Annotated in this window: 47 protein-coding genes, 1 tRNA gene and 1 pseudogene; 35 read left to right on the top strand and 14 right to left on the bottom strand. The window is 74.7% G+C overall.

Features of this window, described 5'->3' with window-relative positions:
• From LN037_RS29195 to LN037_RS33945, 10 genes and pseudogenes are all read left to right on the top strand, one after another.
• Positions 1-383, top strand: a pseudogene (locus LN037_RS29195) (mycofactocin biosynthesis glycosyltransferase MftF); the annotation flags it as partial.
• On the top strand, positions 376-1,008 hold the full coding sequence (locus LN037_RS29190; RefSeq protein WP_230760101.1) for an MOSC domain-containing protein: 633 nt from the start codon (positions 376-378) through the stop codon (positions 1,006-1,008). The pseudogene LN037_RS29195 and the gene LN037_RS29190, both read left to right, overlap by 8 nt.
• A gap of 717 nt (positions 1,009-1,725) precedes the next feature.
• Positions 1,726-2,229, top strand: a complete 504-nt coding sequence (locus LN037_RS29185; RefSeq protein ID WP_179796611.1) for a (2Fe-2S)-binding protein — start codon at positions 1,726-1,728, stop codon at positions 2,227-2,229.
• Complete coding sequence (locus LN037_RS29180) at positions 2,229-4,721, top strand: xanthine dehydrogenase family protein molybdopterin-binding subunit (RefSeq protein ID WP_230760100.1); 2,493 nt, start codon at positions 2,229-2,231, stop codon at positions 4,719-4,721. The genes LN037_RS29185 and LN037_RS29180 overlap by 1 nt, the downstream gene beginning before the upstream one ends.
• Complete coding sequence (locus LN037_RS29175; RefSeq protein WP_179796613.1) at positions 4,718-5,569, top strand: FAD binding domain-containing protein; 852 nt, start codon at positions 4,718-4,720, stop codon at positions 5,567-5,569. The genes LN037_RS29180 and LN037_RS29175 overlap by 4 nt, the downstream gene beginning before the upstream one ends.
• 86 nt (positions 5,570-5,655) lie before the next feature.
• Positions 5,656-6,510, top strand: coding sequence for an SRPBCC family protein (locus tag LN037_RS29170; RefSeq protein ID WP_230760098.1), 855 nt, complete (start codon positions 5,656-5,658; stop codon positions 6,508-6,510).
• 137 nt (positions 6,511-6,647) lie between these two features.
• Positions 6,648-7,844 (top strand): CaiB/BaiF CoA transferase family protein, encoded by a 1,197-nt coding sequence (locus tag LN037_RS29165; protein ID WP_230760096.1) that lies wholly within the window; start codon positions 6,648-6,650, stop codon positions 7,842-7,844.
• Entirely contained in the window at positions 7,844-8,794 is a 951-nt protein-coding gene (locus LN037_RS29160) for a P1 family peptidase (protein WP_230760094.1), read from the top strand. The genes LN037_RS29165 and LN037_RS29160 overlap by 1 nt, the downstream gene beginning before the upstream one ends.
• Complete coding sequence (locus LN037_RS29155; protein WP_230760092.1) at positions 8,794-9,615, top strand: endonuclease/exonuclease/phosphatase family protein; 822 nt, start codon at positions 8,794-8,796, stop codon at positions 9,613-9,615. The genes LN037_RS29160 and LN037_RS29155 overlap by 1 nt, the downstream gene beginning before the upstream one ends.
• Positions 9,608-10,255, top strand: a complete 648-nt coding sequence (locus tag LN037_RS33945; protein WP_230760090.1) for a helix-turn-helix domain-containing protein — start codon at positions 9,608-9,610, stop codon at positions 10,253-10,255. The genes LN037_RS29155 and LN037_RS33945 overlap by 8 nt, the downstream gene beginning before the upstream one ends.
• Before the next feature lie 4 nt (positions 10,256-10,259).
• On the opposite strand, the gene LN037_RS29145 is transcribed toward LN037_RS33945, so the two are convergent.
• Positions 10,260-10,643, bottom strand: coding sequence for a VOC family protein (locus LN037_RS29145; protein ID WP_230760088.1), 384 nt, complete (start codon positions 10,641-10,643; stop codon positions 10,260-10,262).
• A 19-nt stretch (positions 10,644-10,662) separates the two neighbouring features.
• Between LN037_RS29145 and LN037_RS29140 the strand changes: the two genes are divergently transcribed.
• Entirely contained in the window at positions 10,663-11,574 is a 912-nt protein-coding gene (locus tag LN037_RS29140; protein WP_230760085.1) for a DNA-3-methyladenine glycosylase family protein, read from the top strand.
• Here LN037_RS29140 and LN037_RS29135 read toward each other — a convergent pair.
• The 5 genes from LN037_RS29135 to moaA form a co-directional block, all read right to left on the bottom strand.
• Entirely contained in the window at positions 11,568-13,070 is a 1,503-nt protein-coding gene (locus tag LN037_RS29135; protein ID WP_230760083.1) for an AMP-binding protein, read from the bottom strand. The genes LN037_RS29140 and LN037_RS29135 overlap by 7 nt on opposite strands.
• Positions 13,071-13,144: 74 nt before the next feature.
• Positions 13,145-13,609: a methylated-DNA--[protein]-cysteine S-methyltransferase gene (locus LN037_RS29130; RefSeq protein WP_230760080.1), complete on the bottom strand. Its 465-nt coding sequence runs from the start codon at positions 13,607-13,609 to the stop codon at positions 13,145-13,147.
• Positions 13,610-13,632: 23 nt separating this feature from the next.
• Positions 13,633-14,640: a hypothetical protein gene (locus LN037_RS29125; protein ID WP_230760078.1), complete on the bottom strand. Its 1,008-nt coding sequence runs from the start codon at positions 14,638-14,640 to the stop codon at positions 13,633-13,635.
• Positions 14,641-14,701: 61 nt separating this feature from the next.
• Entirely contained in the window at positions 14,702-14,980 is a 279-nt protein-coding gene (locus LN037_RS29120; RefSeq protein WP_230760076.1) for a MoaD/ThiS family protein, read from the bottom strand.
• Positions 14,980-16,059, bottom strand: a complete 1,080-nt coding sequence (gene moaA, locus LN037_RS29115; protein ID WP_230760075.1) for a GTP 3',8-cyclase MoaA — start codon at positions 16,057-16,059, stop codon at positions 14,980-14,982. The genes LN037_RS29120 and moaA overlap by 1 nt, the downstream gene beginning before the upstream one ends.
• Before the next feature lie 258 nt (positions 16,060-16,317).
• On the opposite strand from moaA, the gene LN037_RS29110 reads away from it, so the two are divergent.
• Positions 16,318-17,379, top strand: coding sequence for an efflux RND transporter periplasmic adaptor subunit (locus LN037_RS29110; protein WP_230760073.1), 1,062 nt, complete (start codon positions 16,318-16,320; stop codon positions 17,377-17,379).
• A 669-nt stretch (positions 17,380-18,048) separates the two neighbouring features.
• On the opposite strand, the gene LN037_RS29105 is transcribed toward LN037_RS29110, so the two are convergent.
• Positions 18,049-19,293 (bottom strand): DUF8814 domain-containing protein, encoded by a 1,245-nt coding sequence (locus LN037_RS29105; protein ID WP_230760072.1) that lies wholly within the window; start codon positions 19,291-19,293, stop codon positions 18,049-18,051.
• Positions 19,294-19,470: 177 nt separating this feature from the next.
• Here LN037_RS29105 and LN037_RS29100 point away from each other — a divergent pair, with 177 nt between their 5' ends.
• A complete protein-coding gene (locus LN037_RS29100; protein ID WP_230760070.1) occupies positions 19,471-20,103 on the top strand; it encodes a response regulator transcription factor in 633 nt (210 codons plus the stop codon).
• Here the strand turns inward: LN037_RS29100 and LN037_RS29095 are convergent.
• Positions 20,087-21,292: an acyl-CoA dehydrogenase family protein gene (locus LN037_RS29095; protein ID WP_230760068.1), complete on the bottom strand. Its 1,206-nt coding sequence runs from the start codon at positions 21,290-21,292 to the stop codon at positions 20,087-20,089. The genes LN037_RS29100 and LN037_RS29095 overlap by 17 nt on opposite strands.
• Before the next feature lie 137 nt (positions 21,293-21,429).
• On the opposite strand from LN037_RS29095, the gene LN037_RS29090 reads away from it, so the two are divergent.
• From LN037_RS29090 to LN037_RS29075, 4 genes are read left to right on the top strand one after another with little or no spacing between them, the layout of a single operon-like run.
• Entirely contained in the window at positions 21,430-21,834 is a 405-nt protein-coding gene (locus LN037_RS29090) for a TOBE domain-containing protein (protein ID WP_230760066.1), read from the top strand.
• A 23-nt stretch (positions 21,835-21,857) separates the two neighbouring features.
• Entirely contained in the window at positions 21,858-22,631 is a 774-nt protein-coding gene (gene modA, locus LN037_RS29085) for a molybdate ABC transporter substrate-binding protein (protein WP_255695225.1), read from the top strand.
• The gene (locus LN037_RS29080; protein WP_230760062.1) at positions 22,628-23,401 is read left to right on the top strand and encodes an ABC transporter permease; all 774 of its coding nucleotides are present in this window, start codon (positions 22,628-22,630) and stop codon (positions 23,399-23,401) included. The genes modA and LN037_RS29080 overlap by 4 nt, the downstream gene beginning before the upstream one ends.
• Positions 23,398-24,474 (top strand): sulfate/molybdate ABC transporter ATP-binding protein, encoded by a 1,077-nt coding sequence (locus tag LN037_RS29075; protein ID WP_230760060.1) that lies wholly within the window; start codon positions 23,398-23,400, stop codon positions 24,472-24,474. Before LN037_RS29080 ends, LN037_RS29075 begins: the two co-directional genes overlap by 4 nt.
• 106 nt (positions 24,475-24,580) lie before the next feature.
• Here the strand turns inward: LN037_RS29075 and LN037_RS33940 are convergent, their stop codons facing one another.
• Positions 24,581-25,771: an AMP nucleosidase gene (locus LN037_RS33940; protein ID WP_230760059.1), complete on the bottom strand. Its 1,191-nt coding sequence runs from the start codon at positions 25,769-25,771 to the stop codon at positions 24,581-24,583.
• A gap of 113 nt (positions 25,772-25,884) precedes the next feature.
• Here LN037_RS33940 and LN037_RS29065 point away from each other — a divergent pair, with 113 nt between their 5' ends.
• On the top strand, positions 25,885-27,525 hold the full coding sequence (locus LN037_RS29065; protein ID WP_230760057.1) for an AMP-binding protein: 1,641 nt from the start codon (positions 25,885-25,887) through the stop codon (positions 27,523-27,525).
• Positions 27,526-27,712: 187 nt separating this feature from the next.
• Here the strand turns inward: LN037_RS29065 and LN037_RS29060 are convergent, their stop codons facing one another.
• A complete protein-coding gene (locus LN037_RS29060; RefSeq protein ID WP_230760055.1) occupies positions 27,713-28,135 on the bottom strand; it encodes a cupin domain-containing protein in 423 nt (140 codons plus the stop codon).
• A 96-nt stretch (positions 28,136-28,231) separates the two neighbouring features.
• Here LN037_RS29060 and LN037_RS33935 point away from each other — a divergent pair, with 96 nt between their 5' ends.
• Together LN037_RS33935 and LN037_RS29050 are read left to right on the top strand one after the other, a co-directional pair.
• The gene (locus tag LN037_RS33935) at positions 28,232-29,236 is read left to right on the top strand and encodes a helix-turn-helix transcriptional regulator (protein ID WP_230760053.1); all 1,005 of its coding nucleotides are present in this window, start codon (positions 28,232-28,234) and stop codon (positions 29,234-29,236) included.
• Positions 29,237-29,427: 191 nt separating this feature from the next.
• Complete coding sequence (locus LN037_RS29050; RefSeq protein ID WP_169182663.1) at positions 29,428-29,814, top strand: cold-shock protein; 387 nt, start codon at positions 29,428-29,430, stop codon at positions 29,812-29,814.
• Positions 29,815-30,265: 451 nt separating this feature from the next.
• On the opposite strand, the gene LN037_RS29045 is transcribed toward LN037_RS29050, so the two are convergent.
• Together LN037_RS29045 and LN037_RS29040 are read right to left on the bottom strand one after the other, a co-directional pair.
• Entirely contained in the window at positions 30,266-30,784 is a 519-nt protein-coding gene (locus tag LN037_RS29045; RefSeq protein WP_230760051.1) for a DUF2771 family protein, read from the bottom strand.
• Positions 30,784-32,232, bottom strand: a complete 1,449-nt coding sequence (locus LN037_RS29040) for an MFS transporter (protein ID WP_230760049.1) — start codon at positions 32,230-32,232, stop codon at positions 30,784-30,786. Before LN037_RS29040 ends, LN037_RS29045 begins: the two co-directional genes overlap by 1 nt.
• 183 nt (positions 32,233-32,415) lie before the next feature.
• Between LN037_RS29040 and mfd the strand changes: the two genes are divergently transcribed.
• Positions 32,416-36,078 carry a transcription-repair coupling factor gene (gene mfd, locus LN037_RS29035; RefSeq protein ID WP_230760047.1) on the top strand — a complete coding sequence of 1,221 codons (3,663 nt, stop codon included), beginning with the start codon at positions 32,416-32,418 and terminating at the stop codon, positions 36,076-36,078.
• Positions 36,079-36,180: 102 nt separating this feature from the next.
• On the opposite strand, the gene LN037_RS29030 is transcribed toward mfd, so the two are convergent.
• Entirely contained in the window at positions 36,181-36,411 is a 231-nt protein-coding gene (locus LN037_RS29030; protein ID WP_230760045.1) for a hypothetical protein, read from the bottom strand.
• Between the two features lie 57 nt (positions 36,412-36,468).
• Here LN037_RS29030 and LN037_RS29025 point away from each other — a divergent pair, with 57 nt between their 5' ends.
• From LN037_RS29025 to LN037_RS28995, 7 genes are all read left to right on the top strand, one after another.
• Complete coding sequence (locus LN037_RS29025; RefSeq protein ID WP_230760043.1) at positions 36,469-37,425, top strand: asparaginase; 957 nt, start codon at positions 36,469-36,471, stop codon at positions 37,423-37,425.
• 19 nt (positions 37,426-37,444) lie between these two features.
• The gene (locus tag LN037_RS29020; RefSeq protein ID WP_230760041.1) at positions 37,445-38,455 is read left to right on the top strand and encodes a hypothetical protein; all 1,011 of its coding nucleotides are present in this window, start codon (positions 37,445-37,447) and stop codon (positions 38,453-38,455) included.
• A complete protein-coding gene (locus tag LN037_RS29015; protein WP_230760039.1) occupies positions 38,452-39,363 on the top strand; it encodes a nucleoside triphosphate pyrophosphohydrolase in 912 nt (303 codons plus the stop codon). Before LN037_RS29020 ends, LN037_RS29015 begins: the two co-directional genes overlap by 4 nt.
• Positions 39,364-39,450: 87 nt before the next feature.
• Positions 39,451-40,299: an iron uptake transporter permease EfeU gene (gene efeU / locus LN037_RS29010; protein WP_230760038.1), complete on the top strand. Its 849-nt coding sequence runs from the start codon at positions 39,451-39,453 to the stop codon at positions 40,297-40,299.
• A 33-nt stretch (positions 40,300-40,332) separates the two neighbouring features.
• The gene (gene efeO / locus LN037_RS29005) at positions 40,333-41,475 is read left to right on the top strand and encodes an iron uptake system protein EfeO (protein WP_230760036.1); all 1,143 of its coding nucleotides are present in this window, start codon (positions 40,333-40,335) and stop codon (positions 41,473-41,475) included.
• Complete coding sequence (gene efeB / locus LN037_RS29000; RefSeq protein ID WP_230760034.1) at positions 41,472-42,704, top strand: iron uptake transporter deferrochelatase/peroxidase subunit; 1,233 nt, start codon at positions 41,472-41,474, stop codon at positions 42,702-42,704. Before efeO ends, efeB begins: the two co-directional genes overlap by 4 nt.
• A gap of 137 nt (positions 42,705-42,841) precedes the next feature.
• The gene (locus LN037_RS28995) at positions 42,842-44,365 is read left to right on the top strand and encodes a lytic transglycosylase domain-containing protein (protein WP_230760032.1); all 1,524 of its coding nucleotides are present in this window, start codon (positions 42,842-42,844) and stop codon (positions 44,363-44,365) included.
• A gap of 11 nt (positions 44,366-44,376) precedes the next feature.
• Here LN037_RS28995 and LN037_RS28990 read toward each other — a convergent pair whose 3' ends face one another.
• Positions 44,377-44,781 carry a tetratricopeptide repeat protein gene (locus LN037_RS28990; RefSeq protein ID WP_230760030.1) on the bottom strand — a complete coding sequence of 135 codons (405 nt, stop codon included), beginning with the start codon at positions 44,779-44,781 and terminating at the stop codon, positions 44,377-44,379.
• 152 nt (positions 44,782-44,933) lie between these two features.
• Here LN037_RS28990 and eno point away from each other — a divergent pair, with 152 nt between their 5' ends.
• The 7 genes from eno to LN037_RS28955 form a co-directional block, all read left to right on the top strand.
• Complete coding sequence (gene eno, locus LN037_RS28985) at positions 44,934-46,220, top strand: phosphopyruvate hydratase (RefSeq protein ID WP_230760028.1); 1,287 nt, start codon at positions 44,934-44,936, stop codon at positions 46,218-46,220.
• Between the two features lie 8 nt (positions 46,221-46,228).
• Positions 46,229-46,831, top strand: coding sequence for an FtsB family cell division protein (locus tag LN037_RS28980; protein ID WP_230760026.1), 603 nt, complete (start codon positions 46,229-46,231; stop codon positions 46,829-46,831).
• 8 nt (positions 46,832-46,839) lie between these two features.
• Positions 46,840-47,364: a DUF501 domain-containing protein gene (locus LN037_RS28975; RefSeq protein ID WP_230760023.1), complete on the top strand. Its 525-nt coding sequence runs from the start codon at positions 46,840-46,842 to the stop codon at positions 47,362-47,364.
• Between the two features lie 377 nt (positions 47,365-47,741).
• Positions 47,742-48,713: a Ppx/GppA phosphatase family protein gene (locus LN037_RS28970; RefSeq protein WP_230760021.1), complete on the top strand. Its 972-nt coding sequence runs from the start codon at positions 47,742-47,744 to the stop codon at positions 48,711-48,713.
• Positions 48,710-49,414, top strand: a complete 705-nt coding sequence (locus LN037_RS28965) for a uracil-DNA glycosylase (protein WP_230760019.1) — start codon at positions 48,710-48,712, stop codon at positions 49,412-49,414. Before LN037_RS28970 ends, LN037_RS28965 begins: the two co-directional genes overlap by 4 nt.
• 12 nt (positions 49,415-49,426) lie before the next feature.
• Positions 49,427-49,500: transfer RNA gene (locus LN037_RS28960), tRNA-Leu, on the top strand.
• A gap of 260 nt (positions 49,501-49,760) precedes the next feature.
• Positions 49,761-50,700, top strand: a 940-nt coding sequence (locus LN037_RS28955; protein WP_230760016.1) for a PIG-L deacetylase family protein, incomplete at its 3' end; no start/stop codon positions are given.

The following is a 50,700-nucleotide window of genomic DNA, read 5'->3' as shown; positions in this document are numbered from 1 at the left end:
CGCAACGCCGCTGCCCGCCCCCACGGCCACGGGTCACCGGGCCGGTGCCGCTCGCCCTCGTGCTCGCACCGTGGGGCCTCGGCGGCGCGCTGTGGCAGGCGGCCGGCGCGCTCACCCGGCACTGGTGGCCCGCCGCGGCCGTCGGCGCGCTGGTCAGCCGACGGGTGCGCCGCGCGCTGCTGCTGGCCGCCGCCGCGGAGGGCGTCGCCGACTGGCTCCGCTTCCGCGACCGGGGCGCCGGCCCGGTCGACGCGCTCGCCCACGTCGCCGCGCACCGCGCCGACGACCTCGCCTACGGCGCCGGACTCTGGTGGGGCGCGTGGCGGCACCGCACCGTCGAGCCCCTGCGGCCCGACCTCTCCGGGAAGGGACCCGATGCCTGAGCCCCACGTGCTGTCGGTCGCCGTCGGGCGGGCCGTCGAGATCGCCGGGCCGCGCGACCGGACCACCCTGACGGCGAGCGCGAAGACGCCGGTCGACGGGCCGGTGTCGGTGCACCCCGAGCACCTCGAGGGCGACGAACAGGCCGACCTCGAGCATCACGGCGGACCCGACAAGGCCGTCTACGCCTACGCCGCGGAGGACGTCGCGTGGTGGCGGGACGAGCTCGCCCGGGAGGTCCCCACGCAGACCTTCGGCCAGAACCTGACGACGGCCGGGCTCGATCTGCGCTCCGTCGTGGTCGGGGAGCGCTGGCGGATCGGGAGCGCCGAGTTCGAGGTCGCCCAACCCCGCATCCCCTGCTTCAAGCTCGGTCTGCACTCCGGCGACCCGACGATGCCGCGCCGCTTCGTCGCCGCCGTCCGCCCCGGCGCGTACCTGCGGGTCACGACGACGGGTCGGGTCGCGGCCGGCGACCGGGTCGAGGTCCTCGGCCGGCCGGAGCACGGGGTGACCCTCGCCGAGGTGTTCACGATCTACCACCACGAGCGGCACCGGGCCGCCACGCTGCTCGACGTCCCGCAGCTCGCGCCGATGTACCACCGGTGGGCCCGCGAGCGGGTGTGAGCAGACCGGGCCCGGGTGGCTTGTCGTGGGTTGGCCCGGGCCGGGACCGACCTTGTCGTGGTGACTCGCCACGACAGGGCGAGGCCTGGAGGTCGGGATCCCACGACAAGGCGCTCGGGGGCACGCGTGCGAGCAGGGGCGGGTTGCCTCGACCGCACCGACCCGCCGTCGAGACCCTGCCAGGCGGCTTGTCGTGAGCTGGCCCGACCCGCGACCGACCTTGTCGTGGTGACTCGCCACGACAGGGCGGGACGCGGGGACCGGGAGCCCGCGACGAGGTGCACACACGAAGCCGGACGACGCCCGCCCGACGACGCGCGGACCGCGTGAGGTGGCCGTGTCGGCCACCTGCCCGATCGGGTAGGTCGGCACGCTGCCCGGGCCGCCCGATTTACCCCGTCCTGCTTCGCGGTCCGCGCCGCGCGGAGCGACCGGCGTCCGCAGACGCGGGCGGAGGATCACGATGACTCCGCATCATCGGAGCGGTTTCGCGCCTCGGGCGTGACCAGCGCAGGAGGTACCCGCGACGCGCCCGTGCCAGGCGTTGCGAGATGGCGATCACGGGGGTGTGATGTGGCCGCTACCACGCTGACGGGCGTGACGGCATCGTCGCGGCCGGGCCCGGCCCACCACCGCGACGGGACTACCACCACTGACGACGTGCTCGCCTCTTGTGTCCCGTGCGAAAGCGGGCCTGGGCGTGTGAGGAGTGAATCCATGGCACGCATCCGGACCACCGTCGACGGCCTCGTCTACGAGGACGACGTCGAGCCCCGCATGCTGCTCGTGCAGTACCTGAGGGAACGACTGGGCAAGACCGGCACGGTGATCGGCTGCGACACCAGCAACTGCGGTGCCTGCACCGTCCACCTGGACGGCCTCTCAGTGAAGTCCTGCTCCGTGCTGGCCGTGCAGGCCAACGGCAGCGAGGTGCTCACCGTCGAGGGGCTGGAGCGGGACGGTCAGCTCCACCCGGTCCAGCAGGCGTTCCACGACAACCACGCCCTGCAGTGCGGCTACTGCACGCCGGGCATGATCATGCAGTCGATCGACCTGCTCGGCGACAACCCGGACCCCTCCGAGCAGGAGGTCCGTGAGGGCATCGAGGGCAACCTCTGCCGGTGCACCGGTTACCAGAACATCGTGCGGGCGGTGCAGGACGCGGCCCAGAAGATGAAGCCGGGTGCCTCGCAGGCCGCGCCGGTCGGGGGAGGCGCCTGATGACCACGGTCGAGAACAACGCACCTGCGCAGGAGATCGGGCGCGACCGGCGCCGCAAGGAGGACCGTCGGCTCATCACCGGGCGCACCCGGTGGACCGACAACCAGGCCCTCACCGGCCTGCTCCACATCTCCATCGTCCGCAGCCCCTTCGCCCACGCGGAGATCGGCAGCATCGACACCAGCGCCGCCAAGCAGGTCCCGGGCGTCGTCGCGGTCTACACCGCGTCCGACATCGGTGCCGACGCGGTGCAGCTGCCCTGCGCGTGGCCGATCACCAAGGACATGAAGTCCCCGCAGCGTCCCGCTCTCGCGGGCAGCCGCGTGAACTTCGCCGGCGAGGGCGTCGCCGTCGTCGTGGCCCGCACCGCGGCCGCCGCGAAGGACGCCGCCGAGCTGGTCGAGGTCGACTACTCCGAGCTCGAGCCGGTGCTCGACATGGAGGAGGCCCTCAAGGAGGGCGCGACCCTCGTCCACCCGGAGCTCGGCACCAACGAGAACGCCCAGTGGGTGTTCGACTCGGGCGAGGCCGGCTCCGGCGGGTCCGCGGCCGAGGCGATCGCCGCGGCGGAGAAGGCCGACGACCAGGTCGTCATCACGCGCCGCTTCCGCCAGCAGCGCCTCGTGCCGGTCTTCATGGAGCCGCGCTCCACGGTGGTCGACCCGACCGGCGAACAGCTGGTCATGTGGTCCTCCACCCAGGTGCCGCACATCCTCAAGACGATGCTGGCGCTGACCCTCGGCCTGCCCGAGCACAAGATCCGCGTCATCGCCCCCGACGTGGGCGGCGGCTTCGGCGGCAAGCTCGCCGTGGCGCCGGAGGAGGTCGTCACGCTGCTGGTGGCCCAGAAGCTGGGCAAGCCGGTGAAGTGGACCGAGACGCGCTCGGAGTCGCTGCTCACGGCGCACCACGGCCGCGACCAGATCCAGGACCTCACCGTCGCCGTCACCAAGGACGGCGTCATCAAGGGCCTGGACGTCAAGCTCCTCGCCGACATGGGCGCCTACCTCGGCCTCGTCGGGCCGGGCGTGCCGATCCTCGGCGCGTTCATGTTCAACGCGATCTACAAGATCCCGGCCTACCGGTTCGACTGCACCAACGTCTTCACCACCAAGACGCTCACCGACGCCTACCGCGGCGCCGGTCGTCCGGAGGCCACCTTCGGCATCGAGCGGATGATGGACGAGGTCGCCGTCGAGCTCGGGATCGAGCCGATGGAGCTGCGCAAGCGCAACTGGATCAAGCACGAGGAGTTCCCGTACACCACGGTCAGCACGCTGACCTACGACACGGGCAACTACGAGGCCGCCACCGACCAGGCCATGTCGATGTTCGACTACGACGGTCTGCGCCGGGAGCAGGAGGAGCGCCGCAAGCGCGGCGACGTCAAGCAGCTCGGCCTCGGCATCTCGACCTTCACCGAGATGTGCGGGCTCGCCCCGTCGCGCGTGCTGGGCTCGCTGGACTACGGCGCCGGCGGCTGGGAGACCGCGTCCATCCGGATGCTGCCCACCGGCAAGGCCGAGGTCGTCGTCGGCGTCAGCCCGCACGGGCAGGGCCACGAGACCGCGTTCTCGCAGATCATCGCGGACAAGCTGGGCATCCCGTTCGACGACGTGGAGATCCTCCACGGGGATACCCAGTCCTCCTACCGCGGGCTCGACACCTACGGGTCGCGCTCGCTCGCGGTCGGCGGCATCGCGATGGTCAAGGCGGCCGAGAAGGTCGTCGAGAAGGCCAAGCCGATCGCCGCGCACATGCTCGAGGCGTCCGAGGACGACATCGAGTTCACCGCCGGCAAGTTCTCGGTCAAGGGCACCGACAAGGGCGTGGGCATCCAGGACGTGGCGCTCGCCGTGTTCGCCGCCCACGACTACCCGGAGGGCATCGAGCCCGACATCGACGCCCACGCGACGTTCGACCCGGAGAACTTCTCCTACCCGCACGGCACCCACCTGTGCGCGGTCGAGGTCGACACCGAGACGGGCTTCGTGCAGCTGCACAAGTACGTCTGCGTGGACGACGTCGGCACGGTGATCAACCCGCTGATCGTCGAGGGCCAGATCCACGGCGGTCTCGCGCAGGGCATCGCGCAGGCGCTGTTCGAGGACGCCCCCTACGACGAGTCCGGCACGCTGCTCTCGGGGACGCTGGTCGACTACACGCTGCCCTCGGCGGCCGACCTGATCAACTTCGACACGGCGAACACCCCGACGCCGTCGACGACCAACCCGCTGGGCGTCAAGGGCGTGGGCGAGGCGGGCACCATCGCCTCCACCCCCGCCGTCGTGAACGCCGTGCTCGACGCCGTGCGTCAGTACGGGGTGAAGGACATCGACATGCCGACCACGCCGTTCCGCGTGTGGACGGCGATCAACTCCGCCAAGGGCACCGGCACGCAGGCCGACGAGGCGAACGTCGCCTCGCCCGGCGCCGGCCTCGGCAGCATGGCCAAGAGTGACTCGGTGAAGAACCAGGGAGGCGCGCTGTGATCCCCGCATCGTTCGACTACGTGCGGCCCACGTCGGTCGCCGAGGCCGTCCAGGCTCTCGCCGACGGCGGGGACGACGCGAAGATCCTGGCCGGTGGCCAGAGCTTCATCCCCGTCCTGCGGCTCCGCATGGGTGACCCCTCGCTCGTCGTCGACCTCGGCGGCATCGCCGAGCTCCGCGGCGTCCGCGAGGAGGGCGACAAGATCGTGGTCGGGGCCATGACGACCCACCACGACGTCACCCGTGACGACCTGCTGAACCAGCACGTGAAGCTGATCAGCGAGGCGACGAAGACGGTGGCCGACTTCCAGGTCCGCCACCGCGGGACCCTCGGCGGCGCCCTGGCGCACGCCGACCCGGCCGGTGACCTCGCGGCGCCCGCGCTCGCGCTGGACGCCGAGTTCGTCATCGCCGGCGCGAACGGCGAGCGCACCGTCGCCGCGTCGGACTTCTTCGAGGACTACTTCACGACGGCCATCGGCCCGCAGGAGATCCTCACCGCGATCCGCTTCCCGAAGTACACGGGTTGGGGCGCGCGGTACGAGAAGTTCAACCGCGTCGCGCAGGCGTGGTCGATCGTCGCCGTGGCCGCCACGGTCAAGGTCGAGGGTGGCTCCATCACCGACGCCCGCATCGGCCTGACCAACATGGCAGGTGTTCCCGTCCGGGCGCGGGGTGTGGAGTCGGCCCTCGTGGGGCAGACGATGAGTGAGGAGACGGTCCGCGCCGCGGCGCAGGCCGCCGCCGAGGGCACCAGCCCCACGTCGGACGCCGACGCCGGGTCGGACTACCGCGAGCACCTCGCGAAGGTCCTCACCGGGCGCGCGGTGCTCGCCGCGGCCGGCTGACGCCAGCGGCACAACGCCCTACCGTGAGGCCCGTCCCCGCCCGGGGCGGGCCTCACGTGCGTCCGACCACTCGCCAGGAGGCGTAGATGCAGCTCGAGAACTCCTTCACCGTGCCCGTCGCGATCGACACGGTGTACGACGCCATGAACGACCCCGAGAAGATCACGCCCTGCTTCCCGGGTGCCACGCTGACCTCCGCCGACGGCGACGACTTCACGGGCACCGTGAAGGTCAAGCTCGGCCCGATCTCGATGACCTACAAGGGCAAGGGCACCTTCGTCGAGCGCGACAGGACGGCGCACAAGATCGTCGTCGACGCGCAGGGCCGCGATTCCCGCGGCAACGGCACCGCCTCGGCCAAGGCCACCCTGACGATGTCCGAGGACGGCCCCGGCTCCACCAAGGTCACCGTGCTCACCGAGATGCAGGTGACCGGCAAGCCGGCGCAGTTCGGCCGCGGCGTGATGTCGGACGTCGGGGACAAGATCCTCGGCCAGTTCGCCTCCTGCCTCGCCGACGAGTTCGCCGACGCCCCCGCGCCGGAGGCCGCCCCGGCGTCCGCCTCGTCCTCGAACGGCGCGGCCGCCCCGGTGTCCTCGGGCGCCGAGGCCGTGTCCGGTGCCGCCACCCCGGTGTCGCACCCGGCCAGCCCGGCTCCCGTCGCCGCCGGCTCCGGTGCCCCGGAGGCGGCCCCGATGGCCTCCACCGTCGCCGAGGCCCGCAAGCAGGACGACGCCGCCGCGAAGCCCGGCGCCAACCCGCAGTCCGGCGCCGGCCCCCGTCCGGTCCAGTCGGCACCGAAGCCGAAGCGCCAGCAGGCCGAGGCGATCGACCTGCTCGACGCCTCGTCCGACGCGCTCACCAAGCGCCTCGTCCCGGTCGCCGCCGGGGTGGGCGTACTGGCGATCATCCTGCTGATCATCCGGCTCGCCCGCCGCTGATCCCGGCGCCGACGTCAGCGGTGGCACACCGCTGACACCGGACGACAGCAGCGCGACACGCTCGGACCCCGTCCGACCGAAGGGCACCTCCGCACCGGAGGTGCCCTTCGTGCGTTCCGGGCCCGACAATGTCGACCATGACGACGGGACCACTCGCGGGGCTGCGGGTGCTGGAGATGGGCACGATCATCGCCGGGCCGTTCGCGGCCCGGATCCTCGGCGACTACGGCGCCGACGTGATCAAGATCGAGCCTCCCGGCCGGCCCGACCCGCTGCGCGACTGGGGTCAGGGCGAGTACAGGGGCGAGCACTTCATGTGGACGGTGATCGGCCGCAACAAGCGCTGCATCACCCTGGACCCCCGCTCGGGCCGCGGCCAGGAGCTGTTCCTCGAGCTCGTCGCGCGCACCGACGTGATCGTCGAGAACTTCCGGCCCGGCACCCTCGAGCGCTGGGGCCTGGGCTTCGACCGGCTCTCCGAGGTCAACCCGGGCCTGATCCTCGGCCGGGTCTCCGGCTACGGGCAGACCGGTCCGTACGCCTCCAAGCCGGGCTACGCGTCGGTGGCCGAGGCGGTCAGCGGCATGCGCAGCATCAACGGCTTCCCCGGCGAGGCGCCGCCCCGCATGGCGGTGTCCCTCGGCGACTCGTTGGCCGGGATGGTCGCCGTGCAGGGGGTGCTCGCCGCGCTGTACTCCCGCTCGGTCACCGGGAAGGGCCAGGTCGTCGACATCGCGATCACCGAGGCCTGTCTGTCGGTGCTCGAGTCGGCGATCCCCGAGTACGACAAGCTCGGGCGGGTGCGGACGCCCGGCGGCACGCGGCTCGACGGCATCGCGCCCTCGAACATCTACCGGTCCGCCGACGGGCTCTGGATGGTGGTCGCCGCCAACCAGGACACCGTGTTCAGGCGGCTGTGCGAGGCGATGGGCCGCCCCGAGCTGGCCACGGACGAAAAGTTCGTCGACCACGTCGCCCGCGGCCGCAACCAGGACGAGATCGACGGCATCGTCGCGGACTGGGTCGCCTCGAAGCCGGCCGACGAGGTGCGGGAGCTGCTCGACGCGGCCGGGGTCATCGTCGGGCCGGTGAACACCATCGCCGAGGTGGTCACCGACGAGCAGTTCCTGGCCCGCGACATGATCGTCGCCCACCACGACGAGCGCCTCGACGAGGACGTCCTCGGGCCCGGCGTGGTGCCGACCTTCGCCGGGACGCCCGCCTCGGTGCGCCGCGCCGGCCCCGGGCTCGGTGCCGACAACCACGAGGTCTACCGCGAGCTCGGCCTCTCCGACGCCGAGATCGCCGACCTGACGACCGCGGGCACGATCTGATGCGCGTCGGCCACGCCCGGCGCCTCGGCGGCGGCGCCCTGACCGGCACCACCGTCGTCCTGCCCGGTCCCGAGGGCGCGGTGGCGGGCGTCGACGTGCGGGGCGGCGGCCCGGGCACCCGGGAGACCGACGCGCTCGACCCGCGCACGCTCGTCGACCGGGTGCACGCCGTGGTCCTCTCGGGCGGCTCCGCCTACGGCCTCGCCGCCGCGACGGGCGTGATGGACGAGCTGGGCGCACAGGGGATCGGGTTCCCCGTCGGCGGCCCCGGCGAGGTGGTCCCGATCGTGCCCGCGGCCGTGGTCTTCGACCTCGGCCGCGGCGGCGACTTCCGTGCCCGCCCGGACGCCGCCCTCGGCGCCGAGGCGCTGGCCGCGGCGTCCGAGACGTGGGACGACGGCGTCGTCGGGGCCGGCACCGGCACGCTGGTCGGCGGGCTCAAGGGCGGGGTCGGCACGGCGACGGAGACGACCGACGCGGGGCAGGTGACCGCGCTCGTCGTCGTGAACGCGGCCGGGTCCGCGGTCGACCCGCGGACCGGGGAGCTGTGGGCGGCGCGGCACCTCACCCCCGCGGACCGCACCCCGCCGGCCCTTCCCGACGACAGGTCGGGTCTGCTCGGGCGGCTGGCCGCGGCCGCGGCGCCGCCCACGCTGAACACCACGATCGGCGTGGTGTGGACGGACGCGACCCTGACCGTCGCGCAGTGCTCGAAGCTCGCCGCCGTGGGCCACGACGGGCTCGCCCGGGCGATCCGGCCGGTGCACGGGATGACCGACGGCGACACCCTCTTCGGGCTCGCCACCACCACGCGCCCGGCCCCGGACCTCGCCGGTCTGCAGACGCTGCTGACGGCCGGGGCGGACGTGGTGACCCGGGCGGTCGGGAACGCCGTGCTCGCCGCGGCGTCGACGGGCGGGTACCGCTCGTACCGCGAGGTCGTGGGCTGATGAGACTCCGCGTGGCCACCTGGAACCTGTGGTGGCGGTTCGGGGACGCGGACCGTCGGCGCCCGGCGGTGCTGGAGACGCTGCGCGCGCTGGACGCGGACGTGATCGGCCTGCAGGAGGTCTGGTGCCGCGGCGCCGAGGACCTCGCGAGCGGGCTCGCCGACGACCTCGGGATGCACGCGGTGTTCGGGCCGTCGCCGGACGCGTCGTCGTGGACGGTGCGCAGACCGCAGGACGCCGACTGCGGGATCGGCAACGCCGTCCTCGCCCGCTGGCCGGTGCACCGGCTGCACCTGGAGGGGCTGTGCGGCAGCGGTCGCGTGCTGCTCGGCACCACCGTCGACACCCCGGCCGGCTCGTGGCACGTGCAGTCGGCGCACCTGACGTCGTCCGCGAGCGGGTCGGCGGTGCGGTGCGAGCAGGTGCGGGTCATCGCCCGCCACGTGGTCGCCGCCCCGCCGACCGACCTGCCGCCGCTGGTGCTGGGCGACTTCAACGCCGAGGCCGCCTCCGACGAGATGCGGCTGATCGAGGGCCACCTGACCGCGCCCGCCGAGCCGGGCCTGGTGCTCGTCAACACGCGGCGCTGGGCGGCCGACCCCGACGAGCCGACCTGGTCCCCGGCGAACCCCTACGTCGCCCCCAGCGGCTCCCCGCCGTCGCGGATCGACCACGTGCTGGTCGGGGCCGGGCGGGGGAGCGTGCCGCTGCGGGTGGACGACGTGGCGGTGTTCGGCGACGGCCCGGCCTCCGACGGCGTGTGGCCGTCCGACCACCACGGCGTGGTGGTCGACCTCGAGGTGGCTGCGCCCCGTGAGTAGTTCTGACGGGTATGACCGTCACAACTACTCACGAGCGCGCAGCGCACCCCAGCCGTGGCGCCGGGTCGCCGCCGGCCCGGCGCTGATCCTGCCGGACGGGTGCCTCGACGTGATCGTCCGTCCCGACGGCGAGGCGGTCGTCGCGGGGCCGGACGCGGTCGCGCGGGAGCACGACGCCGTCGGGACCTTCCGCGGTGTGCGGTTCTCCCACGGCGTCGGGCCGCTCGTGCTCGGCGTGCCCGCGGACGAGCTGGTGGGGCGGACGGTGCCGCTCGTCGACGTCGTCGGGCGGGTTCCCGACGTCGGGTCCTGGCTGCGGTCGCGGCTGCGGGACCTGCCCGACGACGAGGCCTGGGCGCCGGCCGTCTTCGAGGCCGCCGCGCGGGGCGTCCCGGTGGCGACGATCGCGGACCGGCTCGGGTGGTCCGCCCGCACGCTGCACCGCCGGAGCCGGGCCCGGTTCGGCTACGGGCCGCAGCACCTGCACCGCGTCCTGCGGCTGCAGCGCGCCCTGACCCGTCGTCGGGAAGGACGCCCGTGGGCGGAGACGGCCGCGGAGGTCGGGTACGTCGACCAGCAGCACCTGTCCCGCGAGGTCCGGGCGCTGACCGGGAGGCCGCCGTCGGCACTCGGCGGGTGATCGCTCAGGTCGACGCGGCGAACAGGTCGACGCCCACGTCGTCCGGGTCGAGCACCGAGGCGTAGCGCTGGCCCCAGAACGCGTCGAACGGCGCGAGGTGGCCGCGATACCCGGCGCCGGTGATCCGCGCGTAGGCGGCGTCGACCTCGGCGGGGGAGTCGCACTCCAGCGCCAGCCCGACGCGGCCCGCGCCCGTCGGCGGCGTGAACGACGGGTCGAACGACGCCACGGTCTCCTCGGTGTCGAGCAGGAGCCGCAGGCCGCCGAAGGCGATCTCGACGTGCGGTGCGGGCTCGTCGGGGACCTCGAGGCCCAGCGAGCGGTAGAAGGCGAGCGAGGCGGCCATGTCGGACACCACGAGGCCGACGGCGGAGGGTCGGGGCTGCATGGCGTGGGAGGCTAGGACGGTGACGGCGACGGGGTCGTGGATCCATCGGACACACGCCCTCGGGTTCACCGCCCCGCTGTGCCCGGACAACCTCTACGGCCACCTGGTGGCGACCGCGGTCCCGGGCGTCGAGGAGTGGTTCGACGGCGCCTACCGGCGCACGCTGCGGCTGCCGGGCGGACCCGCCGTCGTGAGCCTCCCGCCGCCGATGGGCGGAGTGGTCGAGGCGGAGCTGCGGCTGTCCGATCCCGACGACGAGGCCGGTGCGGTCGGGCTGGCCCGGCGCCTGCTCGACCTCGACGCCGACCCGGCCGCGGTCGACGGGTGCCTGCGCGCCGACCCGGTGCTCGCGCCGCTCGTCGACGCCGCCCCCGGTCGGCGCGTGCCCGGCAGCCCCGACCCCGACGAGTTCGCCGTGCGCGCCGTGCTCGGCCAGCAGGTCTCCACCGCCGCGGCCCGGACCCACGCGTCCCGCCTCGTACGCGACCACGGCACGCCGCTGCCCGCGGGTCTGGCCCCGGACGGCTCGTCGCTGACCCACCTCTTCCCGACCCCGCACCAGCTCACCGCCCTCACCGACGACGAGCTGGGCATGCCGGCCAGCCGGAAGCGGACCCTGCACGGGCTGGTGGCCGCCCTGGCCGAGGGCAGCGTCGACCTCCACGGCCCGGACGCGCGGGCGCAGCTCGGGGCGCTGCGCGGGATCGGACCGTGGACCGTCGACTCCGTCGCGATGCGCGCCCTCGGCGACCCGGACGCCTTCCTCCCCTCGGACCTCGGCGTCCGCGTGGCCGCCCGCGAGCTCGGACTGCCCGAGCGCGACCGCGACCTGGTCGCGCACGCCGAGGCCTGGCGGCCCTACCGCGCCTACGCCACGCAGTACCTGTGGGCCGCCCTCGACCACGCGGTCAACACGATGCCCGGCTACTGAGCGGCCAGCCGGGCCCGCAGCGCCTTTTTGTCGACCTTCCCGGCGTCGGTCAGCGGCATCTCGTCGACGACCTCGACGTCCTCCGGCGCGTACATCGAGCCCTGCCTCTCGATGACGAGCCCGGTCAGCTCCTCGGGGTCCGGGTGCGTCCCGGGTTCGACCACGACGGCCGCGTGCACCGACTCCGACCCGTCGTCGTCCGGCGCGCCGAACACCGCGGCCTCGCGGACGTCCGCGTGCTCGACGAGGACGTTCTCCACCTCGGGGGTGTGGACGTGCCCGCCGACGACCACCACGACGTCCCCGAGCCGGTCCACCACGTGCAGGTAGCCGCGGTCGTCGAGGTGGCCGACGTCGCCGGTGTGCATCCAGCCGTCGGCGTCGCGGGTCGCGGCGGTCAGCTCGGGCTGCTTCCAGTAGCCGTCGAACTCCATGCCGGTGCGCACCCAGATCTCGCCCGGCCCGTCGTCGTCGCCGTCGGAGCGGATCTGCAGCTCCGTGGTGGGCAGCACCCGCCCGACGGTGCCGAGCAGGGACTCGTCGTCGTGCTCCTCGCGGGTGAGCACGCTGATCCCGCCGGCCTCGGTCTGGCCGTAGAACTGCACGAACACCCGGCCGATGCGCCGCACCGCCTCCGCCGTGCGTGCGGGCACCGCGGGTGCGCCCCCGTAGATGACGGTGCGCAGGCTGGAGAGATCGGTGCGGTCGAGGTCGGGGTGGTCGAGCAGCCGGTGCAGCAGCGGCGGGAGCAGCCACAGGTCGGTGATCCGCTCGCGCTCGATCGTCGCGAGGACCTCGGCCGGGTCGAACCCGTCGAGCAGCACGACGGCGCCGCCGACCGAGAGCGTCCGGTCGGCGATCCCGCCCGCCGCGTGCGCGATCGTCGTGCAGACGAGCTGGCGGACCGTCTCGGGCTCGACTCCCGGCTCCTCCGCGGTGGAGGGGCGCCAGGAGTGCTCGAGCATCCGCAGGTGGTGGCCGAAGGTGTAGGTGATGCCCTTCGGGTGGCCGGTCGTGCCGCCGGTGTGCCGGATCTGCTCGACGTCCCCGGGCCGCGCCCGGCACGCGACGGGCGCGGCGTCGACGCCGTCGGTCAGGGCGTCGTCGAGCGCGATGCGGGTGACCGGCGCGCAGTGCGCCAGCACCGCGTCGGCGTCGTCGTCGTGCCCCGGGGCGACGAGCACCGCGGCCGCGTCGACGTCGGTGACGATCCGGCCCCGCGCCTCGGCGGACAGGCCCGCGTAGGGCTGGGTGACGCCGGCGCCGAGCAGGTTGACGGCGTAGCGGGCGATGATCCCCTCGGGCTCGTTGCCGGCGAGGAGCACGACGACGGCGCCGGGCCCGACGCCGCGGCCGTCGAGGGCACGCGCGGTGCGGAACACCGCGTCGCGCAGCTCGCCGTGGGTGAGTCGCCGGTCGTGGTGGATCAGGGCGGGGGCGTCCGCGTGGTCGGCGAACGCCTCGAGTCGGGCCTCGACATCGGCGCGGGGCGCCATGGCTCCTCCAAGCATCGTTGCGGTAGGCAACGAATACCCGGAGCGACCCGGCCCAGAGGTGACTGTGACGAAGCTCAGAAGAGCATCGCGTCCGCCGCCTCGAGGTCGAGCAGGGCCCGCTTCGTGCCCAGCCCGCCGGCGTAGCCGGTCAGCGACCCGTCGGCGCCCACCACGCGGTGGCAGGGCACCACGATCGCGACCGGGTTCCGGGCCATCGCCCCGCCGACCCGGCGCGAGTCGGAGAGCGGCAGCCCGACCCTGGTCGCGAGCGCGCCGTAGGTGGTCGTCGAGCCCCACGGCACGTGTCGCAGCCCGTCCAGGATCCGGCGGTCGTGCGCGCCGGTCAGGTCCACCGGGACCGTGAACTCGCGCAGCTCGACGTCGAGGTAGGCGTCGAGCTCGCGGCGCGCGAGGTCGAGGTGCGCCGTCCCGACGACCGGCCCGGGCTCGGCCGGGGCGGCGAACCCCACCAGCGTCAGGCCGTCGGTCGAGGCCTCCAGGTACAGCGGGCCGATCCGGGTCTCGTGCACGACGGTCATGCCCGGGAGAACACCGCGGGCGCTCAGCCCGTTGCGGGGGCGGGGAGGCGCGGGACCGCCTCCCGGGCGAGCTGGACGGCGACGCCGCACGCGCGGTCCCGGCTCTCGAACGGCATCTCGACGACGACCCGCACCACCTCCCACTGCGTCGGTCCAGGTCCGTGGTAGCTGGTGACGGTCCACGGCGTGAGCACCTCGCACGCCGTGCCGAACTGGCCGGGGTGGGTCGTCACCTGACTCGCGAGTCCCGGCCGGAGCAGGGGCCGCTCCTCGGGCGCCGTCGGATCGGGCGGGAGGTCGTCCACGGCCACGAAGTCGAGCCAGGCGACGGGCTGCCCGAGCGTCGGGGTCCCGACGAAGCAGTGCCGGTCGGCGAAGCCGACGTAGCGCGGCGGGTTCACCAGCCCGAGCAGCGCGGCCGGGTCCCCGAGGGCCGCACACGCGTCGGCGCGCTCCAGCATCGAGTCCGGCTGGTGGGTGGGCCCGTGGGTGATCCCGGCCTCGGCCAGCCGGACGAGCCCGAACCGCATCGCCCGCTCCGCGACCTGGCAGTCCGCAACCGGGGGTGGCCCGCCCTCGGCGCCGATCCTGGCCTGCTCGGAGACGGTCCGGCCGGAGAACAGCACCAACGTGCCGTCCCCGAGTCGTACGACGCGGCGGCAGACGTCGTACGCCGGCTGCGGGCGCAGGACGGTGGCCGTCCCGGCGGACTCCGGCGGTTCGGCCGACGTGATGGTCATCGAACGCTCGTGGGCGAACGCCACCTCGGCGGTCTGCGGACGGTAGGGCTCGGCCTGGCCGGTGAGCCGGCACGACCCGACGACGTCGCCCACCGCCGGGTACGGCAGCGGCGGGACCGTGCCGGTGAACAGCGCCGGGTCGAGCAGGGCGCAGGCGTCCGCGGTCCGGGGGTCGCCGGTCACGGCCACGGGGCCCAGGTCGGGGACCGGCGGCGGCTCCGAGCTTCCGGAACACGCTGTGCCGACCAGGACGACGAGGGCGAGCAGGATGACCGGGACGGCGCGACGCATCCGCTAGAAGTAGCAGAGCGTGATCGCCGCCCGCGAGCTCGTCCCTCGTTCGGCCTAGCGGTCAGCCTCCGGCGAACGGCGGGAGCACGTCCAGGACGGCGCCGTCGGCGAGGACCTCGTCCCGGGAGTGCACGGCGGTGCCGTCGAGCAGGAAGGACGAGGCGGCGAGCACCTTGACCAGCGCCTCGCCGTGGTCGGCGGCGACCGCCTCGACGAGGGCGGCGATCGTGGTGCCCGCGGGCACGGTCATCGGCTCCGAGCCGCAGCCGGCCGCGGCCTTGGCGCCGGCGAAGTACCGGACCGTGACGGTGACGGTGCGGGTGTCGACCGAGCTGGTCATCATCCTCCGATCGCGCTCATGGGACGGTCGGGCTGCAGGAACCCGGGGTCGTCGATGCCGTGGCCGGGCTTCTTGCCCCACATCGCGACGCGCCACGCGGCGGCGATCTCGGCGTCGCTACCGCCTCCGCGCACGAGGCCACGCAGGTCGTTCTCGCTCCGCGCGAAGAGGCAGGTGCGCACCTGGCCGTCGGCGGTGAGGCGGGTGCGGTCGCACGTGCCGCAGAACGGCCGGGTGACCGAGGCGATGACGCCGACCCGGGCCGGGCCGCCGCCGGGGCGCTCCCAGCCGTCGACGAGGAACCGCTCCGCCGGGGCCCCACCGCGCTCGGTCGGGTCGGGACGCAGGGAGAACCGGGTCTGCAGCGAGGCCAGGATCTGCTCGGCCGTGATCATGCGGTCGCGCTGCCAGGAGTGACCGGCGTCGAGCGGCATCTGCTCGATGATGCGCAGCTCGAAGCCCTCGGCGAGCGCCCAGGCCAGCAGGTCGGGGGCCTCGTCGTCGTTCAGGCCCGGCATGAGCACCGTGTTGATCTTGATGGGGCCGAGCCCGGCGTCGCGGGCGGCCGCGAGGCCGTCGAGCACGTCGCCCAGGCGGTCGCGCCGGGTGATCTCGGCGAACCGCTCTGGGCGCAGCGTGTCCAGCGAGACGTTGACCCGGTCGAGCCCGGCGTCGGCGAGGCGCTGCGCCCGCTTCGTCAGGCCGAGGCCGTTGGTGGTGACCGACATGTCCGGCTTCGGCGTGAGGGCCGCGGTGGCCGCGACGATGTCCTCGAGGCCGCGCCGGAGCAGCGGCTCACCGCCGGTGAAGCGGATCTCCTGCACGCCCAGGTGCTCGACCGCCACGCGCACCAGACGGACGACCTCGTCGTCGGTCAGGGCCTCCTCGGTCGGCATCCACTCCAGGCCCTCGGCGGGCATGCAGTAGGTGCAGCGCAGGTTGCAGCGGTCGGTCAGCGAGACCCGGAGGTCGGTCGCGACCCGGCCGTAGCGGTCGACGAGCCGGTCGTCGGAGGGACGGTCCGCGGTGGTGGTCGGAGTCCCCGGGACGGACGGGACGCCGAGGTCGAGGATGGTCATCGCCGTCCAGCCTACGCACGATCGAGGAGTGACGTGAGCAGCATCTCCGCAGGTCGCGGGCGGTGTGCCGCAGATGCGGACACCGCTACGGCATGATCACGCACCTGCGGGTCCGGCCCTCCGGAACCGTACGATCGGAGAGGCGTCGCGCCGCCGGGGTGCCCGCCGGGGGCGTGTGTGCGGGTCCCCCACTCGGGTGACACGCCGAGCGACCACGACGTCCCCGGCCGCTCGGACGGGGATCACTAGCGTCGGGCCGTGACCACCACCGCGATCCGCACGCCCCCGGCGGCGCCCGCCCGGCGCCGTCGTCGGCGGCGGGGCCGGACCGCGGTCGCGGTCCTGCTGCTGCTGGCGGTGGTCGTCGTGCTCGGCGGGCTCACCCTCACCGCGGACGCGCCCCTGCGGCCCGACACCGTGCCCGTGGTGCGGGGCGGCGTCGTCGTCCAGGCCCACGTGGACGGCTCCGTGGTCAGCCGCGTCGCCACCGCGGCCGCGTTCCCCGTCGACGGCGTCGTCGCCGGCGTGGACGCGACCGTGGGCGCCACCGTGCGCACCGGCGACGTCCTCGCGACCCTCGACGACAGCGCCGTCCGGCCCGGGGTGGCCGCCGCGGAGGCCGCGCTCGCCGCGGACGAACGGGCCCGCGACGCTGCGGCCGCAGTGCCGGTGCCCGACCCGGTCGCCCTCGCCCGCCTCGACGCCGCGATCTCCGCCGACCGCGCCGCGCTCGCCGAGGCCCGGCGGGTGCTCGACGGCGGGGTGCTGCGTGCCGCGCAGGACGGCACGGTCACCGTCGTGCGGGCGCAGGTCGGGGACCGCGTCTCGGCCGCCTCGCCGCCCGCCGTCGAGATCGCGGACCTGACCGGCCTCGTCGTGCGGGTCGCGGTGGCGCCCGCGCAGGTCGCGGACGTGGTCGTCGGACGCACGGCGTCCGTGACGACGGGTGGGCCGCGGCTGCGGGGTCAGGTGGTGGACGTGGCGCCGGTGCCCGGGCCGGACGGCCGCTACGCCGTCGCGATCGGCGCGCCGCTGCCCGACACCGCCCGGATCGGACTCCCGGCGCAGGCGTCGATCGTGCTCGCGCGGCGGGACGGGGTGCTCGTCGTGCCACCGGACGCGCTGCGCCCGGGACCGACACCCGGCACCGCGACCGTGCAGGTGGTGCGCGGTCAGGGGCCCGTGGGCTCCGGCGGCACCGTCGCCCGCACCGTCGAGGTGGGGCTGGTCGGCGACGACGCGGTCGAGGTGGTCGACGGGCTCGCCGTCGGCGACGAGGTGGTCGTCGGCGGCACCGGGCTGCCCGCGGCCGGCTCGTAGGTCTCCCCGAGCCGGACCGCGGGGGTGGGACGCGTCGGGGCGGCGGCGCGCGGTGCCGCGAGACCGGCCGGGCGGGGCCGGTCGGTGGGGATCGTGCTCGGGGCGGGTCCGGGCGGCTCGGCGGTGAGCCACACGTCGCGGGCGGCCGGGACGGCCGAGCCGTCGGAGGCGCCGCGCAGCAGCAGACGGACCTGCACCTCGGACGTCGGCGCCGCGAAGCGCGCCGGGGCGCGGTCGCGTGCGGCGAGCCAGGGACCCCACCGGCCGTCCGCGTCGAGGCCGCGGACCTCGAGGTCGACGGAGGTGCCGGCCGGGCGGTCCGCGCCGACGGAGCCGGCAACGGCCCCGGCGGGGTGCAGCAGACGCCGAGGGGCGACGACCAGGACGCCCTCGCTCCGGGGCGTCGCGGGACGGACCTCGTCGTCGGCGAGCACGACCCCGGTGTCGTCGCCGCCGTCGAGGGCGAGCTCGGCCGACCAGCTCTCGCCCGGCGGCGTCGGGACGACGATCGCCGGGTCCGCGAGCGCACCCGCGGTCCCCGCGAGCATCAGGGCCGCGACGACCGCGCCGGTGGCGCCGACCCGTCGTTGAGCGAGCACCCTCGGCGGTCGGCCGACCGGCTCCGCCCCCGCAGGTGCTCGATGATCACGACGGTCCCCGTGCGGGAGCTCAGCACGCGGGGACATCGGGGACCTCCAGGGCGGTGGCGGGCACGTACTGGCCGGTCCCGAGGCGCAGCCACCGGGACGTGACCGGCGCAGACGTGGTGGTCCGTGCCGCCGCCCGGGCGGAGGGAGCCGGCGTCGGGGCGGGGGAGGAGGCCGTGGGCGCGGCCGCGCACTCGACCCCGACGCGCGAGCGGGCGGCCACCACCCCCACGTCCGGGGCGTCGGGCGACGGGGCCGCCCGGACGGTCACCGGGTCGTCGCCGCGCGCGGTGCCCGCCGGTCCGGTGCCGGTCCAGAGATAGGTGACGTCGACGTAGCCGTTGTCGGTCAGGCGCAGGTCGCGGCGGAAGGTGCCGTCCGCGAGGTCGATGCCCGCGGGGTTGGCCACCCGTCGCCCGAACCCGTCGCGGCCGCCGTTGTACCCGTCGTCGCGGGCGGCCTGGGCCTGGGGCAGGCCGCGGGCGAGGTCGGTGAAGGACTCGCGGTCGGCGTTCCAGTGGTCGTCCTTCGTGTTCCACGGCCCGACGTCCCAGACCGGGGCCCAGGCGCAGCGACCGCCCGCACAGACCTTCACCGTGTAGTCGCCGGTGCCGTCGGCGGCCAGACCGCGGCGGGAGGGCAGGGCGACGAAGCGGTCGTCGGAGACGATGCGGTGGCCGTTGGCGGTGGTGTTGCCGACGAGGCCGATCCGGGTGGCGAACACGCGCGCGGTGAACGGCGGGGTCGCTGCCGAGGCCGACAGCCGTCGCGGGGCGGGCGTGCTGTCCGCGGTGAGCCACAGCCGGCGCAGTGCCGGGGAGGCGCCGTCCGTGCCGGCGACCAGCGTCACCCGGACCTGCACCTGCAGCGTCGGCGCGGGGAGCTGCGCCGGGCCCTGCGCGCCGGTCGGGATCCACTCCGACCAGGACCCGTCGTCGCGGATGCCCCGCACGGCGACGAGGACCTGCGAGCCGCCGGGGGTGTCGGCGGTCGGGGCGGTCGAGATGCGGTCGGCGACGGCGCCGAGGCGGCGCGGGGCGAGCAGCAGGGTGCCCTCGGCGGGCGCGGGACCCGTCGTCGTGGTCCGTGCGGCGGTGTCGCGCAGCCGGGCGGCGCCGTCGTCCGCGACCACGTCGACGTCGTCGCCACCGTCGACCGCGAGCTCCGCGCCCCAGGTCTCCGCGGACGGGACGGCCAGCGCGGCGGGCACGGTGGGGATGGCGAGGAGCAGGCACATCCCGGCCAGGACCGTCGCGAACCGTCGCATGGCGATCATGCAAGTCGCGTCGGCCCGTTGCGTGCAATCCGTAGCGGTGTGGCGCACGTGGGTGATGGCCGACCAGGTGAATTACACCGATGTCATGATGCTCGCCGCGGCACTCGCGCCGAAGCCATATCACCCGGTAGAGGTGTCCGGTCCACGATCGTGTGAAGGAGTCGCGCGATGCCGAGCACCTGCGTGGTGCACGACGACCGGGAGCAGACCCGCCGGCGCCTCGAGCTGCTGCTCGCCGCCGCCGTCGGGGTCGACGAGCTGGTGATCGCCCGGGACCGGCCTGACCTGCTGGCGCGGGTCACCGCGGGGGAGGCCGACGTCGTCGTGCTCGGGGTGGCGCGCGCCGGGACGGCGGCCCCCGCCCTGGCGGACGTCCGGTCCGCGGCGCCGGAGGTGCCGGTGCTCGTCGCGGGACCCTCGGACGACCCGGCGGCCGTCGCCGAGGCCCTCGCCGGGGGAGCGGTCGCCTACCTGCGCTGGGACGCCCCGCGGGCGATGACCCGCACCGTCGCCGCCGTCGTCGACGCGTGGTCGGGTGAGGAACTGCTCACGCCGGCGGACGACGGGGTGGTCGTCGACCTGCCGGTGCAGCGGGGGCTCGACCTGTCGGTGCGCGAGGTCCAGGTGCTCATCGGGGTCAGCCGGGGGCTGACCAACGCCGACATCGGCCGACGGCTGTACCTGTCGGCCGCCACCGTGAAGTCGCACGCGGCGCGGCTGTTCCGCAAGCTCGGCGCGACCGACCGCGCGGAGGCGGTCGGCCGTGCCTGGGTGCTCGGGCTGTTCAGGCGCGCTGCTTGATCTCCACGCGGGCGACGGAGCGCAGGTGCACCTCGTCCGGGCCGTCGGCCAGGCGCAGGGCGCGGGCCCAGGCGTAGGCCGAGGCGAGCGGGAAGTCGTCGGAGACCCCGCCGCCGCCGTGCACCTGGATCGCGCGGTCGATGACGCCGCAGGCCATGCGCGGGCAGACGACCTTGATGGCCGCGATCTCGCTGGCGGCGCCGCGGGAGCCGACCTTGTCGATGAGGTCCGCGGCCTTCTGCACGTACAGCCGGGCCTGGTCGATCTCGATGCGGCTCTCGGCGATCTGCTGCTGGACCACGCCCTGGTCGGCCAGCGGCTTGCCGAACGCGACGCGCTCGTTGGCGCGGCGCACCATCGCGTCCAGCGCCCGCTCGGCCATCCCGATGAGGCGCATGCAGTGGTGGATGCGGCCGGGGCCCAGGCGTGCCTGGGAGATGGCGAACCCGCCGCCCTCCTCGCCGAGCAGGTTCGACGCGGGCACGCGGACGTCGTGGAACTCGATCTCGCAGTGCCCGTGCTGGTCCTGGTAGCCGAACACCGGCAGGGCCCGGGTGATGTGCACGCCCGGGGTGTCCCGGGGCACGAGGACCATCGACTGCTGGCGGTGCTTCGGGGCCTCGGGGTCGGTCTTGCCCATGACGATGAAGATCGCGCAGCGCGAGTCGGCGGCGCCGGAGCACCACCACTTCTTGCCGTTGACGACGTACTCGTCGCCCTCGCGGCGGATCTCGGTGGTGATGTTGGTGGCGTCCGACGACGCGACGGCGGGCTCGGTCATCGCGAAGGCCGACCGGATCTCGCCGGCGAGCAGCGGGACGAGCCAGTCCTGCTTCTGCTCGGCGGTGCCGAACAGGTGCAGCGTCTCCATGTTCCCGGTGTCCGGGGCCTGGCAGTTGATCGCCTCGGGGGCGATGACCGGCGACCAGCCGGTGACCTCGGCGACCGCGGCGTACTCGAGGTTCGTCAGGCCCGACTCCGACGGCAGGAACAGGTTCCACAGCCCGCGCTCGCGCGCCTCGGCCTTGAGGGTCTCGACGACGGGCGGGAGCTCGTGCTCGGCGGGGGTGCCACGGCGCTCCTCGCGGAAGGCGTCGTACTCGGCCTCGGCCGGGAGGATCGACTCCTCCAGGAAGGCGCGCATCCGCTTCGTGTAGTCGTCCGCTACGGCGCTGGGGGCGAAGTCCACACCGCGACTCTCCCACCGCCGCGGGCGGTTCGCGAGGGTGGTCGTCCGTGATCGCAGCGGGCGGTGACCGACGATCACCGGAAATGCCGCCCGATCGGATGGGCGCGCCCGTACCTACGGCCCTAGACTGCCGCTCCGTGACGCACTTCCGGATCGCCGAGGCGGCGCGGCTGCTCGGGGTCAGCGACGACACCGTCCGCCGCTGGACCGACGGCGGCGCCCTGCCCGTCGAGGCCGACTCCAGTGGCCGCAAGGTCATCGCGGGGGCCGACCTGGCGGCGTTCGCGCGGGCGCAGGCCCATGCCACCCCGGACCCGTCCGGCGTCGGGCGCTCGGCCCGCAACCGGCTCGTCGGGCTGGTCACCGACATCCAGAGCGACAAGGTCATGTCGCAGGTGGAGATCCAGGCCGGGCCGCACCGGGTCGTGTCGCTCATGAGCACCGAGGCCGTGCACGAGCTCTCCCTCGAGGTCGGCTCGCTGGCGGTCGCCGTCGTCAAGGCCACCCACATCATCGTCGAGACCCCTGGAGGGACCGCGTGAGGACCCGATTCCGTTCCGCGCTCATGGTCGGCGCCGCTGCCGTGCTCGGGCTCGCCCTGACCGCGTGCGGCGGATCCGACTCCGGGTCGGGCCAGTCCACGCAGGCGCAGGCGCCGGCCCGGACCCTGACGGTGTCGGCGGCCGCGTCGCTCACGAGCGTCTACCAGCAGCTCGGCACCGAGTTCCAGAACGCGAACCCCGGCACCACCGTGACGTTCAACTTCGGCGGCTCGGACTCGCTGGCCCAGCAGGTCGTGCAGGGCGCTCCGGCCGACGTCCTGGCGACGGCGAGCTCGAAGACCATGAACACCGCCGTGCAGGCCGGGAAGATCCAGGGCGAGCCGGTGGTCTACGCGACCAACACGCTGCAGATCGCGGTCGCCCCGAACAACCCCAAGGGCATCACCGACCTGGCCTCGCTGAACCGGCCCGGGATCGTCTCCGTGGTGTGCGCGCCGGCCGTCCCCTGCGGCGCGGCCGCCGAGGCCGCCGAGAAGGCCGCGGGCGTCACGCTCACCCCGGCCAGCGAGGAGCAGGACGTCAAGGGCGTGCTCAACCGCGTCCAGACCGGGAACGCCGACGCGGGCCTCGTCTACGTCACCGACGTGCGTTCGACCCAGGGCAAGGTCCAGGGCCTCGACTTCCCGCAGGCCTCGGCCCAGGGCGCGGTGCAGTCCTACCCGATCGGCGTCGTGAACGGCTCGCAGAACGCCGATCTCGCGCAGAGCTGGATCAGCTTCGTCCGCGGCCCGCAGGGCACCGCGGCGCTGCAGCAGGCGGGGTTCGTCACGAAGTGACGTCCGTTCCGCGCCTGCTCTGGGCGCCGGCGGCCCTCGCGTGGCTCCTGGTGGCGATCCCCGTGGCGGGGCTCGTCGTCCGGGTGGACTGGCCGAACTTCCTCGGCCTCGTCACGACGCCGTCGGCGCTCGCGGCCCTGCGTCTCTCGCTGGAGACCGGGCTCGCGACGATGGTCCTGTGCCTGGTCCTCGGCGGCCCGCTCGCCGTGGTCCTGGCGCGGTCGTCGTTGCCGGGGCTGCCGTTCGTGCGGTCGGTGGTGCTGCTGCCGCTGGTGCTCCCACCCGTCGTCGGGGGCCTGACGCTGCTGTTCCTGTTCGGCCGGACCGGCCCGCTCGGCAGCTTCCTCGACCGCGAGTTCGGCATCACCATCCCGTTCTCGACGACGGCCGTGGTCCTCGCCCAGACCTTCGTCGCGATGCCGTTCCTCGTCGTCTCGCTCGAGGGGGCGCTGCGCACGGCGGGGGAGCGCTACGAGGCGGTCGCCGCGACGCTCGGCGCCTCACCGGCGACGACGCTGTGGCGGGTGACGGTGCCGGTGGTGCTGCCGGGCCTGATGTCGGGCAGCGTGCTCGCGTTCGCCCGGGCCCTCGGGGAGTTCGGCGCGACGATCACGTTCGCGGGTTCGCTCGAGGGCACCACCCGGACCCTGCCGCTGTTCATCTACCTCGAGTCGGAGAGCGACCTCGACGGGGCGGTGGCGATGTCGCTCGTCCTCGTCGTCGTGGCGATCCTGGTGATCGTGGTGTCGCGCACCCGGGACCTGCGATGAGCCGGCTCGAGGTCGACGTCGCGGTCACGCGCGGGTCGTTCGCCCTGGACGTGTCGGTGACGGTGGAGTCCGGCGAGGTCGTGGCGGTGCTCGGGTCGAACGGCGCGGGCAAGTCGACGTTCCTCGGCGCGCTCGCCGGGCTGTACCGGCCGGACCGGGGATCCGTGGTGCTCGACGGGCGGGTGCTCGACGACGTGCCCGTGCACCGTCGTCGGGTCGGTCTGCTCAGCCAGTCGGCCCTGCTCTTCCCGCACCTCACCGCCCGCGACAACGTCGCCTTCGGCCCGCGCTCCACCGGTTCCCGACGGCGGGTGGCGCGGGAGACCGCGGACCGCTGGCTGGAGATGGTCGACGCGACCGCACTCGCCGACCGGCGCCCGTCCGAGCTCTCCGGCGGGCAGGCCCAGCGCGTCGCCATCGCCCGCGCCCTGGCCTGCGAGCCGGAGCTGCTGCTGCTCGACGAGCCCTTCGCCGCCCTCGACGTGGACGTCACGCCCGCGATCCGCTCGCTGCTGCGCCGCGTGGTGCGGGCCGCGGGGGTGACGACGCTGATGGTCACCCACGACGTGCTCGACGCCGTGGTCCTCGCCGACCGGCTCGTCGTGCTCGACGGCGGCCGGGTCGTCGAGGCCGGGCCCACCGCCGACGTGCTGCGCCGCCCGCGCTCCGCCTTCGCCGCCCGCATCGCGGGGCTCGACCTCGTGCCGGGCCGCTCGTGCGGCGAGGGCCTGCGGACCGCCGAGGGCACGGTGATCGGCGGCGTGCACCCGGACCCGGTGGCCGACGACGAGCCGGCGGTCGCCCTGTTCTCCCCGGCGTCGGTCTCGGTGTTCCGCGACCCGCCCAAGGGCTCACCCCGCACGCTGGTGCCGGTGCGGCTGGCCGCGATGGAGCCGCACGGCGAGCTCGTGCGCCTGCGGGCCGCCGTTCCCGACGGCGGGCCGGGCTGGGTCGACGGCCTCGCCGCCGACGTGACGCCGGCCGCGGTCGCCGACCTCGCCGTCGAGCCGGGGGACGAGCTGTGGTTCGCGGTCAAGGCCGCCGAGGTCGAGGTGTACCCGGCGGGCCGGTGAGGCCCCGCGCTCGCCGCTCAGAGCTGACGGACCCACAACACGGCGAACCCCACGGCGAGCACCAGCAGCAGCCCGGCGACGGGGAGCGACCACACCCGCCGTCGGGTCAGGCGTCCGACGGACCGCCGAACAGCGGCTCGTCGACCGAGCGGATCTCCTGGCTGGGGAGGCCGCCGGGGTGCTCGCGGCGGACCCGGTCGAGCGCCGCGAGGGCGATGCCGAGGTGGTGGCGCTTGGAGGTCTCGTAGAAGGACTGGGCGTCGGCGGAGAGCTTCGGGGAGCCGTGCAGCGGCTTGTCCGAGACGCAGAGCAGCGTCGCGTTCGGCACCCGGTAGCGGAAGCCGTTGGCGGCGATCGTCGCGGACTCCATGTCGACCGCGACGCTCCGGCTGGCCTGCATGGCCGCGAGCGTCAGCTTCTGGTTGAGCTCCCAGTTGCGGTTGTCGGTGGTGTGCACCGTGCCGATCCGGTACTCGGCGCCGGCCTGCTCGAGTGCCTCGAGCAGGAAGGTGTTGAGCCGGTGGTTCGGGATCACCGGGACGTTGAGCGGCAGCACCTCGTCGAGCACGTGGTCGAAGCGCTGGTAGCCGGTCGCGAGGACGAAGTCGCCCTTCTGCTGGTGGTTCCGCAGCCCGCCGCAGTGCCCGATCATGATCATGGTGTCGGGGCGGAGCACCGCGACGTGGTCGGTCGCGGTCTTCGCGTTGGCGGGACCGACGCCGATGTTGACGAGCGTGACGCCGTCGCCGTCGGGCAGCACGTGGTGGTACGCGGGCATCTGCACCTCGTGGTCCGGGCGGACCGCGTCGGTGTAGCGCTCGAGGAACGCCTCGACGTGCATCGCGTAGTTGGTGAACAGGACGTGCCGCTGGAAGGCCGCGGCGGGGGTGCCGGTGTAGTGCCCGAGCCGGTCCACCGAGAGCTGCATCCGCTCCGGGCCGAACAGGAAGAGCTTCTTCGACCGGGCGTCCACGCGGTCCTCGTCGAGCGCCGCGAAGAACGACGGGTCGTCGAAGGCCAGCGCGGGCCGCGAGGGCCGCACCGTGACCCGGGCCCCGGCGCGCAGCAGCCCCTCGACCTCGCGGCACAGGTAGCGCCGGATGGCGGCCGTGCGGGAGAACTCGCCGGTCAGTCGCGGGTTGACCGCCGACCACGGGCGCACGACCTCGATCGTCGAGTACCAGCCGTCGTCGTCGATGGCCGCGAGCGTGTCGACCAGGCGTGCGACGGCCTCGTCGTACCCGTCGAGGGTCGCGCCGTCGGCGCTCGCGGTCGTCTGCGGGTGGGTCGCGGTCACGGCTGCCGATGGTCCCAGCCCTCCGGCGACGGCGGGCCGCGAGGGTTCACGCTGTCGGTGGTGGCGGGCATAGTGAACCGGACCACGATCGAGTTCGTCATGGAGGTCACCCGGTGAGCGCCCCCGCAGTCCCGTCGTACGCGTCCGGCATCTCGGACGAGCCGTTGCTCGGCGACACGATCGGCGACAACCTCGACCGCACGGCGGCCCGCTTCCCCGACGGCGAGGCGCTGGTCGACCGGGCGCAGGGCCTGCGGTACACGTGGTCGGCGTTCGTCGCGGAGGTCGACGCGTTGGCCCTCGGCCTGCTCGACCTGGGGATCGCGAAGGGCGACCGGGTCGGCATCTGGGCGCCGAACTGCGCGCAGTGGACGTTGCTGCAGTACGCCACGGCGAAGGTCGGCGCGATCCTGGTCAACATCAATCCCGCGTACCGCACGCACGAGCTGGAGTTCGTGCTCAACCAGGCCGGGATCCGGCTGCTGGTCGCCGCGCGGTCCTTCAAGACCTCGCAGTACGCGGAGATGATCGAGCAGGTCCGGCCGAACTGCGCCGCGCTGGAGACGGTGATCATCACCGACTCGCCGGAGTGGACCGCGCTGTTCGTCACCGGCGACGTGTCGCGGGTGCGCGCGGTGCAGGCCGAGCTGTCGGCGGACGACCCGATCAACATCCAGTACACGAGCGGGACGACGGGCTTCCCGAAGGGCGCGACGCTGTCGCACCACAACATCCTCAACAACGGCTACTTCGTGGGCCGGCTGTGCGGCTACACCGAGATCGACCGGGTCTGCATCCCGGTGCCCTTCTACCACTGCTTCGGCATGGTCATGGGCAACCTCGCGTGCACCAGCTCCGGGGCGACGATGGTGATCCCGGCGCCGGGCTTCGATCCGAAGCTGACGCTGGAGGCGGTCGCCGAGGAGCGCTGCACGTCGCTCTACGGGGTGCCGACGATGTTCATCGCCGAGCTCTCGCTGCCCGACGTCGAGTCCTACGACGTGTCCAGCCTGCGCACCGGGATCATGGCCGGCTCGCCCTGCCCGGTGGAGGTGATGAAGCAGGTCGTCGAGCGCTTCGGGATGACCGAGGTGTCGATCTGCTACGGCATGACCGAGACGTCGCCGGTGTCCACCCAGACCCGGGCCGACGACTCGCTGGACCGTCGCGTGTCCACCGTCGGCCGCACGATGCCGCACCTGGAGTCGAAGATCATCGACCCCGAGACGGGGCTGACCGTGCCCCGCGGCACGCCCGGCGAGCTGTGCACCCGCGGCTACTCGGTGATGCTCGGGTACTGGGAGCAGCCCGACAAGACCGCCGAGGTGCTCGACCGGGCCCGCTGGATGCACACCGGCGACCTCGGGGTGATGGACGACGAGGGCTACGTCAACATCACCGGCCGGATCAAGGACATGGTCATCCGCGGCGGCGAGAACGTGTACCCCCGCGAGATCGAGGAGTTCCTCTACACCCACCCCGACATCCTCGACGCGCAGGTGATCGGGGTGCCCGACCAGCGCTACGGCGAGGAGCTCATGGCCTGGGTGCGGCTGCGCGAGGGGGTCACCGAGCTGACCGCCGAGCAGGTGCGGGAGTTCGCCACCGGCAAGCTCGCCCACTACAAGATCCCGCGGTACGTGCACGTCGTCGAGGAGTTCCCGATGACCGTCACCGGCAAGGTCCGCAAGGTCGAGATGCGGGCCACCGCCGTCGAGCTGCTGGGCCTCGAGGCGGCGTCGCCGACGGCGTAGGGGCCTCTGCGGCTGCCGTCCTGCGTCTTCGCGTCCCGCGTCTTCGAACGAAGGGCACCTTCGGTCGGTCTATCCGATCGAAGGTGCCCTTCGCTCGTGTCGGGGCGGCGCCGGCCGGTGTGGCGAAGGGCGCCCACGGCCCGTCTATCCGGCCGAAGGGCCCCTTCGTTCAGAACGGCCACCGGCGTCACGCCGGAAGGATCGTCACCCCGTGCGCCGCGGTGTGGGCGGCCACGGCCGCCGGGTCGGGCGGGCCGTCCGCGGTCAGCCGGCTCATCCCGCGCAGGAAGTCGATCTGGCCGCGTCCCGTGACCGTGACGATCATCCGCGCCGGCGCGCCCGAGTCGTTCCGGTAGCAGTGCGGGGTGCCGGCGGGGACGAACACCGGTCCGTCGGTCACGACCCACTCCTCCTCGCCGCCCCGGATCGTCACCGCGCCGGCGACGACGTGGAAGAGCTTGTCGGCCTCGAGCGTGTGCAGGGGTGATCGCGCGCCGGGGCCGAGGCGGAGCTCGAACTGCTCCCAGGCCTCGTGGGTGTCGTCGGCGGTGGCGAGGACGACGGCCTCGGCGCCCATCAGGGGGAAGGTGTCGGCGGTGCGGACGTTCATCGCGTACTCCGAGTGAGGTGAGCGGTTCTGATGACCTCTCGAACGTAGTAAGAAGACGGTGGGGGATCCGATCCCCAGTTCCAGGGGGGACGCACCGTGACCGCTCTCGATCCTGCCGCGGGCCACGTCGCCGTGCGCGATCTCGCCGCCGCGGCCCTCGCCCGGGACGTGGGCCACGACCTCGCGGTCTGGGCGACCGTCGATCCCGCCACGGTGATGACCACGTCCTGCCGGCTCTACGGCGCGGCCCGTGATCCCGTGCTCGAGGGCGAGGTGCTCGTCAGCGAGTACCGCGAGGAGCCCGACGTGCTCCGGTACGCCGACCTCGCCGACGGGCCTCTCGTCGGCACCGTCCACGACGCGACCGGCGGCGACCCCGTCCGCAGCCGACGCCACCGGGAGGTCCTCGCGCCCCGGGGCTTCACCGACCACCTCCGCCTGGTCCTGCACGACGGCCGCACCGCGTGGGGTGTGGTCGACCTGCTCCGGGCGGGAGGCCTGTTCACCGCGGCCGACGTCGCCGCGGTGGCACGGGCGGGTCGGCCGGTCGCGGTGGCGCTGCGGGCCGCGATGACGGCGGCGCGGGTGGTCGGCGACGTCGACCCGGTGCTCGCCGCGCACGACGTCGCGGGCTCCGGCCTCGTGCTCTGCGACCCCGACGGCCGGGTGGTCGAGATCAGCCCGGAGGCCCATGCCCTGCTGGAGGGCACCGACCTGCCCGCGGCCGTGACCGCTCTCGTCGCGGCCCGCCGCGCCGAGTCCCGGTGCGGCGGGGTCAGCGCCCCGACCCCGTCCGGCCGCTGGCTCACCTTCACGACGACGGGTCTCGGCGCCCGGACCGCGGTGGTCGTCGACCCGATCCGCCCGTCCCGGCTCGCCGACGTGGTGGCGCGGGCGCGGGGGCTGTCGGCCCGCGAGGAGGAGGTGCTCGCCGAGCTGGCCCGGGGGCGCTCGAACAAGCAGATCGCCCGTCGGCTCGGGCTCTCGGAGTGGACGGTGCAGGACCACGTGAAGGCGGTGCTCGCCAAGTTCAACGTCGCGGGCCGCAGTGAGCTCCAGGCCGCGCTGTTCTCCGGCCACTACGCGCCGCTGCACGCCTGACCGCCCTCCCCCTGGCAGGAAAGCGTCGTTGCTGCCACTGGCCGACAGCAACGACGCTTTCCTGCCGCGGGAGCGGGGCCCGCGCCCCGTGATCTCCGACGACCCCGTCACCCGTGCGGGATACGATGGTCGGACGCGCTCCGGCACGCTGCCGGGGCGCGTTCTCGTCGACGAGAGAACGGGTGAGCACGGTGCCGACCGGCAAGGTCAAGTGGTACGACGCCGAGAAGGGGTTCGGGTTCCTCTCCCAGGAGGAGGGGGCCGACGTCTACGTCCCCAAGGGATCCCTGCCGCGCGAGGTGGAGGCCCTGAAGTCGGGGCAGCGCGTGGAGTTCGGGATCGCCGAGGGCCGCCGTGGGCCGCAGGCCCTGCAGGTCCGCCTGGTCGACCCGCTGCCCAGCGTCGCCGAGGCCAAGCGCCGCTCGCCCGACGAGCTGCACGGGCTCATCGACGACATGATCAAGCTGCTCGAGGCCAAGGTGCAGCCCGACCTGCGCCGCGGCCGCTACCCCGACCGCCGGAACACGAAGCGGCTCGCCGAGGTCGTCCGCGCGGTGGCGCGCGAGCTGGAGGGCTGACCCCGGCGCGACCCTGTCGCGGGCTCCTGCACGGGTCCGCCCACCTTGTCGCGGTGATTCACAACGACAAGGTGGGCCTGGCCGGCAGGTTCCCCGCGACAAGGCAAGGTCTGGCCGACCAGGCCGGCAAGGCCGGTGAGGGCTGGCGCGCCGGGCCGGCTCAGGCATTGTCGTGGGCTCCTGCACGGGCCCGCCCACCTTGTCGTGGTGACTCACAACGACAAGGTGGGGCCGGCCGGGAGGTTCCCCGCGACAAGGCAAGGTCTGGCCGACCAGGCCGGCAAGGCCGCGGAGGGCGACCAGGGCGCCGGGCAGGCTCAGGCCTTGTCGTGGGCTTCTGCGCAGGCCCGCCCACCTTGTCGCGGTGATTCACAACGACAAGGTGGGGCCGACCGGGAGGTTCCCCGCGACAAGGCAGGGCCGCCGAGGTCGAAGAGGCCACCGGGCAGGCTCAGGCCGCCCCCGCCGCCGTGAGCACCCACGTGGAGCGGGTGGAGAACAGGTCGCCCTGCGCGGTGACGGTCTGGCTGGCCCCGAACTGCTGCACCTCGACCCGCTGGAGGCGCCAGCGGGGGTCGGGGAGGACCAGTCGGAACGAGGAGCGCGCGTTCGGCGCGAACACCTGGCTGCGCCCGCTCTGCTCGGCGCCGTTCTCGTCGAGGTAGACGAACGCGACCTGCCAGGGCGTGGGGAGCACGGCGTCGGGGACGGTCAGGTCCACCGCGACCCCGGGCGGTAGCGGGAGGCTCGCGACGGCGGTCGGGTCGGTCTCGCAGTCGGTGACCATCAGGTCGCAGTAGACGGTCGGCGACGCCGGCACGGAGATCCCGTTCGCGGTGAACGTGACGTCACCGGGGTCGTCGGGGCCGGAGGTCACCACCAGCACCGTCACCACGGCGGCCACCACGACCACGATCGCGACGACGGCGATCCACACCCAGCGGGGCACCGCCCGCAGCCGAGCGAGCATCAGGCGGAGCGGCGGGGGAGCAGGGAGCGGCCGCGCGAGGTGAGCACGGTCTGCACCGTACCGATCGCCAGCACGCCGCTGATCACCGTGAACCCGATCCACCAGGTCGGGGGCAGCAGCACGCCCAGCGTGCCCCCGAACACCCACGTGAGCTGCAGGATCGTCTCCGAGCGCCCGAACGCGGACGCGCGCGCCGCCTCGGGCAGGTCCCGCTGCACCACCGCGTCGAGGCAGACCTTGAGCAGCGCCGAGGCGGTCGCGCCCACCAGGCCGACCACGGCCGCCGTCGCGAGCCCGACCACGATCGCCGCGGTCACGGTGGCGGCGAGGGAGGCGCACAGGGCGCTGATCAGCAGCAGGTCCGGGCGGTCGAACCGACGGCGGGCGCCCAGGGCGTTGCCCAGGAACCCGCCGGCCCCCGCGGCCGCCCCGACGACGCCGAGCAGGAGCAGCTGCCGACCGGGCGTGCCCTCGGTCTGGGCCTTGACGACGAACGCCGCGAAGAGCGTGAGGAACCCGGTGAGGGAGCGGATCGTGCCGTTGGCCCACAGGGCCGTGACGACCTGCGGACTCATCCGCACCCGTCGTCGGGACAAGCCCGGGCGGGGGATCAGCACCGTCTCCATCTCGCCCTCGGTGACCTCCACCCACCGCGGGATGCGCAGGCAGAGCCAGACCCCGGCGAAGCAGATGCCCGCGGTGAGCCAGGCCGCGCCCGGCGAGCCGAACAGGTACGACACCCCGGCCGCCAGCGCGCCGAACACCCCGGAGGCGACCAGTCCGAAGACGGTCAGCCGGGAGTTCGTCGTCACCAGCGTGATCCCCGGCGGGAGCACGCGAGGCGTGACGGCCGCCTTGAGCACCCCGAACGACTTCGACAGCACCAGGATCCCGAGCGCCGCCGGGTAGAGCGCCCACGTGTCCATGAACAGGGCGAGGACCACCGCCAGGACGCCCTGACCCGCCGTCGAGACCGCGAGCGCCCACCGGCGGCCGCGCTGGATGCGGTCGAGCAGCGGGCCGATCACCGGGGCGACCAGCGCGAACGGCGCGACCGTGATCAGCAGGTAGAGCGCGACCTTGTCCTTGGACTCCGCGCTCGCGGCGGAGAAGAAGAGCGTGTTCGCGAGCGCGACGGCGAGCGTCGCGTCGGAGGCGTAGTTGGCCATCCAGGCGTAGGTCAGCGCGGTGAGCCCGGAGCGGTCGGCGCCGTCGGCGGACGCGGCGCGGTGGAAGGCCCGCGCCCCCGCGCGGGTCAGGTTCCGGGCGCGCCACGCGGCGACGCGGGTGACGGTGATCTTGCGCGGCCCGGGGTCGTCGGGGTCCTGGCCGGTCAGGCGCCGGGTGGGCGGGGGCTCTTCCTGACGACGGGTGTCCCGCTCGCGCCGTCGTCCCGCCGACCAGCCGGCGCGGCTGGTGTCGTCCGGGGAGGGATCGGGGTGGGACACGGGTCCATCGTCGCCCACGACGAGCCGTTGATCATCGACGATGTGGCCTTTCCCGGCACCGGGTGCAAGCAGTGACGCATTGCGTGCACCGGGAGGTGCCCAGCCGGGAAGCCCCGAGGCTGTCGGGGCGTTCTCGTAGACTGGTCGTCGATCCTCCCCACCCCGTCAGGAGTCGGTTCCCGGGTGTCTCCCGCTGCGCTGTCCGAACTCACCGCGGTCCTGCTGGCCGATCCCGGCCTGGCGGGCGTCGCCGACGCCGCCGGGCGCGACGCGGCCGTCGAGGGCCCCACCGCGCTGCGCCCGCTGCTCGCGGCGGCGCTCGCGGCGGGTGCGCAGCGGACCGTGCTGGTCGTCTGCGCCACCGAGCGCGAGGCCGACGAGCTGGCCGCGTCGGTCGCGGAGCTGATCGGCCCGGAGACCGTCGCCTACCTGCCCAGCTGGGAGACGCTGCCGCACGAGCGGCTGTCCCCGCGGGCCGACACCGTCGGGCGTCGCGTCGACATCCTGCGCCGCCTGGCCCACCCGGGCGACACCCCGCTGCGCGTCGTCACCACGGCCACCCGCTCGCTGATCCAGCCGCTGGTCCCGGGCCTGGGCGACCTGGAGCCGGTGGTGCTGCGCGAGGGCGTCGAGATCGAGCTGGGCGACCTCGCCGAGCGCCTCGTCGGCCTCGCCTACGCGCGCGTGGAGATGGTGGAGAAGCGCGGCGAGTTCGCCGTGCGCGGCGGCATCGTCGACCTCTTCCCGCCGACCGCCGAGTCGCCGGTGCGCATCGAGTTCTGGGGCGACGAGGTCTCCGAGATGCGCTGCTTCTCGGTGGCCGACCAGCGTTCGCTGCCCGACCGCGAGGACGGGTCCGCCCGCCCCACCGAGGTGGTCGCCCCGCCGTGCCGCGAGCTGCTGCTGACCCCCGAGGTCCGGGAGCGCGCCGCCGAGCTGCACACCGTCCACGGGACCGACGCCGCGCTCGGCGAGCTGCTCGGCAAGGTCGCCGCAGGCATCCCCACCGAGGGCATGGAGTCGCTGATCCCCGCGCTGCTGCCCGGGGAGCTGCGCCTGCTGCCGGAGTTCCTCCCCGACGACTCCTCGGTCGTCGTCTGCCACCCGGAGCGGGTCGCGCGCCGGGCCGCCGACCTGGTCCGCACCGGCCAGGAGTTCCTCGAGGCCAGCTGGCTCGTCGCGGCCGACTCCACCGACGGCCGCGCACCGATCGACCTGGGCGCCTCCGCGTACCGCGACCTCGACGTCGTGCGCGCCGCCACGCGCGCGGCGGGCCACCCCTGGTGGACCCTCTCGAGCCTCGCCACCGACCCGGACCTCGAGAACGACTCGGTGACCAGCGACGGCACGCGGGTGCTGCGCACCGGGATCGCCGGCGTCGACTCCTACCGCGGCGACTGGGAGAAGGCCGCCGTCGACCTGCGCGCCCACGCGGCCGCGGGCGGCGCCGCGCTCGTCGTCCTGCCCGCGGCGGGCACCGCCGAGCGGGCCGTCGAGCAGCTGCGGGAGTTCGTCGGCGAGGACGTGCCGGTGGTGTCGGGCACGGCGGCGCCGCGCCCGGGCAGCATCGTCGTCACCCGGGGCCGGCTGGCCGACGGGTTCGTCGCCGAGGCGAGCCGCCTCGTCGTCGTCACCGAGGCCGACCTCACCGGCGCCCGCAACGCCGGTGCGGACACCCCCACCAAGCGGGCCGCGGTGAAGCAGCGCAACGCGGTCGACCCGCTGACGCTGCAGCCGGGCGACTTCGTGGTCCACGCCCAGCACGGCATCGGCAAGTTCGTCGAGATGACCCAGCGGACCACCGGCACCGGGAAGGCCGCGACCACCCGCGAGTACCTGGTGCTGGAGTACTCGTCGTCCAAGCGCGGCCAGCAGAGCGACCGGCTGTTCGTGCCCACCGACCAGCTCGACCAGATCAGCCGCTACGTCGGCGGCGAGCTGCCCACGCTGAACAAGCTCGGCGGCTCGGACTGGTCGAAGACGAAGTCGAAGGCGCGCAAGGCGGTGCGCGACATCGCCGCGTCGCTGGTCCAGCTCTACGCCGCCCGGCAGGCCGCGCCCGGCCACGCGTTCGCCCCGGACACCCCGTGGCAGCGCGAGATGGAGGACGCGTTCCCGTACACCGAGACGCCCGACCAGGCGGTCGCGATCGACGAGGTCAAGTCGGACATGGAGAAGGCGGTCCCGATGGACCGCGTCATCTCCGGTGACGTCGGCTACGGCAAGACCGAGATCGCGGTGCGTGCGGCGTTCAAGGCGGTGCAGGACGGCAAGCAGGTCGCGGTCCTCGTGCCCACCACGCTGCTGGCCCAGCAGCACCTGCAGACCTTCACCGAGCGGATGCGCAACTTCCCGGTGACCGTCCGCGGCCTCTCCCGGTTCACGCCGGGCAAGGAGGCCGACCGGACCGTCAAGGGCCTGGCGGACGGCACCGTCGACGTCGTCGTCGGCACCCACCGCCTGCTGCAGACCGGGATCACCTGGAAGGACCTCGGGCTCGTCATCATCGACGAGGAGCAGCGCTTCGGCGTCGAGCACAAGGAGCACATCACCGGGCTGCGGGCCCACGTGGACATGCTCTCGATGTCCGCGACGCCGATCCCGCGCACGCTGGAGATGAGCCTCGCCGGCATCCGCGAGATGTCGACGATCCTCACCCCGCCGGAGGAGCGGCACCCGACGCTCACCTACGTCGGCGCGTACGACGACAAGCAGGTCGCCGCCGCGATCCGCCGCGAGCTGCTGCGCGACGGGCAGGTCTTCTACATCCACAACCGGGTGCAGTCGATCGACGACACCGCCGCGCGCCTGCGCCGGCTCGTGCCCGAGGCCCGCATCGCCACCGCGCACGGGCAGATGGCCGAGGAGCGCCTCGAGCGCACGGTCAACGAGTTCTGGGAGCGCGAGCACGACGTGCTCGTCTGCACCACGATCGTCGAGAACGGCCTCGACATCTCCAACGCGAACACGCTGATCGTCGAGCGCTCGGACGCCCTCGGGCTCTCGCAGCTCCACCAGCTGCGCGGTCGGGTCGGCCGCGGCCGGGAGCGGGGCTACGCCTACTTCCTCTACCCGAACGACAAGCCGCTGACCGAGACCAGCCACGAGCGCCTCGCGACCATCGCGCAGCACTCCGAGCTGGGCGCGGGCACGGCGGTCGCGATGAAGGACCTCGAGATCCGCGGCGCCGGCAACATCCTCGGCGCCGAGCAGTCCGGGCACATCGCGGGCGTCGGGTTCGACCTGTACGTGCGGCTGGTCGGCGAGGCCGTCGAGGCGTTCAAGAAGCACACCGACGCGGCCGGCGAGGAGGACGAGCCGCTGGCCGAGGTGCGGGTCGACCTGCCGATCGACGCGCACGTCCCGCACGACTACGTCGACACCGAGCGGCTGCGCCTCGACGTGTACCGCAAGATCGCCGAGGCGGCCGACGCCGCGGCGCTCGACGCGGTCAAGGAGGAGCTCGTCGACCGGTACGGCGAGCCGCCGGTGCCGGTGACGAACCTGCTCGCCGTCGCCGCGTTCCGGCAGGCGTGCCGCCGCTACGGCATCACCGAGGTGTCGGGGCAGGGCAACCAGATCCGGTTCGCGCCGGTCGACCTGCCCGAGTCCGCGCAGATGCGCCTCAAGCGGCTGCACCCGCGGGCGCAGCTGAAGGCGGCGTCGCAGACGCTGTCGCTCCCGCGCCCGACCGAGGGCTCGTCGGGGGCGGGCGGTCAGCGCGGTCCGGTCAAGATGGGCGCCGCGCCGCTGCGCGACCTGGAGCTGCTCGCCTGGTGCGAGCAGCTGTTCGTGGCGCTCTACGGCGAGCGACCGGCGGCCGCGAAGGTGCCGGCCGGGGTGTAGTCCGCCGCGGCCGACCGCCGTGGCACGTCCCTGACGTCGGGTGTGCGGCCGGCGCCACCCGCACGGGCGGCGCCACCCGCACGGGAGTGGCGCCGGCCGACGTCAGGACCCCGGCACCAGCAGCACGATCCCGGGCCCCGTCGTCTGCCCGTTCGAGCCGCCGCCGGTGCACGAGGCGCCGAGGAACAGCACGGCGGCGAGGATCACCAGCAGGGCGAGGAACCCGCCGAGGAGCGCCCCCACGGGTAGCCGGCTGCGGCCCCCGGTGGGCTTCTGGTCGGCGCCCGGGCGCTTCTCGAACAGGGTCGGGTCGCGGTCGTCGTCGCTGCTCACACGGCGGGCTTCCCGCCCGGCCCGACGTCGATGCGCCCAGTCGCGCACACTGCGCCCGTGAGCCGACTCGCCCTCCTCGCCACCGGCGGCACGATCGCGACCCGCGCCACCGCCGACGGCCGCGCGGTCTCGGCCACGGCCGCGGACCTGCTCGCCGCGTCCGGGACCGACCTCGACGTCACCCCCGTGGACACGGCCGGGCGGCTGAGCTTCGCCGCCGGCCTCGACGACCTCGCCGCACTCGCCCGCACCGTCCGCGAGGCGTGCGCCGACCACGACGGGGTCGTGCTCACCCACGGCACCGACACCCTCGAGGAGACCGCGGCGCTGCTCGCCCTCACCCACGACGGGCGCACCCCGGTGACGATCACCGGGGCCCAGCGACCGTTCGACGACCCGGCTCCCGACGGGCCGGGCAACCTCGCGGCCGCCCTGCGCTGGGCCGCGCACGGCCGTCACGGGGTCACGGTCACCTTCGCCGGGCAGGTGCTCCCCGCGATCGGGGTGCGCAAGGTCGACGCCGAGGCCCTGACCGCGTTCGCGGCGCCCGGACGGGGCCCGCTCGCGAGCGTCGACGCCCACCGGGTCCGGGAGCACGCCGTCGCCCCGGCGACCGGGCTGGCCGAGCCGCCCACCACGCTCCCGCGCGTCGACGTCGTGGCCCAGTACGTCGGCGCCGACGACCACGCCGTCACCGCCGCCGTCGACGCGGGCGCCCGCGGCGTCGTCGTGGCGGCGTTCGGCGCGGGCAACGCGACCCCACCCGTCGTCGGGAAGGCCCGGGAACTGCTGGACCGCGGCATCCCGGTCGCGGTGGCGAGCCGGACGGGCAGCGGCGCGGTCGAGGGCCTGTACGCCGGCGGGGGCGCCGACCTGGCGCGCGCGGGAGCGCTGTTCGCGGGCGACCTGTCGCCGTGGCAGACGCGGATGCTGCTCGCGGTCGCGATCGCCGCGCACCCCGACGACCCGATCGGGGCCGCCCGGGAGTGGATGGCTCGCGTCGGGGTCGCATGACCATGAGAAGGTGTCGCCCGTGCTGCGCCGGATCGTCCTCGCACTGGTCGCGCTGACCGCCCTGACCGCCTGCTCCACCGCCACCGGACCTCAGGTGGGGGCCGGGACGGCGGCCGTCGTCGGGAACGCGACGATCCCCACGGACCTGGTCGAGGCGCGGCTGCGCACCGCCGTCCCGGTCCTCGTCGACGCCCTGAACCAGCAGGCGCAGCAGGAGGGGCGGCAGAGCTCGGGCCTGGACGCGCCCACTCTCGCCGTCCAGAACCGCGCGCTGCTCGGCCTCGCCGTCCAGCACCGGATCGTCCTCGAGGCGACGCGCCGCGCGGGCATCGTCGTCGACCCGGCCCGCGTGGAGGCGCAGGTGGCGGCCGCCGGCGGCGCGCGGTCCACGGCCACCACCGGGCTCGACGTCGACGCGCTGCGCGACCTGGTGTTCGACCAGCTGGCCCTCGCCGAGATCGGGCGCCGGGAGTTCGACCGGCTGCAGGTGACGGTCGACGTCGGCACCTTCGGGGACAAGGCCGCCGCCCAGCGGGCGGCCACGCAGCTCGCCGCCGACCCCGGCGTCGGACCCCTCGCGGCGCTCCCGCCCGGGATGCAGATCCTCGATCGCGGCGTGCGCCCGGGCAATGCCCAGTCCGACGCCGTGATCCGGACGCCCTCCTCGCCGATCTTCGGGCTGCCGGGGCGCACGGTCACCCTCATCTCGCCGCAGCAGGAGACGGCGCCCGGCGCGCCGACGCCGGACCCGACGACCCAGCCGTGGACCGTCATCCGCGTGCGGGACCGCTCCCTCGCCGCCCCCGCCCCGACCGGCAACACGGTCCCGGCGGCCCTCGTCGACGCGCGGACCCTCGCGCAGTTCGGACGGCGGGCGGTCCAGCCGCTCGCCGTGGAGCTCGGCGTGCAGGTCAACCCGCGCTACGGCACCTGGGACCCCACCCAGGACGCGGTCGTCGCGCCGCCCGCCGCCGCGGGCACGATCACCCCGCTCGCGCCGAGCGTGGCGTTCGCCCCGACCGCGCCGTGAGCGGACCGGTCACGGTCCACGTCGACCCGCGGCTCGGCGCCGTCCTCCCGGCGGGCGCGGTCCGGCTCGTCGCGGCCGCGCCCGCGGTGCTGCTGGACCCGTCCCTGCCGGAGCCGGTCGCGGCCCGCTTCGCCGCGGAGCTCGGCGCACGCCCGCGTCCCGACGACGGGTCGGTGCCGGAGGGGGCGGTCGTCCTCGTCGCGGGGCGCGACCCGCAGGCCCCCGCGGGCGTCGAGCTGCTGGAGGCCGTCGCCGTCATGGACCGGCTGCGCTCGCCGGGCGGCTGCCCGTGGGACGCCGAGCAGACCCACGAGAGCCTGCTGCGCTATCTCGTCGAGGAGACCTACGAGCTCTACGACGCGCTCGCGGCGGGCGACGTCGCCGCGAGCCGCGAGGAGCTGGGGGACGTGCTGCTCCAGGTGCTCTTCCACTCCCGGGTCGCCGCCGAGGGGGAGGGGTACGACGTCGACGCGGTGGCGGCCGAGCTCGTCGCGAAGCTCGTGGGGCGGCACCCGCACGTGTTCGCCGACGGGGAGACCGTGGCGACCGCGAGCGACCAGGACCGCCGGTGGGAGGAGCTCAAGGCCACCGAGAAGCAGCGGGACTCGGTCCTCGACGGCGTCGCGCAGGCCCAGCCCGCCGCCGCGCTGCTCGCGAAGTACGTCAGCCGGGTGCGGCGGGCGGGGGTCCCGGACGACGTCCTCGCGGCCCTCGCGGCCACCGACTCGGAGGTCGCGCGGGCGGTCGTCGAGGCCGCCGGACCGGGCGGCGACCCGGAGGGCGAGCTGCGCGCAGCGGCCGTTGCGTTCGCCACACGCGTCCGCGATCTGGAGGCCGCGGCGGGTGGTTCGTCCCGGGAAGTCGAGTTCTGGCGTCGCGCTGCGCAACAGGTCGGTCTCGTGAAGTAACGGTGAACTCCGGTGCTTCCGTCGCCTGATCGCGAAGGCTAGCCTCACCTCACCTTCGAGCGGCTCGAACGTGAGGACGGACGGAACATGCTGGGCAACGCCCTGATCGGCCTGCGGGAGGGCCTCGAGGCCTCGCTGGTGGTCAGCATCCTCGTGGCCTTCCTGGTCCAGACCGACCGACGCCGCGAACTGCCCCGCGTGTGGCTCGGCGTCGGGGCCGCGATCGCCGTGAGCATCGGCGTCGTCCTCGTCCTCACGCTGACCGAGCAGGCCCTCACCTTCGAGGCGCAGGAGGCGTTCGGCGGCGGGCTCTCGATCGTCGCGGTCGGTTTCGTCACCTGGATGATCTTCTGGATGCGGCGGGCGGCCCGGTCGATCTCGACCGAGCTGCGCGGCGGGCTGGAGAAGGCCATCGCGATGGGCCCGGTGGCCGTCGTCGTCATGGCCGCCCTCGCCGTCGGCCGCGAGGGCCTCGAGACCGCGATCTTCTTCTTCGCCGCGGTGCAGGCCGCCGGCTCGACGACGGGCCCGCTGATCGGGTTCCTCATCGGCATCGCCGCGTCCGTGGTGATCGCGTACCTGATCTACCGGGGCGCGCTGAGCCTGAACATGGGCAGGTTCTTCACCGTCACCGGCGTGCTGCTCGTCTTCGTCGCGGCGGGCATCCTCGCCTACGGCGTCCACGACCTGCAGGAGGCGGGCATCCTGCCCGGCCTGTACACGCTGGCGTTCGACGTGAGCGCCGCCGTCCCCGCCGACTCCTGGTACGGCACCCTGCTCAAGGGCGTCTTCAACTTCTCCCCGCAGACCACCGTGCTCGAGGCGGTCGTCTGGGTCGCCTACGTGGCCGTCGTGCTCACCCTGTTCCTGCGCCCGGTCCGGCGCACCGCGCCGCCCGCCGCCGACAGCGAGACCGCGGCCGCCGGCGCGGCCTGAAGCTCCCCACACACCCATTCCGACAGGAGAACCGTGTCCGCACGTCCCGTCCTCGCGACGCTCGCCGCGACCCTCGCCGCCGTCGTGGTCGGCGGCTGCACCAGCACCGCGGCGCCCCAGGGCGCGCCCGGGCAGCCCGGCCCGATCTCGGTCACCGCGAGCGACACGTCCTGCGACCTGTCCGCCGCGACCGCCCCGGCCGGGACGGTCTCGTTCACCATCCGCAACGCCGGGTCGAAGGTGACCGAGTTCTACCTCTACGGTGCCGGTGACCGCATCATCGGCGAGGTCGAGAACATCGGCCCGGGCCTCACCCGCCCGCTCACCGTCGAGGTCCCGCAGGGCGGCACGTACACGACCGCCTGCAAGCCGGGCATGGTCGGCGACGGCATCCGCGCCCCGTTCACGGTGACCGGCAACGCCGCCGCGGCCGTCGAGGGCGACGCCGCGCTGGCCGCCGCGGTGCAGGGCTACCAGCGGTACACGACCTCGCAGACCGAGGCGCTCGTGACGAAGACCGGCGAGTTCACCGAGGCGGTCAAGCGCGGCGACGTCCCCGCCGCCCAGGCCCTCTTCCCGGTCAGCCGCACCTACTGGGAGCGCATCGAGCCCGTCGCCGAGTCCTTCGGCGACATCGACCCGAAGATCGACGGCCGCGAGGACGACGAGCGCGACCCGGGCGTCGAGTTCACCGGCTACCACCGTCTCGAGAAGGACCTGTGGGTCACCGGCCTGCAGCCCGACTCGGGCGCGATGGCCGACCGGCTGATGGCCGACGTGCGCGACCTCCAGTCGCGCGTCGGCACGGTGCAGCTCACCCCGCTGCAGCTGGCCAACGGCGCGAAGGAACTGCTCGACGAGGTCGCCACGGGCAAGATCACCGGCGAGGAGGACCGCTACTCGCACACCGACCTGTGGGACTTCCGCGCGAACGTCGACGGCTCGCAGGCCGCCGTGGCCGCGCTGCGCCCCGTGATCGACCAGCGCGACCCGGTGCTCGGCCAGACCCTCGACCAGCGCTTCGCCGCCCTCGACGCGCTGCTGGAGAACTACCGCGCCGGCGACGGGTTCAGGCTCTACACCCAGCTCACGCCGGACGACACCAAGAAGATGACCGAGGCCGTCGACGCCGTCAGCGAACCGGTCAGCCAGGTCGCGGGGATCATCGCGGCATGAGCCTGCGCGGCTTCACCCGGCGTCGGCTGCTCGGAGCGGCCGGCGCCGGGACCGCCCTGGTCGGCGCCGGCGTCGCGGGCGGCTACCTCGCGGGGTCGTCGGCCGAGCCCGGCCGGCCGGAGCAGGCGGTCGTGCCGTTCCGCGGGGTGCACCAGGCCGGGATCGTCACGCCCGCGCAGGACCGGCTGCACTTCGTCGCGCTCGACGTCACCGCGACCGGCCCGATCCTGCGGCAGGCCGTCGTCGCCCTGCTCAGGCGGTGGACCACGGCGGCCGAACGCATGACGGCGGGGGCGGAGGCCGCGCCCGGCGGCGCGGTGAACCGCAACCCGGCGGCCCCGCCGACCGACACCGGCGAGGCGCTCGACCTCCCGGCCGCCTCGCTGACCCTGACCTTCGGCATCGGCGGCTCGCTGCTCGACAAGCTCGGCATCCCGCGGCCCGCCGCGCTCGCCGACCTGCCTCCGTTCCAGCGCGACCAGCTCGACCCGGCCCTGTCCGGCGGCGACCTGTGCATCCAGGCGTGCGCCGACGACCCGCAGGTCGCCGTGCACGCCGTGCGCAACCTGGTGCGCATGGGCTTCGGGACGACGGCCGTGCGCTGGTCCCAGCTCGGGTTCGGCCGCACCTCGTCGACGTCGACCGCCCAGCAGACCCACCGCAACCTGTTCGGCTTCAAGGACGGCACCAACAACCTCAAGGCCGAGGACACCGCCGCGCTCGACGAGCACGTGTGGGCCGACCCGGCCGACGGTGCACCGTGGATGGCCGGCGGCAGCTACCTCGTCGCCCGCCGGATCCGGATGCACGTCGAGACCTGGGACCGGACCTCGCTCACCGAGCAGGAGTCGCTCACCGGACGCACCAAGGGGACCGGCGCCCCGATCGGCGCCACCGACGAGTTCGCCCCCGTCGACCTCGGCTCGCCGCTGATCGCCGACGACGCCCACATCCGGCTCGCCTCCGCGTCCGCCCTCGGCGGGGTGCGGATCCTGCGCCGGGGCTACAACTTCGTCGACGGGTCCGACGGCGCCGGCCACCTCAACGCCGGCCTGTTCTTCCTCGCGTTCATGCGCGACCCGCAGCGGCAGTTCGTGCCCATGCAGAGCGCGCTGGCCCGGTACGACCGGATGATGGAGTACATCGAGCACACCGGGTCGGCGGTCTTCGCCTGCCCCGGTGGCCCGGCCGACGGCGCGTACTGGGGCCAGTCGCTGCTGGAGGGGTGAGCGCCCTCGCCTCGGCGGTGACAGGTCGGTGACAGGTCGGTGACAGGAAAGCGTCACTGCATGCGCCCAGTGACAGGAAAGGCCACATCGTCGGCCCGGGAACGGGCCGCGGTGACCGGGCCGTAACCTTCCCGTCGATGAGCACGAGCGTCGACTCCCACCGCGGAGCGGGCCCGTCCGGCGAGGACGGCGAGCCCGACGACGTCACGGCGCCCCTGCGCCGTCCGCTGTCGGACGACTCGGCCACCGACCGCCTCCCCGTTCCCGACGGCGGGTCGCGCGGCCGGGCGGGGTCGCCGGCGGCCGGGTGGTTCGACGAGGCGCCCGCGAGGCCACGACCGACGCCACGACCGACCCCGCGACCGACGCCGCGACCGACGCCCACCCCGGCGGCCGCACTCGCCGCGACGGCGCCCGCCGCCGACGGCCCGGAGAACGGCGCCGCTCCCGCCGACCCGGCCCCGCCGGCCGAGCTGCCCGCCGGGCCACCCGCCGGACCGACGGACCCCGCGACCGTCGGCGGCGCACCGTCGGAGGCCCTCGCTGCGACCGCCCCGGACCGGGCGTCCGACACCCGGCCGCGCCGACGGTCCCGCGGGCTCCGCGTCCCGGTGGCCCCCGCCGGGGGCGAGCAGGACCCCGCGGCCCCCGCGGCCCCGGCGGCACCGCCGGGGCGTCCCGGTGACGAGACCGCCGCCGGCACCACGACGGGCCGCCCGCGTCCGACGCCCGGTCCCCGTCCCACCCCCGCCCCGCGGCCGACCGGGACGCCCGACCCGTCGTCGGGACCGGACCGGCAGCTGCCGGTCGGCGGCCCCCCGGCGCCGAGCACCCCGAAGGAGCCGCCGAAGAAGCACACGGCGGCGCTGGGTCGGCTGGCGCTGGTGCTCGTGCTGGTGGCGGCGGTCGTCGGGACCGTGGTGGTGCTCCAGTCGCGCAGCCAGTTCGGGCGGACCGACGCCGGCGCCGACGAGATCCCGGCCCTCGAGGTGGCCCCCGCGCAGGTCGACCTCAACACCGTCGGGCAGCCGAACGCGATCGCCCCGCCCTCGGCGCTGCTGCCGGGGACCGCGTCGGCCCCGCAGCCGGGCCGGGCCCCGACCATCTCGGCGTGGGCCGCCGGGCTGGCGTCGCGGACGAACGTCCCGCCGGTGGCGCTGCAGGCCTACGGCATGGCGGACCTGGCGCTGCGCAAGGTCGACCCGGGCTGCCACCTGAGCTGGGTGACGATCGCCGGGCTGGCCCGCATCGAGTCCAACCACGGGCGCTACCGCGGCGCGCGGATCGCCCCGAACGGCGACGTCACCCCGCGGATCGTGGGCGTCCCGCTGGACGGCACGAGCGGCAACCGCACCATCACCGACACCGACGGCGGCCTCCTCGACGGCGACCCGACCCTCGACCGCGCCGTCGGGCCGCTGCAGTTCATCCCGTCGACGTGGGCCCGGTGGCGCTCGGACGGCAACGGCGACGGCGTGGCCGACCCGAACAACATCTTCGACGCGGCCCTCGCCGCCGGCCGCTACCTCTGCGCCGGCGGCCGGGACCTCGCGACCGGCGAGGGCTGGCGCGACGCGGTGCTGTCGTACAACTACTCCGACGAGTACGGCCGCCGGGTCTACGCGGCCGCCCAGGCGTACGCGAACAGCACGTCGCCCTAGCCGCCCGGCCCCTACGCCCCGCGGCGCAGCGCGATCGAGGCGCTGACCTCGCCGAGCGCCTCCTGGTACTCGGGCCGCGGGTCCATCGCGGCCGCCATGCGCAGCTGCGCCCGGGCCTCGGGCAGGCGTGACTGCCGCTGCAGGCACCGGCCGAGGGCGAAGCGCGCGTAGTGGTCCGCCGGGTCGAGCTCGAGCACGCGCAGGAAGCCCGCCTCGGCCCGGCGCAGCTGCGCGGACGCGAGGTAGGCGCGCGCGGCGAGGAGCTGCACCGAGGCGGCCTCGCTCTCGGTCTCCGGCAGCGTGCCGAGCGCCTTGAGGGCGTCGAGCGGTCGTCGGTCGTCGAGCAGCTGCTCCGCCCGACGGAAGGCGGTGACACCGGATTCCGGGAAGTTCTCCGTCCAGCGCTCCGATGACATTCCCGCACGGTAGGACCCGAACGCGCCCGACGCGAGGGCTGAACCGGGGCTCGCGGGGTGTGACGCTGCGTGGCGCACATCGATCACGGACGAGGAGCGGTTAGAGTCGGCGCCCGGCCACCGACGAACCGATTTTCCTGGAGGCGGAGCCCGTGGCGGTCATCGAGCAGGTCGGCGCTCGGGAGATCCTCGACTCCCGGGGGACCCCGACGGTCGAGGTGGAGGTGGCGCTCGACGACGGCACGCTGACGCGCGCGGCCGTCCCGAGCGGCGCGAGCACCGGCGAGCACGAGGCGGTCGAGCTCCGCGACGGCGACAAGGGCCGCTACCTCGGCAAGGGTGTCGAGAAGGCCGTGGCCGGCGTGCTGGACGAGATCGGCCCCGGCATCGTCGGGATGGACGCCACCGAGCAGCGGGTCGTCGACCAGAAGCTGATCGACCTCGACGGCACCCCCGACAAGTCCCGCCTCGGCGCGAACGCGCTGCTCGGTGTCAGCCTCGCGGTCGCCCGCGCGGCCGCCGAGTCCGCCGAGCTGGACCTGTTCCGCTACATCGGCGGGCCGAACGCGCACGTGCTGCCCGTGCCGATGATGAACATCCTCAACGGCGGCGCGCACGCCGACTCCGGGGTGGACATCCAGGAGTTCATGGTCGCCCCGATCGGCGCCGAGACCTTCCGCGAGGCCCTGCGCTGGGGCGCCGAGGTCTACCAGGCGCTGAAGTCGGTGCTGAAGCGCAACGGCCTGTCGACCGGCCTCGGCGACGAGGGCGGCTTCGCCCCCGGCCTGGCGACCAACCGCGAGGCGCTCGACCTCATCGCCACCGCCGTCGGCCAGGCCGGGCTCACGCTCGGGCGCGACGTGGTCCTCGCCCTCGACGTCGCCGCGAGCGAGCTCTGGTCCGAGGGCACGTACACCTTCGAGGGCCAGAAGCGCTCCGCCGCGCAGATGAGCTCGTACTACGCCGAGCTGATCGACGCCTACCCGCTCGTCTCCATCGAGGACCCCCTCGACGAGAACGACTGGGAGGGCTGGGCGCGGATGACCGCCGACGTCGGCGACCGCGTGCAGATCGTCGGCGACGACCTCTTCGTCACCAACATCGAGCGCCTCGAGGAGGGCATCGAGCGCCGCGCCGCGAACGCGCTGCTGGTCAAGGTCAACCAGATCGGCACGCTGTCCGAGACGCTCGACGCGATGAGCCTGGCCCAGCAGTACGGCTACCGCTGCATGATGAGCCACCGCTCCGGCGAGACCGAGGACACCACGATCGCCGACCTGGCCGTCGCCACCAACTGCGGCCAGATCAAGACCGGTGCCCCCGCCCGCTCCGAGCGCGTGGCGAAGTACAACCAGCTGCTCCGCATCGAGGAGGCGCTCGGCGACGCCGCGCGCTACGCCGGCGACCTCGCCTTCCCGCGCTTCGACCCGGAGGCCTGAGCCCCCGCATGGCCGCCACCGCGCCCGACCAGCCGTCGACGGGATCCTTCCCGACGACGGGTGCGGGCGCGGCGCGGTCACGCGGGCGCCAACGGGCCCGGCAGGGTCCGCGCCGCGACCCGCAGCGGGCCGCCCTGCGGCGGCACCCGCTGTCGGGCCGCGGGAAGAACACCCCGGCGGCGGCCCAGGCCGCGGCACGGGCGGTCCACGCCACCCGGGGCGCCCTGGGTCTGTCGACGGCCCGCCGCGCGGCGCTGCTGGCGGTGGTGGTCTGTGCGCTCGCGCTGACCGTCGCGGTCCCGCTGCGCAACTACGTCTCGCAGCGCCACGAGATCGCGGCGGTCGCCGCGCAGCAGCAGCGGCTGGACGCCGAGGCGGCCCGGCTGCGCGGCGAGCGCGCGGCGATGGACGACCCCGCGCACGTCGAGGCGCTCGCCCGCGCGCGCCTGGGGTACGCGCGGCCGGGGGAGACGCCCTACCGCGTGGAGCTGCCCGGCGACGCGGCCCGGGCGCCCGAGCAGGACACGCCGATCGCGCCGAGCGAGGCCGACCTGCCCTGGTACACCCGCGTGGCCAGGGGGACGCTCGGCACCTCGGCCACCCAGCCCTAAAAGCAGGCATGGAACCCGTCCGTGAGGGCGATCGCGAGGCGATCGCCGCCCAGATCGGCCGCGCCCCGCGGGGTCTGCGGGCCGTCGCCCACCGCTGCCCCTGCGGGCTGCCCGACACCGTGCAGACGGCGCCGCGGCTCGAGGACGGCACGCCGTTCCCGACGCTCTACTACGCCACCTGCCCGCGCCTGACCTCCCGGATCGGGTCGCTGGAGGCGGAGGGGCTCATGCGCGAGCAGCAGGACCGGCTCGCGACCGACCCGGCGTTCGCCGCGGCCTACCGGGCGGCCCACGAGTCCTACCTCGCCGAGCGCGACGCGATCGGGTCGCTGGGCACCGACGTCAGCGCCGGCGGCATGCCGGAACGGGTGAAATGCCTGCACGTGCACGTCGCGCACACCCTCGCGGCGGGGCCCGGGGTCAACCCGGCCGGCGACGAGGCGCTCGCGCTGCTGCCGGAGTGGTGGGCGGCCGGGCCGTGCGTGGCGACCACCGACCCCGTCACCGGCGCCACGACCGACGACGGGGCGTGACCGGTCCGTGTCGCCGCGACAGGATCTCCGGACACCCCGCCCCGTACGCAGCGTCGCTCCCGGACGACGACACGGGTGATCCGCCGACACGGCACGGTGTCGGAACCGGTTCCGGATTGCCGCGGCACCGTCGCTCGGGCGACGATGGTCACGTCGCCCTCACCGGCGACCCGGTTCTCCGGTGGTGCGGACGGCCCACCGGACCGCGGGGTTCTCCGCCGGACCCCGCGGGTGCTGAGAGGACCGGCTACCGGGCGGCGACACCCGCCGTCCGCCGCCCGGTAGCCGGTCCCGCACCCCCCACCCGGACCGCCGTCCCGCACCGCACCGGCGGGCGCCGTAACCTCACGCGCGATCCATCGCCGGAGGGAGCGCCCATGCCGCGCGTCGCGGCCATCGACTGCGGGACCAACTCGATCCGCCTGCTCGTCGCCGACGTGACCGTCCGCGAGGACGGCTCGCAGTGGCTCACCGACGTGCACCGCGAGATGCGCGTCAACCGTCTCGGCCAGGGCGTGGACGCCACGCACCGGATCGCGCCGGAGTCGCTGGCGCGCACGAAGGAGGCGCTGCTCGCGTACGGCGAGATGCTGCGGCGCACCTCGACGACCACGGTGCGGCTGTGCGCCACCTCGGCGTCGCGCGACGCGGAGAACCGCGACGAGTTCTTCTCGATGGTGCGCGACATCCTCGGCGTCGAGGCCGAGGTGATCACCGGCGAGGAGGAGGCCCGGCTGTCCTTCGCGGGCGCCGTCGCCGACCTCGATCCCGACGAGGGCCCGGCGGTGGTCGCCGACGTCGGCGGCGGGTCCACCGAACTGGTCGCCGGCACGTGGGACGCGGTCGCCGCGGAGGTGGCGGCGGCCTACTCCGCGAACGTCGGCTGCGTCCGGCTCACCGAGAAGGCCCTGCACGACGACCCGCCGTCGGCCGCGCAGGTCGCCGAGGCCGAGGCGTTCACGCGCGAGACGCTCGCCCCGGCGTTCGACGCCGTGGAGGTCGGCGACGTCCAGACCTGGGTGGCGGTCGCGGGGACCGCGACGACGATCGCCGCCGTCGCCATGGGCCTGCGCTCCTACGCGCCGGAGAAGATCCACCTGGCGCGGCTCGGGCTCGACGAGGTCCGCGAGACCTGCCTGCGCCTCGAGGCGATGCCGCGCTCCGAGCGGGCCGCGCTCGGGCCGATGCACCCGGGCCGGGTCGACGTCATCGGCGGCGGGTCGCTCGTGGTGCGGGTCCTCGCGGAGGAGCTGGCCGAGCGGGCGGGCATCACCGAGCTCGTCGTGTCCGAGCACGACATCCTCGACGGCATCGCCCGGGAGTGCGCCCGCGCGAGCCGCGCACCGTGACGGAAGCCGCGCTCGCCGCCCTCGACGTGGAGATCGCCGACTGCCGGGCCTGCCCGCGGCTCGTCGAGTGGCGGGAGCGGGTCGCCCGCGAGAAGCGGGCCGCGTTCCGCGAGCAGACCTACTGGGGCCGGCCGGTGCCCGGGTTCGGGCCCGCCGACGCCCGGCTCGCGATCGTCGGCCTCGCCCCGGCCGCGCACGGCGCCAACCGCACCGGCCGGATGTTCACCGGCGACCGCTCGGGCGACGTGCTCTACGCCGCCCTGCACGCCGTCGGGCTGGCCTCGCAGCCCACGGCGACATGGCCCGGCGACGGGCTGGAGCTGTCCGGCGTCCGGATCGTCGCCCCGGTGCGCTGTGCCCCGCCCGAGAACAAGCCCACCCCGGCCGAGCGGGACACCTGTCGGCCCTTCCTCGAGCGCGAGCTCGCGCTGCTCCTCGGCATCCGCTCGGTCGTCGTCCTCGGCGGCTTCGGCTGGCAGGCCCTCCTGCCCGTGCTCGACGACGGGTGGGTGGTCCCGCGCCCGCGGCCGCGCTTCGGGCACGCGGTGCAGGTCGAGCTCGCGTCCCGCCGCCCGGAGCGCGACCCGCTGCAGCTCTTCGGCTGCTACCACGTCAGCCAGCAGAACACCTTCACCGGACGGCTCACCCCGGCCATGCTGGAGGAGGTGCTGGCGGCGGCCGCGCGGGCAGCCGGCCTGTAGGTTCCCGCACAGGCCCCTGTAGCCCAATCGGCAGAGGCAGGCGACTTAAAATCGCCGCAGTGTGGGTTCGAACCCCACCGGGGGCACCGTCACCGGACGTTCACCGTCCGTCGACCCCGTGTCGGGCGAGTCGACGTCCCCCCGTCGCCGGGTCGTCGCTCCGGCGAGAGACCGTCGTCGCCGTGTCCTCACCCGGCTGCGCCATCGTGGGGACCGTCCGGACGGCCGGGGTGCAGCACGGTGTGACCGTTCGCGTCGTGTCCCGGACCGCTCGGCGTTCTCCGCCGCGTGCTGCTCCGAACGGGCGAGATCCATGGGACAGACTTCCGGCGGGGAGGTGAGCAGGGTGGCTGACTTCGCGGAGGCGACCGGTGCTGCGCGGACCGGTGGGTCCGACGTGTCCGCGCCCGTGCGGCCGCCGTGGTCCGCGCTCGAGACGCTGCGGCCCCTGACCCTGCGCTCGTGCCGCCGCATCGTGGTCGTGGCGCCCCACCCGCGCGACGAGATCCGCGCGGCGGGCGGTCTGCTCCGCCGCCTGGGCTCCCGGCACGCCGAGGTCGACGTCGTGAGCCTCACCGAGCGTCCCACCCTCAGCTGCCCGCCGACCTCGCTGCCCGCCGACACCGCCCGTGACGGCCGGCTGACCGACGTGACGACGGCCGCGGCGCCCGCCGCCCCGGCCGCGGCCACCGCCCCGATCAGCCTCGACGACCTCCTCGCGGGCGCGCTCGACGACCTCCCCGACGGCGACGACGACCCGGTCGGACCGACCGGGGAGGACGACGACGTCGACCCGGACGAGGCGGCCGCCGAGGCCGCGTACCGGGCCCTCGGGCTCTCCGTCGTGCGCCGGCACCGGCTCGGGCTGCCCGACGGCGGCGTGGCGGCCGCGGAGTCCGACGTGGTGGCCGCCGTCAGCGAGATCGTCGGCTTCTCCGACGACCCGGGCGGGCTGTGCGTGCTGGCGCCCTGGTCCGGCGACGGGGACGACGACCACGAGGCCGCCGGCCGGGCGGCCGAGGTGGTCACGGCCGCCTACCGGGTACGCCTCGTGCGCTGGTTGGACCGGGCGTGGACCTGGGCCGGGCCGGACTCGGCGGAGGTGCCGTGGCGCCGGGCGCGGCAGGTGCTGCTCACCGACACGCTGATCGCCCGCAAGCACGCCGCGAGCGCGGCCTTCACCGCGGCGCTCGGCGGTGCGGACCGCGACCCGGGGCACGACGCCGAGCACGACGTTGAACTGCCGGACGGGTGGGCGCCGGGGCCCCGCGAGGTCTACCTCGTCT

Source organism: Actinomycetospora soli (assembly GCF_021026295.1).
Lineage (GTDB): Bacteria > Actinomycetota > Actinomycetes > Mycobacteriales > Pseudonocardiaceae > Actinomycetospora > Actinomycetospora soli.
Note: the sequence above shows the minus strand (reverse complement) of the source record. Positions and strands in the feature narration are given on the sequence as shown.

Excerpts from the sequence above, each read along its gene's own strand:
- LN037_RS29120 (WP_230760076.1), bottom strand. The coding sequence starts at position 14,980 with ATGACCAGCTCGGTCGACACCCGCACCGTCACCGTCACGGTCCGGTAC.
- LN037_RS29160 (WP_230760094.1), top strand. The coding sequence starts at position 7,844 with ATGCGCGTCGGCCACGCCCGGCGCCTCGGCGGCGGCGCCCTGACCGGC.
- LN037_RS29170 (WP_230760098.1), top strand. The coding sequence starts at position 5,656 with ATGCAGCTCGAGAACTCCTTCACCGTGCCCGTCGCGATCGACACGGTG.
- efeU (WP_230760038.1), top strand. The coding sequence starts at position 39,451 with ATGCTGGGCAACGCCCTGATCGGCCTGCGGGAGGGCCTCGAGGCCTCG.
- efeB (WP_230760034.1), top strand. The coding sequence starts at position 41,472 with ATGAGCCTGCGCGGCTTCACCCGGCGTCGGCTGCTCGGAGCGGCCGGC.
- LN037_RS29185 (WP_179796611.1), top strand. The coding sequence starts at position 1,726 with ATGGCACGCATCCGGACCACCGTCGACGGCCTCGTCTACGAGGACGAC.
- LN037_RS29045 (WP_230760051.1), bottom strand. The coding sequence starts at position 30,784 with ATGCTCGCTCGGCTGCGGGCGGTGCCCCGCTGGGTGTGGATCGCCGTC.
- LN037_RS28980 (WP_230760026.1), top strand. The coding sequence starts at position 46,229 with ATGGCCGCCACCGCGCCCGACCAGCCGTCGACGGGATCCTTCCCGACG.
- modA (WP_255695225.1), top strand. The coding sequence starts at position 21,858 with ATGGTCGGCGCCGCTGCCGTGCTCGGGCTCGCCCTGACCGCGTGCGGC.
- LN037_RS29165 (WP_230760096.1), top strand. The coding sequence starts at position 6,648 with ATGACGACGGGACCACTCGCGGGGCTGCGGGTGCTGGAGATGGGCACG.
- LN037_RS29180 (WP_230760100.1), top strand. The coding sequence starts at position 2,229 with ATGACCACGGTCGAGAACAACGCACCTGCGCAGGAGATCGGGCGCGAC.
- LN037_RS29105 (WP_230760072.1), bottom strand. The coding sequence starts at position 19,293 with ATGCGACGGTTCGCGACGGTCCTGGCCGGGATGTGCCTGCTCCTCGCC.
- LN037_RS29060 (WP_230760055.1), bottom strand. The coding sequence starts at position 28,135 with ATGAACGTCCGCACCGCCGACACCTTCCCCCTGATGGGCGCCGAGGCC.
- LN037_RS29075 (WP_230760060.1), top strand. The coding sequence starts at position 23,398 with ATGAGCCGGCTCGAGGTCGACGTCGCGGTCACGCGCGGGTCGTTCGCC.
- LN037_RS29145 (WP_230760088.1), bottom strand. The coding sequence starts at position 10,643 with ATGCAGCCCCGACCCTCCGCCGTCGGCCTCGTGGTGTCCGACATGGCC.
- LN037_RS29135 (WP_230760083.1), bottom strand. The coding sequence starts at position 13,070 with ATGGCGCCCCGCGCCGATGTCGAGGCCCGACTCGAGGCGTTCGCCGAC.
- moaA (WP_230760075.1), bottom strand. The coding sequence starts at position 16,059 with ATGACCATCCTCGACCTCGGCGTCCCGTCCGTCCCGGGGACTCCGACC.
- LN037_RS29155 (WP_230760092.1), top strand. The coding sequence starts at position 8,794 with ATGAGACTCCGCGTGGCCACCTGGAACCTGTGGTGGCGGTTCGGGGAC.
- LN037_RS28990 (WP_230760030.1), bottom strand. The coding sequence starts at position 44,781 with ATGTCATCGGAGCGCTGGACGGAGAACTTCCCGGAATCCGGTGTCACC.
- LN037_RS29125 (WP_230760078.1), bottom strand. The coding sequence starts at position 14,640 with ATGCGTCGCGCCGTCCCGGTCATCCTGCTCGCCCTCGTCGTCCTGGTC.
- LN037_RS29100 (WP_230760070.1), top strand. The coding sequence starts at position 19,471 with ATGCCGAGCACCTGCGTGGTGCACGACGACCGGGAGCAGACCCGCCGG.
- LN037_RS28995 (WP_230760032.1), top strand. The coding sequence starts at position 42,842 with ATGAGCACGAGCGTCGACTCCCACCGCGGAGCGGGCCCGTCCGGCGAG.
- LN037_RS29190 (WP_230760101.1), top strand. The coding sequence starts at position 376 with ATGCCTGAGCCCCACGTGCTGTCGGTCGCCGTCGGGCGGGCCGTCGAG.
- LN037_RS28970 (WP_230760021.1), top strand. The coding sequence starts at position 47,742 with ATGCCGCGCGTCGCGGCCATCGACTGCGGGACCAACTCGATCCGCCTG.
- LN037_RS28975 (WP_230760023.1), top strand. The coding sequence starts at position 46,840 with ATGGAACCCGTCCGTGAGGGCGATCGCGAGGCGATCGCCGCCCAGATC.
- LN037_RS29130 (WP_230760080.1), bottom strand. The coding sequence starts at position 13,609 with ATGACCGTCGTGCACGAGACCCGGATCGGCCCGCTGTACCTGGAGGCC.